We start from the raw sequence: 57,671 nt of genomic DNA, 5'->3' as shown, positions 1-57,671 counted from the left end.
GACATCCAGAAATCACTAAAGTTAATATAGGTGTAAAAGGAAATCCAGCTATATTAGTAAGTGGACATGATTTAAAAGACATGGAAGAGTTATTAAAACAAACTGAGGGAACTGGAGTAGATGTATATACTCACAGTGAAATGCTTCCAGCTCACTACTATCCAGCATTCAAAAAATATGATCATTTTGTAGGTAACTATGGAAATGCTTGGTGGAAACAAGATAAGGAATTTGAAAGTTTCAATGGACCAATATTAATGACAACAAACTGTTTAGTTCCTCCAAAAGATTCTTATAAAAATAGGGTTTACACAACAGGACCTGTAGGATTCGATGGACTTAAACACATAGAAGCCGATGAAAATGGTAAAAAAGATTTCTCTGAAATCATTGAACATGCTAAAAAATGTCCAGCCCCAACTGAAATAGAAACTGGAGAAATAGTTGGTGGATTTGCTCACAACACTGTCTTAAGTCTAGCTGATACAGTAGTTGAAGCTGTTAAATCAGGTGCAATTAAAAGATTCTTTGTAATGGCTGGTTGCGACGGTAGAATGAAATCAAGAGAATATTATACTGAATTTGCTCAAACACTTCCAAAAGACACTGTTATTTTAACAGCTGGATGTGCTAAATATAAATACAACAAACTTGACTTAGGAGATATTGGAGGTATACCAAGAGTTCTAGATGCTGGTCAATGTAATGATTCTTATTCATTAGCAGTTATTGCATTGAAATTAAAAGAAGTATTTGAACTAAATGATATAAATGATCTTCCAATATCATATAACATTGCATGGTATGAACAAAAGGCTGTAATAGTATTACTTGCTCTATTACATCTTGGAGTTAAAAACATCCATTTAGGACCAACTCTACCTGCTTTCTTATCACCAAATGTAGCTAATGTATTAGTTGAAAACTTTGGTATAGGTGGTATAACTAACGTAGAAGACGACTTAAAAATGTTCATGGGAGCTTAATAAAAAATATTCAAATATTTTTAAAAGATGGTATCAGAGTATTATCTCTCTGATACCATCTTTTTTTAATTAAATATAATAATTTTTCAATTTATTCTTCAATAATTATATATTATTAAATCATTAGATAACTTTATTAATTTTTGAGAATAAAATAACTTCAAATTATCTATACTTAATATAGGCATACTCTTAATCAGACTTAATTTAAGTATTAAATATAATAATTTATGTTTTAAAAATAGAAATAAGTGTATAAATAATGTAACAAGTTAAATAACATTAAAATGAATATGAAAGTACACAAGGAGGTTTTTTAATATGAGTATAGGGCAATTTTTACAAAGTGGAGATTGGAAAGGTGAAAAACACGTACCAGCTATCTTAGCACCTGAAAAGGCATCGGCTGGAGAAGAAATTGAAGTAAAAGTATCAATTGGAGAAGAAATTAAACATCCAAATACACATGAACATCATATAGCATGGGTTAAAGTATTCTTTAAGCCAGATGACTTCAAGTTTCCTATTGAAATTGGAAGTTATAGCTTTAATGCACATGGTGAAAGTGATGTTTTCACTGAACCAGTTATAGTATCAAAGTTTATAGCTAACAAATCAGGTAAAATTTATGCTTTAAGTTATTGTAACATCCATGGTTTATGGGAAAATTCTAAAGATCTATCTGTAGAATAGTTAATATATCGAACCTAGTAAAAATAAACTAGGTTCTTTTATTTTTTTACCTATAAAAATTTCATTTTACCTTGACAAATTAATCTTATTATAGTAAGTATATAAATAAGCATTAAGTGAAATATTATATTTAAATATGCTATGAAGGATTTAGTAGTAACTTTATGGTTACAATGTAGAGAGTAGACTGGTTGGTGAAAAGTCTATAGAACATAAAGCTACGAATTACGCTTCTGGAGCTTTTGTATGAAAATACTACGTTCGTCATACGTTATAATGACTTAAAGGCATCTCAAAGATGTAAATTAAGGTGGTACCACGGGTCTTCTCGTCCTTTACTATAAGGATGAAAAGGCCCTTTATTTTTTATAAAAACAATAGGAGGAATAGACAAATGAGTAATGTATTTGACATTCTTAAAGAAAGAGGCTATATAAAGCAAACTACCCATGAAGAAGAAATAAGAGAATTATTAGAAAAAGAAAAAGTAACATTTTATATAGGTTTTGATCCTACTGCAGACAGCTTACACATAGGTCATTTTATAGCTATGATGTTTATGGCTCATATGCAAAAAGCAGGTCATAGACCAATAGCTTTAGTTGGTGGAGGTACAGCAATGGTTGGAGATCCATCAGGTAGAACAGATATAAGACAAATGCTTACAAAAGAGAAAATAGAACATAATGCAAACTGTATAAAAAAACAATTAGAAAAATTAATTGATTTTAGTGATGGCAAGGCAATATTAGCAAATAATGCAGACTGGTTATTAGATCTAAACTATATTGACTTCTTAAGAGAAGTTGGATCTCACTTTTCAGTAAATAGAATGCTAACGGCAGAATGTTTTAAACAGAGATTAGAAAAAGGATTGTCTTTTTTAGAATTTAACTATATGTTAATGCAAGGTTATGACTTCTATGTATTAAATGAAAAATACGGCTGTACAATGCAATTAGGTGGGGACGATCAATGGTCAAACATGATTGCAGGAATGGAGTTAGTAAGAAGAAAATCTAGCAAACAAGCATACGCCATGACTTGTACGCTTCTTACAAATAGTGAAGGTAATAAAATGGGTAAAACTGCAAAAGGGGCATTATGGCTAGACCCTGAAAAAACTTCACCTTACGAATTCTATCAATACTGGAGAAATGTAGATGACTCAGATGTTGAGAAATGCTTAAGACTATTAACATTCATTCCAATGGATGAAATCAAAAAGTTAGGAGCACTTGAAGGCTCTGAAATAAACAAAGCTAAAGAAGTTCTAGCTTATGAAGTTACTAAGCTAATCCATGGTGAGGAAGAAGCTATTAAAGCTCAAAACGCTGCTAAATCATTATTTGGAGGTAATGCTGAAGATGGTTCTATACCTTCAACTGAATTTGATCAGTCTAAATTCCAAGAAGGAATTGGATTATTAGCTCTTTTAACTGAGTTAGGACTTACCAAATCAAATGGAGAAGCTAGAAGACTTGTACAGCAAGGTGGAGTATACATTGAAAACGAAATGATTAATGATCCTTCAATGATAATTACTATTGAAAACTTTAACGATAATAAACTAATGATTAGAAAAGGTAAAAAAGTATATCATCAAGTTAAAATAGTTTAATCTTATATTATAAGGGTATAAATATATATATTGAATATTTTTTTCAAATTAAATTAAAAATAATACAAACATAAATAATAGTATTAATAAAAGATTTTAAATATAAATTTTTATTATCTTTACATTAACTATAAGTTATATTTGTATTTTTCAAGATTGATAAATTATTCAATAAATAAAAAAAGAGAAGTACTAATTGATTTTTAGTGCTTCTTTTCTTGTTCTAATATAATATTTTAATTAATTCTAGTATTGACTTTTTATAGATAAATAGTTAGAATTCTAATAGTCAGAATTCTAACTATTTATCTAATGAGTCCGGTGGTGATTAATAATGAAAGAAGAAAAGCTCGAACAGACTTCTGATCTTTTCTTAGAGCTTTTGCCAATTTTGCAATATAAAATAAATCCATTATTTCATTCAGGTATACAACAAAACTTAAAATGCAATAAGAATCAAAGTAAAGCATTAATAATAATCGGAAGGTGGAAAGAAATAACTCCTACATTACTCGGAAAATATTTAGATTTAAGAAAAGGCAGTTTAACTACTCTTATAGATTCTTTAGTGAAGATGAATCTAGTCAAAAGAGAGTTTCATCCTAACGATAGGAGAAAAACTCTTATCAAATTAACTTCTAAAGGTGAAGAACTTGTAGAGTTAAAATTTAAAGATTTTAAGGAAAATATAAATACTCTTTTTGATTCCTTTTCGGACAACCAACTAGAAAATCTTAATCATAATTTATTAGAAATAATAAAAATAGTAAAGAAAGTATAAAAAGAAGGAGGTTAAATATGGATAGATCTAAACAATTAGGTGAAGAAAGTATTGGTAAGCTATTGATAAACTTCTCTATACCAGCAATAGTAGGTATGGTAGTAAACGCAGTCTATAACATAGTAGACAGAATATTTATTGGAAGATTTATAGGTGATATGGGTTTAGCTGGTGTTGTAATTGCTTATCCAATAATGCTTATAATAATGGCTTTTGCAATGCTTATAGGATTTGGTGCTACTTCTCTTATATCCATTAAATTAGGAGAAGGTAAACAAGATGAAGCTGAATCAATATTAGGTAATGCTTTTACATTAATGATTATATTTCCATTAGTATTAACTGCAGTAGGTTTATTTTTCTTAGATGATATTTTAGTACTATTTGGAGCTAGTAAAAATGTTTTACCTTATGCAGAACAATATTTAAGTATAATACTAATAGGTGCTGTATTTCAAACTATTGGATTTGGTATGAATAACTTTATAAGATCTGAAGGAAATCCTAAAGTAGCAATGGGTACTATGTTAGTAGGTGCTATTATTAATACCATACTAGACCCTATACTTATTTCTGTAGTCGGACTAGGTATAAAAGGAGCTGCATTAGCAACTATATTAGCACAATTAGCTTCTGCAATTTGGGTATTATACTATTTCTTCTCTGGAAATAGCTTACTTAAAGTTAGAAAACCTTATTTGAAACTAAAATCAAAACTTGTTAGCAACATATTAGCTTTGGGTTCAGCACAATTTGCTATACAATTAGCAAATAGTTTGATTATATTATTATTTAATAGAGCATTAATAAGACATGGCGGAGATTTAGCAATTTCAGCATATGGGATCATAAACAGTATTTCTACTATGATTTTAATGCCTATATTTGGTATTAACCAAGGATCTCAGCCTATAGTTGGATATAACTATGGTGCTAGAAAATATGATAGAGTTAAGAAAACCTTAAAACTATCAATTACTGGTGCTACAATAATAGTTTTAATTGGATTTGCAGTAAGCATGTTATTCCCTGAACAACTAGTAAGTTTATTTAGTAAAGGAAATAAAGAATTAACAAAATTAGCTTCTAATGGAATGCGATTATTCTTTCTAATGTACCCTGTAATAGGATTCCAAATAGTTGCTTCAAACTATTTCCAAGCAACTGGAAAACCAAAACAAGCCCTTTTCTTGAGTATGTCAAGACAAGTTATAGTACTTATACCAGCTATCTTAATACTACCAAATATCTTTGGTCTAAATGGTATATGGGCTGCAGGTCCAACTGCTGACTTCCTAGCTTCACTTTTAACAGGTACTTTTTTAATACTAGACCTTAAAAATCTTGATAGAATGAAAAATCAAAATCAATTCTTATAGATACAATTTAATAAATTAAAAATAAAGAAGTTATTTTTAAAAATAACTTCTTTATTTTTATTAACTCTTAAGCTCATATTAATTAATTTATAGCTTAAACATAGGGGCACTCATAAATAACTTATGTATCATAATTACATTTAAAATATGCTTATTTAAATAAATTAGATTGATATAACATCTATAAAATTCTTAATAAATGTAGCAGTTATTCCCCATATTACATAATCGTTATACTCATAAAAATAAATTGATTCTTTACGTTTTCTCCATTTATATCTTTTCCCATCTTGTATTAAGTAATATGGAAAATCATCTTGTAACTTCATTTTATATTCTACATTATACTTAAGTGGTGGATTTTCTATAAAAAAACTTAGTGGTACTGTAAATATATGATCTGTTTCTAATCTATTATAGTTTATTTTATTAAATTCAATATTTTCTAGTATTCCTACATATCCATAAATAGTCATATCATAAGGGAATACTATATAGTCAAGTTTTCCAATTACTTTTATTTTATCTATATCAATATTAAGTTCCTCATGAGTTTCTCTAATTGCTGCCTCTTTAAAAGTTTCATGTTTTTCTACTTTTCCTCCTGGTAAAGATATTTCATTAGGCTGAGTCTTTAAGCTTTTCGATCTTACTTCAAATAATACATGCCAATCTCCTTCTATATCTATCAATGGTAATAATACAGAATAACTTTTTTTATTCTCAATGCTCTCTCTTTTCCTATTTTCAAATTTCTTAACTATATCATTTATATTCACTTTATTCACCTTTATTTATTAACTTTAGACACTACAATATACATTTAAATATATTCTTAGATTATTTATCTTATTATATTCTTATAGCTTTAAAAGTTTTTTTAATACTATAAAAATAAAAGAGTCGAGCATCTTAATCACCCGACTCCTTTGAAGACACTTTTAATATTTTACTATAAAAGATCTTCTCCTTCATTCCAGTTAATTGGACATAATCCACCAGTTTGTAATGCTTTTAATACACGTAGTGTTTCATCTACATTTCTACCAACATTTAAGTCATGTACCACTGAATATCTTACTTGACCTTCTGGATCTATAATGAATAATCCTCTTAATGCGATTCCTTCTTCTTCTATAAGTACTCCGTACTGTCTTGCTACATTTTTAGTTATGTCTGAACCTAATGGAAAGCTTAATTTTCCTAAATCTCCATTAATCCATGCTTTATGTGAGTGTTCACTGTCTATACTTACTCCTAATACTTCTGCTCCTGCTTTTTGGAAATCTGAATATCTGTCACTAAAAGCTGTAATTTCTGTAGGACATACAAATGTAAAGTCTAATGGATAAAAGAATAATACAAGCCATTTTCCTCTGTAGTCACTTAGTGTTGCCTTACCAAAGTCTTCTCCGCTACCTAATGCTGTTGTTAAATTAAAATCTGGTGCTGGTCTTCCAACTAATCTTTCCATAATATAAAATCCTCCTTTAATATTCATTCATTATGCTTACTTTATATATGTTCCCCTAATAATGATTTTTAATCTCAATTATTACTTTTCTTTCATTAATTATATCTATAAATTTGTTTGTTCATATAGATATTTTCTATTATATGTACTTAAACCATAGTAAATGCACATGTTATTTAGTATGTATATATTTTTTATATATTATTCTAATATAAATATTTTATTTAATTCAATTATTAAAAATAAAAAAGAGACTAAATTATATAATTTAGTCTCTTTCTATATATTATACCTTATAAAAGGTCGTCTCCTTCATTCCAGTTAATTGGACATAATCCACCAGTTTGTAATGCTTTTAGTACACGTATTGACTCTTCTACATTTCTACCAACATTTAGATCATGTGTTACTGAATATCTTATTACTCCTTCCGGATCTATAATAAATAATCCTCTTATAGCAATTCCTTCCTCTTCAATAAGTACTCCATAATCTTCTGAAGCTTTTCTAGTTTTATCTGATGCTAATGGAAAATTCAGCTTTCCTAAACTTCCATTAATCCATGCTTTATGTGAGTGTTCACTATCTGTACTCACTCCTAGTATCTCTGCTCCTAGTTTTTGAAATTCTTCATACCTTTCACTAAAGGCTGTTATTTCTGTAGGTCAAATAAAAGTAAAGTCTAATGGATAGAAGAATAATACTAACCATTTTCCCTTATAATCATTTAATTTTGATTGACCAAAATCTTCTCCGTTACCTAATGCTGTTGGTAAAGAGAAATCTGGTGCTGGTCTTCCAACTAATCTGTTCATTTAAATTCCTCCTTAAATTTTGCTTGTAAATCAACCTTAGTTTATATATTCCCTACGATAAATTTACTTAAACATTTTTTATTGATTTTATCTATATTATTTCAGTTAATTATAGATTTTATCTATAGTCAATGGAGAAATTAAATGATTTTATATTTATAACCCTCGTTTTATCTCTTCAACTCTGCTATTTACTCTCTTTCCTAGAAATGTATCTATACTTTTTAATTTTTCAAAATAGCTCTTTTCATCTTTGAACTTTATAGTTTGTCCAAATGCTATAATCTCTAGAACCTCTTTAGTTCTATTAACTATGTTATTCTCATCCTTATTTTCTTGATTTAATAAATAGCTTATAGTTATACTTAAAGCTTCAATAACCTTATCTATATCAAATTCTTTTTTATTTTCTTTAGGTAATTTACTCCAATTTATTAATGCATGTTCATCCTCAACCACGTCCTGTAAAACATGTCTTGTAAATCCTACTATACAACTATTACCTTCACATTTACCACATCTATCTTCTCCTAAGCATAAATTGTCCATTGCCTTTTTCAACTGTTGTGCTTGAGTATAAAGAGTTGCTGCTACTTCTTTTAGATAAGTTTTTTCTTTACTTTTCCTAGTTTTAATTATAGGTTTGACTAATATATAAACTGTCAAAGAAAGTAAAAGGAGAAATATTCCTATATTCATAGATGTTAAATATTCCTTTGGAAGTGTTTGATAAAGTTTTAATGTTCCAAAGAATAGAAATACACCAGATGAAACTAATTTTATAGTAGTTTCTGGTATCTTATCTCCTATCTTAGTTCCTACAAATATTCCTATACCACTTGTCACTAGCATTCCTAATACCGTTCCTACTAATATTAGCAAAGGATAGTTAGAATCTGTTGACAATGTCATTGCTGTAAGTTGAGTCTTATCTCCAAGCTCTCCTATAAAAAATGCTAATGCTACTGTCAAAATTGGACCAAACTTTTGATCATCTTTCTCTTCTTCATCTTCATTTTCACTCTTCAAGCTCCATAGTCCAAATAATATAAACATTATACCTGCTACTATCTGAATTATGTTCATTGGTATTAAATTAGATAAGTATGATCCTAATGCTATTGCTATACCATGATTTAAAGCAGAGCCTATTGCTACCCCAATTAATACCTTATTTACTTTAAACTTTGTAGCAAAAGCCATAGATAATATTTGAGTCTTGTCCCCCATTTCTGCAGCAAAAATAAAGAAAAAAGCTCTCACTATTTCTCCCAACATGTCGTACATTTATGCCTCCTTTTAAAATTAAAATAGCCTTAATTTTAAACAGCCCTCTAATCAACTAAAACATTATACCACTTTATGAAATAAGATAATAGTAATTATGCAACATATTATTGTTATCTAAAAGAATATAATTAAAACCTATGAAATTAAGCTTTATTTAAGTGGAATTTTTATCTCCTATTATTCAATAAAATTTATAAACTTTATACTTCTCAAAATTTGATATAATCTATTATAGGACTAGTTGTTTTAATACTTAATTAATAAGGAGGATACCTATGTATAAGGTAGGATTTATAGGTCTTGGTAATATGGGATACGCTATTCTTAAAGGACTACTTAGAACTGATTCTAAAGATAACTTTACTTTTACTGAAATCAGTGATGAAAGAAAAAGTGCACTTAGCAAGGAACTAAACGTAAAATATTCAAATAATAATATAGAGCTTATAAAAAACTCAAAATATATAGTATTAGCTGTTAAGCCTCAAGTTTATAAAGAAGTTATGGAAGAGATAAAAGAGTACTTAACTCCTGAAAATATTATTATAACTATAGCTCCAGGCTTTGATATTAACACAGTAAAACTCCTACTTGGAAGTAATGTCAGAGTCGTTAGATCTATGCCAAATACTCCAGCTCTAGTTGGTGAAGGTATGAGCGCTGTTTGTTTCTCAGATGATAAATTTGAAAATAAAGAGATTGAGGATATTAAAAATATATTTTTATCTTTTGGGGAAATAGAGATTTTAGAAGAAAAACTAATGGACGCTATAGTACCTATATCAGGAAGTTCTCCAGCTTATATATATATGCTAATAGAAGCTATGGCAGATGGTGGTGTACTTATGGGACTTCCTAGAAAACTTGCTTATAAGCTAGCTTCTCAATCTGTTCTTGGATCTGCTAAGATGGTATTAGAAACTAATACTCATCCAGGTGAGCTAAAAGATGCTGTTTGTTCTCCTGGTGGAACTACTATAGAAGCCGTTGCTACTTTAGAAAAGTACAACTTTAGGAGTTCAATTATAGAAGCCATGACTTCTGCATATAATAAAGCTAAAAATATGAAATAGTATATAATATAATTTAAAAAAAGCTGAGATTTTATTATTCTCAGCTTTTTTTATCCAATTAAATCTTAAACATTGATATAGATTCTTTAAGTTCTCCTGATGTATCAGCGAGTTTTCCACACTCATTATTGATACTATCCATACAAGATAATTGTTCTTCTGTAGAAGCCAATACTTCTTGTGTTGCTGCAGCATTTTCTTGAGCTATAGTAGATAAATTCTCCATTACTTGTAATATTTCGTTTTTTCTATCTTCAATAACTTTCTTAGATGAATCTACGTTTTTCATTGCCTTAACAACTTCATCTATTGCAATAGCAATTTCATTGTATTTTTTTTCTGTCATATTAACACTTTCTAGTTCTTCCTTAATTAATCCTAAAACTTTTTTAATATTCGATACAGAGTTAATAGAGTCTTCTTGAAGTTCTGTTACAGCAGTATCTATTATTTTCGTTGAATTTGTTGATTGTTCAGCTAGTTTTCTAATCTCTTCTGCTACAACAGCAAATCCTTTACCATGCTCTCCAGCTCTTGCTGCTTCTATAGCTGCATTTAATGCAAGTAAATTTGTCTGTTCTGCTATAGATGCTATAACTTCACTTGCTTTACTTATATTTTCTGCACTATCATTAGTTTTTAATATTCCTTTATAAACTTCATTTATAGCCTCTTCACTCTCATCTGTCTTAGTGTTCAATTCTTTTATTATTTCTTGTCCCTCTTCTAATATATGTACTACATTCTCAGTTGTATTATCCATTAAGCCAATATTTTCAAAATTCTCTTCCATTGTGCTACCTAGTTCATATACTTTGTTTAGTCCGTCTTCTATTTCATTTGCTTGTTCAGTTGCACCTTTAGCTATTTCTTCAACTGTTACAGAAACTTCTTGTGACACTCTTGCAACACTTTTCGAAGAATCATCTAAATCTTGAGAGGAGCTTATTAGATGCTTAGATGCTATTAATATATGAGATATTAGATCACCCAAATTTTTCTTCATATCATTAAAGTTAGAAGCCAGTTTTCCTATCTCATTATTTTTATTTAAAATATCTTCTGAAATATCTACTGTGAAATCTCCTTTTGAAATTTGATTGGCATAGTTTGATAGATCTGATAATGGTCTAGATAACTTTCTTGCAAATATAGATATTAATATAGATGTTACAATTAATACTGCAATTAATGTTATTAATGAAGTTGTATTAATATCGCTAAGATTAGCTAATAGTTCACTCTTAGGAATCATCACTCCTACTGACCAACCTTTAATTTTAATAGGAGAATATCCAACTACTTTTTCATCACCCTGTAAAATACATTCACCTGTTCCTTCTTTTAATGATACCATGTCTTTAGTTATTTCTTGCATCCTACTATCTTCATTATCTTTTTTAGATTCTTTTAATAAATTATATTTTTTCTTAACTAGACTATTGTCTTTATTAGCTATAATAGTTCCCTCTTTATTTAAAACATAGACATATCCACTATTTAAAACCTTCATATCACTTACTATGTCGCTTATTTTTGTTACACTTTCTATGGCTGTAATTGTCCCTATAATCTGACCATTTACTTTTATAGGAGCAGACACCATTATGTATTGATTTACCCCATCGGAACTATCCATAGGATCTGATATGTACCCTTTACCAGTTCTCATTGGCTCAGTAAAGTGTGACTGCTTACTAGAATTAAATGTTTCCCCTGTTACAGTAGTTGCAATCCCATCTATACCTGCTATTTGCATATTTTTAAATCCATACTGATTTTTCTTTTCTTCTAGAACCTTAAGTTTATCTTCTAATGTAATATTAGGGTTTTTTATTTCATATTTATCTGCTATTTCTTCTACTATTTTGACTTGTTTTTCTAGCCTGTCTTCTACATTTAAAGCGGTTCTGTTAGCTATAATTTTTAAATCACCCTTAGCAACATCTGTTATAGCATTTTGAGATATAAAGTAATTGAGCGCCCCTACAGTCAAGCATGCTATTACTATGACTGGCAAAAAATAAGTTATAATCTGTCTTTTAATACTTTTCATCCCTAACACCCTCTTCATTGTTTTCTATAATTACTAATAAATTCCCTATAATAGATTTATTTTATATTTTTATGTATAAATTGTCAAATAATGATGAAAAGAAATAAAGAGGCTTATCGCCTCTTTTATTACATTTCAAATTTAGAAGATATCTCTTTTAATTTTTTAATGATTTCTACTAATTTACTACATGTTGACTCTATTTCTTCTGTTGAAGCTAATTGTTCTTGTGTTGATGCTAATACTTGTTCTGTACTTGCTGAATTTTGCTCTGCCAATGCAGATAAATCTTCTATTAGGACTAATAGATTATTTTTCTTTTCTTCCTTTTCTTTTCTTATTTCATTTAATTCCTCTAATACTTCTACTTCTAAATTTACCGCTTCAGATATTTCTTTATATTTTTCATTTGTAAAGTTTACACTATTCATTTCATCATTTACTATATCTAATAGTTTTTCAATTTTAGCAACAGAATTAGTAGAGTTTTGCTGTAGCTCTGCTACTGCCTCATCTATTATTTTAGTTGAAGCGTTTGACTCTTCAGCAAGTTTTCTAATTTCGTCTGCAACGACTGCAAATCCTTTACCTGCTTCCCCTGCTCTTGCTGCTTCTATAGCTGCATTTAATGCAAGTAAATTCGTTTGTTCTGCTATAGATGCTATAAATTCACTTGCTTTTCCTATGTTTTCTGCACTATTGTTAGTTTTTACTATCTTGTCATAAACCTCTTTTATTTTTTCCTCACTTTCTTCTGCTTTTTTGATTAGGTCTTCTAGTACTAAAACTCCTTCTTTTATTGCATTCGTTGTTTCATTGCTTTTTTGATTTAAAAGTAATACACTTTCTTTATTCTTATCAATCATATTGCCTATTTCATTTACTCTATTAAGTCCGTTTTCAGTATTGTTTGCTTGATCTACTGCGCCTTTAGCTACTTCCTCTATAGTTTTAGCTATTTCTTGAGATGACACTTTTATATTTTGTATACTATCTGTTAGTTCTAATGAAGAAGAAGATAGATTTTCAGTTATATTTAACACTTCTTCCATAGTTTCTTTCAACTTTTTCCTCATATCTTCAAAAGCTTTTGCTAAAGTCCCTATTTCATCTTTTCTATTAATTATATTTTCATTAATCTCTTCATTAAAATTTCCATGAGATATGCTATTAGCAAATTTTGATATAATCACTATTGGATCTGATATCCTTTTTATCATTATCCAAAATGCAATTCCTACTGCTATAGCTGATACTATTGAAATAATCAGTAAAATACTTCTAATACCATTAATTTCAGATAGAATTTCATCTTTTGGTGCTGCTGCCACTAAGGTCCAATTAGTTGATTTTGTTTTAGAAAACCCTAGTATTTCTTCTTCTTCACCGTTATTATAAACTATATTACCTTCTTTTTCCTTTAAAATATAATTTATTGCATCATTAAGCTCAGTATCTTTACTGTTTTTAGGATCATATACTAAGTTATATTTATTTGAATTTAAGTCTTTATTTTCATGTGATATTATTACACCTTCATTATTTACTACATAGGTGTATCCTGACTTTATAAGACTAGCCCCTGATATCATAGCATCTAGATTTTTTCCACTTCTAGCAGCTACTAATACACCATCTATATCATCTCCATTTTTTATAGGAACAGAATATAAGATTAGATTTTCTCCTCTATCTTTATCTGTTATAGGATCTGATATGAACCTTTTTCCTGATATAGCTTCTTTAAAATAAGTTTGATTTATAGAATTATAACTTTTTTGATCAGTAGATACTTCATTTCCATATTTATCTACTATACTTAAATAAATAAAATTTCCTATTTTTAGTTCTCTTTTTAATAACTCTATTTTAGATTCCAAAGATATATCTTTATTCATAAGATCTGTTCTATTTACTATTCTTTCCATATAGTCAAACTGATTATTAACTCTTTCATCTACTAGCTTAGATATTTGTTTTGACGTTAAAGTTAAGTTTGCTTTTTCCATATCTAGTATTGAGTTTGACGAAACTACATAAATTATACTTCCTATAACAAGACATATTACTATAGAAGAGGTTACAAACATAGTTGTCAATTTATTTCTTAGACCCATGTTGTTATGCCTCCTAACTTTTATTTAAAGTACCTACCCAAAGCTAGGTCCCTCTTTGTACATAGTATGTTGTCCTTTTTTACATAGTTACCTTTTTCTATGAGCTAATCTTCCACTTATAGAAGTAGGAACTTTAGGGTATTTGCTTTTTGTTTATCTCTAGAGCTTAGATAATATAAAAATTTACATAAAAACAATATTTATGAGTATTAAAAAAGCTTATTAAATAATGTTTAAAGCTAAATTTATTATAATAAATTTAGCTTTACTTATTTAATAAGCTCTATGATCTCTAATCTAAGTATATTGACTTAAATGTATTTCCTTCTAAATCTTTTATTTCAAATAAATTATTTTCTAATACTCCATATGAGTTTGGTCCATTGTCCTTTGGTAACGTTATTGATCCAGGATTTAGTATATATATATTTTCATATTTTTCAGCAACAGTTACATGAGTATGTCCATGTATAAGAACATCACCTTTTGTTAATTTAAGCATATTGTTCTTATTATATATATGTCCGTGAGTTATATATATCCTCCTGTTATTATAAAGTACTATGGAATAATCTGACATCATATCATACTCTATCATCATTTGATCTACTTCACTGTCACAATTTCCTCTAACTGCTATTATTTTTTCTTTATATTTATTTAGTATATCTGCAACTTCTTTAGGATTGTAGTCTTTTGGTAATGGATTTCTAGGTCCATGATAAAGTGTATCTCCTAAAATAATCAAATAATCTGCTTTTTCTCTTTCAAAAGATTTTATCCCTTCTTTAACATAATGCAATGAACCATGTATATCAGACATAAAAAATAACTTCATAATCATCACCCCTTTATTTATTTAAAAAGAAGTATTTTCTATTATTTGTACCCTACTTTTTATTTTATCTATTTCTTTTTCTTTATTTTTCCACCAATTCCTGCTCCATATTCTATGGATAGTCCATCCTCTATTTTCTAAAAATTTCTGCCTATATATATCTCTTTCCCTAGCCGACTTACTACTATGATAAGTTGCTCCATCACACTCTATACCTAGAATATATTGTGATTTTTCCTCATCATATATTGCTAAATCTATTTTATATCCTGATGATCCAACTTGAGTATGAACACTATATCCCTGACTTACTAATGCTTCATAAACTTCTTCTTCAAAAGGACTATCAAAATGATTTATATTATTGTTAATATCACATGTAGACAATAAAGAATATAATATTTTATTTGCTCCATCTTTATCATTGTTTGAAACAGCTCTTACATACTGAAGATATTTCTTTAAGAGAACTACTCCTCTACTTAAATTATCTACATTTCCTAGTTCTTCTGGCTCTATAGACGTAATCACATATATTTTTTTCTTAGCTCTACTTATAGCTACATTAAGTCTATTTTCTCCTGACTTCATGGTAAGACTTCCAAAGTTTCTTACTATTCTATCTTCTTCATTAGGGGCATACCCTATAGAAAAGATAATAATATCTCTTTCATCCCCTTGAACGTTTTCTATATTCTTAACAAATATGCTTTTATCCTCATCTCCATCTTTTCTATCGATTTCTTGCCTATATAAACATCCAAACTCCATATCTTTTGTAGCTTCTCTATCTAATAAATCTTCTATTAAGTCTTTCTGATTAGAGTTAAAAGTTATTATACCTATTGTTTCTTCATACTCTCTATTAAAAAGTATATTCTTTACTAGATTTACTACTTCTTTTGCTTCCTTAAAGTTTTTCCTATCTATCCATCTTCCCTGTATTTTTATACGTTCAATAGGAGGTGATTCTGAGTTATTAGATATATTAGGTACTATCTCCATCTTTCCATTATAAAAAGCATAATTTGAAAAATTAATTAATTCCTCATTTAAAGATCTATAATGATAATTTAATGTAACTCCATCATATTTAAATTTTGCAAGATCTAATAAACTTTTTGCTTCTATAGGTGCATTAGATATATACCCATCAAAATATTCTTCTTCGATTTCAATATCATCTATTCTTGCTTGATATATATCACTTGGTTGAAGCTGCTTATCATCACCTGCAATTATTACACTATTAGCTCTATATATAGCAGGTATCCCATTTTCAACAAACATTTGTGATGCTTCATCAAATATGACTGTATCAAATAAATTCTCTTTAAGTGGAAATGAACTAGATACCGCTTCTGGTGTAACTAACCAACATGGCAATATACTAAATAATCCTTTTTCATAAAATGAATGAACAAACCTTCTTAATGTCATTCTATTACGTTTTTTACCTACCTCATATTTTATTTCTCTAAAATTTGTTTCATTACCAAGTCTGTTATATGACTTACTATTTTCTATATCCTTATTAAGCTTATCTATAATTAAACTTGGTACCAATTCTCTTTTCTTTTTCATTAGATGATTTACTTTGTCTCTTATACTTTGCATATTATCTATTTGCCCTAAAATGTCTCTTTTTCTTAATTCAGCTAACTCTATATGCTTTAGATAGATTGTATTTCTTATTGCATCTGGAAGTTTTTCCATTTCTTTTTCATTCTCACCGTATTTATCTATACAATATCTTATAAGTATCTTTTCATTATCTGTTAAATTCTTTTTCATATAATCTAATGTTTGGATATTTTCAAAATCAGTTTTTATTATATTTTCTACATCTTCTAATATATACTGCCAATTGTTATTTTCAAAAATGTGTTTCTCTAAATCTGATAAAAAATTTCTATCAAAATATCTCTCTAATATATTTATTTCATTAAACAAATTTTCAATAAATTTCGTATTTTTAACGTAACCTTCTAATTTAGATATTATTCTGTCTACGCCTAGTTTATAATCTAAGCTTTCTATACCATAGAAACTCTTAATTTTAGATAGCATACTGTTAAATTTAATAGTTTGATCTATGTACTGTAAAGAATCCTTTATCTTATGTTCGTTAAGTATAGATTTTAAGCTTCTTCTACTTTTCCAATACTGCAATTTCCAAAACTTTCTCTTTTTAATATTTCTACTTAAACGAGCCAAAGTATTTAGACTACTAAACTCTTTTATATCTAGCAATTTATTATAGTTTTTTAATTCATCTATATCTTCACTTAATCTTTTTATATTTTTTATAAAGTCAAAGCCTTTATCTAATAACAAGTTTTCGATTTCTTTTATTTCATTATCTTCTTGGGCTTTTTCTACATATTTTTCTATACTTTCTCTAACCCTACTTAGAACTTTTACAACTCTATCTCTCTCTATCTCTTGAAAATTAGAAAAATCCTGTCTGTTTTTTAGTATACAGCTGTTAAAATCATACTTTAAGTATTTAGATATTCTTTTTATATTAGCTATCATATTTTCAAGCTCATAGTTCGTTATATTAATAAATCTACCGAAATTATCACTTATTAGTTCAATATAGTATTCATAATCATTGAAACTTTTAGAATAAAGTTGATGTAGTGTTAATCCAAAACTAGTTTTTTCATGAAGCAATTTTGCTAACTTTTCTAGCTTCAAAATTTCTTTATCTATCTCATTTGATATCGTTTCAAACTCTTTATCTAAGTCATTATTATGGTAGTATTCTTGTTGTTCTAGTATACTTTGTATTTTGTAAAATATACTTTGCCTATCTATATTAGAAGATACTACAACTCCAATTCTATCTTTTAATCCTAACTTTGAAAGTCTATTATATACAACATCAATAGCAGCTTTTTTCTGAGAAACCATTAATACTTTTTTCCCTTTAGCCAAATTATCTATTATTAAATTAACTATTACTTGAGATTTCCCTGTACCTGGAGGTCCATATATTACTACTTCTTTTCTCTTATTAGTAGATATTATGGCTTTTTCTTGACTATAGTCTAATTCCGTTACAAAGAATAAGTCATTTTCTTTAAAATCTACTTTACTTACTTCTTTATAGCCATCCTTTGCAACATCCGATACATAATCACCTGTTTCTATAAGATTTGAAACTAGCTTATTTTGATTAGCTACTCCCATTAGCTCTGTATAATCCTCATATATAGCACTCGTAGAAATAGGAAAATTACCTATTATTAAATTGTTTTTTAACTCAAGTTCTCCAAGTTCATACAATGGTACATTTCTATTTGTATATTCTTCAAATTTTGATACTTCTTTCGATAGGTTTTTAGTATTTATTTTTATACCATACTTACCTAAATAATTTTTAACCCATTGAATTATATTTTCATGATCTATATATTCAAATTCAACTTCAAAGTCCGGCAACTTTATATCATTATATTTCTGAAATCCCTTTACAAAAGTTTTATTTATCATTATACTCTCATCTATAGTATTTTCTATAAAGACTTCATCATTTTCTATAATCAATTTTACTGGGAATAGTAAAAGTGGAGCTTTCACAAAAGTTCCATCTTTAAAATTTCCCTCAACAAATGGGTAACCTATATACAAATCATAACTTCCTTTTTCTTTTTGTATATAAATAGTTTCTTTATTAAGTAAATTTAATTGATAACGCAATCGTATCAATTTTTCTACTTCTTCTACTGAATAGTTTTCACAGTCAAGTGATAGTAACTTGATTTTATTTCTACTTCTAGATGCCAAACCAAATATCAGTTTTTCATAAAAGTCATCTTCACTTAACTCTCCTAATAAGCTTAAATCAAAAGCTCTCTTCTTATAAAGTTTTTTCAAAACTAGTGTTCTATTACTTGAGCTTAAATTAATTAATCTATCTCTATATATAGACAACATATCTTGCAACGTACTCACCACCGATTTATCTTTTTGTTAAAATCTATTTTCCAAAAAATTAATAGCTTATTTGAATTAATAATAAATATATACAAAACCTATGTTCTGTAACTTTTATTATAAGATTATTATGAATGTTTTACAATACAATACTGCTCCTTAACACTTAATTAAAGCTTATTTCTGTATACTAAAAATAAAAGAGCCAATTTTTTTAATTAGCTCTTTTAACTCCATAATTATTCTATTTTAATTTAATACAAACAAATATGGTCTTATTGTTTTATTGTTCTATGCATTCACACTACTTCTTTCTGTTAAGCTTTTAGGAAGTAGATTATATAATAACGAGACTATTATGCAACTTGCTGTCTTATCTATTATATCTCCTGTAATTCTTGGTATGAAATTAGCTGTAAATATACTCTTTCCTGATTTGATTAGCCACATAAATATAATATTATCTAGCTTTCCCGTTAGTCCCTCAAAGAATATAATTGATATAATAGTTCCCATAATTGGAGTTATTATAGATAATATACATCCTGTAGTTATTGCAACTAGAAGATTAAACTTATATTTTTTTGCAATAAATCCAACTATTAGACCTATGGCTATATTAACTATTGCAAATGGTATATGATCTTTATAATCTGTAATTGATCCTAGTATAACATTGGTAAATCCTCCAACTATAGCTCCTGCTAATGGACCTAACAATACTGCTGAAAATATAGTTCCTATGGTATCTAAAAATATAAGTGGTAACTTCAACATTTGTGTAACAGTACCAAGTATTATATTTACAGCTATACTAATAGATATAAAAGCTAAAGTAACCCCTGAATATCCTCTCTTCATTAATCTCTCTCCCATGCATAAGTTTTATGTCATTATAAAATTATTGTAAATAATAGCTTCATAATTTTAAATTTTTATTAGTAATATATTTCTTAACTAAATTTATAATTAATTCTAATAAAACATTATAGACCACTTTATTCAAGATACATAAGTTTCTTTATCTTTATTACTACTTTATGCATTTGACTTACTTCTTTCGATTAAACTTTTAGGAAGTAATCTATACAATGATGAAACTAATATACAGCTTATTATCTTGTCTATCATATTCCCAGTAATTCTTGGTATGAAATTAGCTGTAAATATGCTTTGCCCTGATTTCACTAACCATGTAGATATAATATCATTTATACTTCCTGTTACTCCTCCGAAAAACACAATTACTATATTAGTTCCTATGATTGGAGCTATCACAGCTATTATAATTCCTGTAACTATTGCAACTGGAAGATTAAACTTATATCTTCTTGCAATAAATCCAACTACTAATCCTATAACTATATTAACTATTGCAAATGGTATGTCTTTAGGATTTGTAATCAATCCTTGTATAACATTAGTAAGTCCTCCAACTATAGCTCCTGCTAATGGGCCTAATATTACTGCTGAAAATATAGTTCCCACAGTATCTAGAAAGATAAGTGGTAACTTCAACATTTGAGTTGCAGTACCAAGTACTATATTTATTGCTATACTAATAGATGCAAAAGCTAATGTAAACCCTGAATATCTCATTTTCATTGATCTCACTCCTATATTATAAATTTCTCAACTTTATAAAATTATAATATTTATTATAGGAGCTTGTATAATCAAAAAAAACTATTTATCTTGTGTCATCTATATGTTTTATTTATACTTTTATAGTGATCTTTGCCAATATGTAACTGACAATTTCTAACTTAGAATCTTTATTTATACACAATTTTCAGCTAACGTGATAGTTTAACTTTAATATAAAGTTATAATTTACTTATTTAAAATACATCTAATCCCTTCTTCTGTAACACATTTACCACAACTTACACATTTAACCTTATTTATTTCTAGATTTTCAAACTTATTTACTAAATCTGGTTGGCATATAAATGGTCTACATATTGATATACACTCTATCTTTGTAGAATTTATTATTTCATTCATTCTATCAACAGTTCTATTTAATCCTACCAAAAACACAGGAGCATTTATTTCTTTTGCAATTTCTTCTCCATACTCTTTATATATAGCTTCTTGTTTTGATGTATTTGATGGTTTCATCCCACTTATTTCTATAGAATCTATTCCTCTTTCATCTAAGGCCTTACATACATATTTACATTCTTCAAATGTTGCGCCATCATCTTCAAAGTCTGAAGAGTTTATTTTTATAGATATATGATAATCTTTTCCTACCTCTTTTCTCATTTCATCATATACTTCTAATATCAGTCTTCCTCTATTCTCTACACTTCCACCATATTTATCACTTCTTGTATTGTACTTAGGACTTAAAGTTCTACTTAAAAAGTATCCATGAGCTCCGTGTATTTGTACTCCATCAAATCCTGCTTCTTTTGCTCTTCTTGACGCTTCTTTAAATGCTCTCTTTATATTATCTATATCTTCATTACCATATTTATCTGTAAATCCATATTCGTTTAATCCTTTTTCTTTGTTTATATATTCTTTACCTAAGACTATTTGTATGATTACTTTAGAGTCATATTTGTGTATCAATGATGTAAGTTTTTTATATTCCTCAACAAAAGTATCATCATAAATACCTAGCATATTTTTAGCTGGTTCATCATATTCAAAGACTTTAGCATAGCCTGTAATTATAAGTCCAACTCCTCCTTTTGCTAAGTCTTCATACAAGTTATATATATTATCTGTTAAATGTCCATTTTCATCAGCCATTCCTTCCCAAGTAGCTGAACGAACAAATCTATTCTTAGCCTCAAGTCCGTTCATATTGACTTTGTCAAATAAGGTTTTCATACTACATTCCCCCCTTTTTTATTTCTTTCCATCATTATCATGTAATATCTGATCTATAACAATAACTAAAGTAACTATAAAGTCATCATTTTCTCCATCTTTTACATCTAATGCATAACTATCTGATAAAGACAGAAGTTTTTTATTAACTGTAGCTATGGTTTCCCCATTTTTAGTTATATAAAAATTATAAGCAATAATATCTCCATGTATTTCAAAATTTCCATAAATACTTTCTATCATAAATTCTGATCTAAAAAAAGTAAGCTTCTTCTTTATCTTAGCAACTAATTCTTGTCCCTTATATATACTGTATTCTGGTAAAAATCTAAGTAATTTTTGTTCTATATAGAACAATTCATCTCCATTCATATTATACACAGAGAGCTTATCTCCTAAAGAAAATACCTTTCCTATTACTTGAAATCTTGGATTACCGAATTCGTCCTCTATATTAAAATTATCGCCTAAAGAAAATATCTTTTCTCTAATAACATATCTCATAGCTATACTCCTTCATACGTCATATTTGAATTTCTACTTATATATTATTACAATTAAGATAAAAAAAGAAGTACATGTTATCTATATTAGTAATTATTTAAAATAAAAAGAAGATAATTCCATCAATATTATCTTCTTTATTAAAGTAAATATTTCTTATTGTTTTAATACTTTCTTTTTCATACTAGTAATATATTACCTCTTATTGTTTATCTTCATGTATAAATGATATAACTTCTTTTAAAGAGTTAATAACTATTGTCATAGTTTTATTTTGATCATATTCAAATTTAAATGAAGATATACCTTTTTCATCTGTTCTTTCAATAAATTTCATTGAATCAATATTTTCTATTAATTTATTTTCTTTAATAAATTGAATAGCTATATTTTTACCTTCCTCATCTTTTACTGTATCCTTAGCATTTCCTTTTACATGCTTGTCAACTGATAATCTTAATATTTCATTGCTATCAGGATTTATTCTAGCCTCAAATCCTCTAATTTCATTTATCTTTGGTTCACCTTCTGATAATGCTGTAATTCCAATACCCTCATATATAGGTTTGTTAGTTTTACTCTCTACAAGATCATTTGGATCATAATATTTAATTTGTTTATCATTTGTACTAACTTTTACTTTAAAATATTTTTCCAAACCATCTTGAGCTACTTTTAAAATAGTATCTTTATCATATTCTACTTTTTTTCCAATCTCTCTTTTAATCTCTTCATTAAATTTTTCACTCATTTTATCTTTTATTCCATCACAACCTGCTCAAAGAAATACAATTAGTCCTGTCAAAGAAAGTATTAATGCTTTTTTAATTTTCATTGTTTATCACTCCTTGTTCTTTAACTTCCTAAGCTAATTATAATGTAAAGTATATATATCAACTATCTATGTCTCTTACATTTTCCTTACATTGATGTAATACTTTATATTGTATTTGTAAGGAGCTAGAAACACTTTTAATTTTTTAAAGTAATTACCTACAGTTTTCAGTCATTACAGAAACTATAACTATTTATAATAACATCTCAAAATGTTCTGGAAATGTCACATATTAAAAGGCTATCAATTTGATAGCCTTTTAATATTATTGTTCTCCTATATGTTTTGTAACATTCTTAAGATAGAATGATCGTATTATTAAGAAGTATATAACTTGTGCAACGAAGAATCCTCCAAGGACTGTTAAAGCATATCCTATAAGTGAAGTATACGTAATGTTCTCTAAAGATTTTAATGCTACTATAGTATGAATAGATGCTACTATATATGGTACAAAGAATAATGTTGCCATTTGTATAGTAGATGTTTTCTTTATTTCATCTGTAGAAAGTCCTATTTTTGCCATATTTTTGTACTTTTCTTTATCTTGATTTAAGTCAGTATAGAATCTAAAGTATAAGAAACTACCTGCTCCTATAAAGAATATCACTCCTATAAAAAATCCCATATATAAAAGCATATTTCCTTGTTGCTTTTCTGTATAGTAAAGACTTGGAGAATTCAACACATAGTGAGTCATCTTTTCTGGATTATCTAGGTCAATCATATCCTTTCTTATCTCTTCTTGTATATTTAATGTATCTTTCCATCTTGGAACATCATATCCATAGTATTTTAAATTAGGAAGTTTATTAGATATTTTATTAAAAACATCATCATTTACAACTACCATTTGTGATAGAATTCCTATAGGCAATATATTTGACTCTCCAACCTCTTTTACCTTATAGCTAGAATTTGTAGAGTTAAACTTAATATTTTTTATCTTTAGCAAAGCTTCTCTAGTTGGTAGACTAGGATATGTCGGAACTAAAACTACCTCATCATTTTTTATATAAATAGTTTTTCTATTTATGGCTTTAGCTAAATTATTGTAGTCTGAAGCATTCATTATATAGTATTTTTCATCTTCATTATTTTTTTGTTCTAAAAAAGTAGCTGTATACTTATGATATTCAAAATTACCTTCTTTAAATTTGCTTTCAATTTCTTTTATGTTCTTATCTCTGACAGTGTCATTTGGTTCAGCAATATAGTTATAAGGTAACGGGAATTTTTCTTCCGTTCCCTTCGCTTTCATTGAATTAAAGACAAATAGTCCTGCTACTGAAGTAAAAGCTACTGTTGAAACAATACTTACTATAAACAACATCCTTGAATTCTCTTTTAGCTTATAGGCAAGATCTGATATCCATAGTAAATTTGTTTTTTTCATATAAAACTTACGATTCTTCTTAAGAAGGGCTATAGCAAATACACTAAATTGTGAGAATAACAATAAAGTCCCTATTACAATTAATACCATGCTAATGTATATTTCATTTCCTTCTACGCCGAATATACCTGCTCCTTCTAAAGCTACAATATATCCTAATACTATAATTACAACTGACATTATAGATAGTACTGGTGAAGCTTTAGGTGTCTTTGTAGGTTTCTTAGATCCGTCAAGTAAATCTATTACCTTATGTTTTCCAATTATCATTGGCGTAAAAGTAGCTATTATAATAAATAATAGTGCAAAAGCTGCTAAAGTTAATAATATAGCCTGTATTGGAAAATAAAACTTATCTATATCTATATATAATACTTTTGCAGAAAGAAGTAAGAAAAACTTCGAAAACACAATTCCTAATACTATACCTGTAACTATTGATAATGTTCCTATTATTATATTTTCTAATAATATTAATTTGTTTATCTGATTTTTGGTTATCCCCAATATAGTTAAAGTTCCAAACTCTTTTAGTCTGATCTTTAAGAACATACCTAATGAGTACAATATGAATAAAAATGTAAACATAAATATTACAATTTCTGATGTAGCTAACGCCATAAAAGCGGTTGAGCCTATATCCATGCCAGAATTTCTTATAGTAGGATGAAACATACATATTGCAAAAGAGAAAAAAATGAATACCGAAAATGCACTACTTAAAAAATATGCTAGATATGTTTTAAAGTTTCTTGTTACATTATTGTAAGCAAACTTAGAGAAGTTCATTAGTATCCCCTCCTAGTAAAGAAAGTACCTCTAGGATTTTTTGATAAAATTGTTGTCTGCTTTCACCTTTATATATTTCATTATAAACTTCTCCGTCTTTTATAAATACTACCCTGCTACAGTAACTTGCGGCGAAGGCATCATGTGTAACTATTAAAGTAGTAACCTTATCTTCTTTATTTACAGTTTCAAATAATTCCATAACATCTTTTGATGCTTTTGAATCTAGATTTCCAGTAGGCTCATCTGCTAATAATAATGATGGTGAATGTATTATAGCCCTAGCAATCGCCGCACGTTGCATTTGCCCTCCTGAAACCTCAAAAGTTCTCTTATTTATGATACTATCTATACCTAACTTTTTTGAAATTTGTTCTAGCTTTTTGTCCATTTCATTTAAGCTACGTCCATCTAGTGTTAAAGGCAGTACTATATTTTCGCCTATTGTTAAAGTATCCATAAGGTTAAAGTATTGGAATACGAATCCTAATTCTCTACGACGAAAAAGAGCTAATTTACTTCCCTTTAGTCTATGAGGATTTTTTCCATTAAGTAAAACTTCTCCTGAAGTTGGATCATCTATTGTTGAAATAACGTTTAGTAAAGTAGTTTTACCACTTCCTGAAGGTCCCATTATAGCAACAAACTCTCCTTCTTCTATTGAGAGATTTATACCTTTAAGAACTCTATAAGAAACTTTTCCTTCATATGTTTTTGTAATTTGGTTTAACTTTAATACTTCCATATTTATCTTCCTTTCACTATTTGTTATAAATTAAGTATAGGATATCTATCTATTTCTTACTATTTAATTATCTTTCAGGTTTATTACATTTGTGTAAGGTTATTATTTTTTATATACTAATAAGTATTTAACTATTAAAAAAGTTAAATACTCTTCTACTCTTAATTCGAAGAAAATAAATTATAAAAAAACAAGTAATTAGAATAAGATTCTAACACTTGTTCCTTGTCCTACTTCAGATTCAAGTTCTAATTTATGATCTAATTTCTTGCAAATTTCAGATACTATATATAACCCCATACCTGTTGATTCACCAAATTTTCTCCCATTTTCTCCTGTATAAAATGGATCAAATACTCTCCTTATATCACTTTTAGGTATTCCTACACCTTCATCTTTTACTTCAAGTACCAGTTTATGTTCTCTTCTATATGTTGAAATGTATACTCTTTTCCCTTCGTCAATTGAATATTTTATAGCATTAGTTACTAGTTGATCTAATATGAACATTAACCATTTTTTATCTGATTGAATACTAATATCATCTTTTATATCAACGCTAGGATATATTCTTTTCTTTATAAAGAAATGTTTTAGATCATTTACAACATTAATAATCATTGGTTTCAAGTCTATAGTTTCTACTTTGAAATCATGTTGAAAGACATTAAATCTAGCCAAGTATAATGCCATATTCAATCCTTTATTAAGCTTTTCAACTTCATCTCTAATTGTATCCATATAAGGTTCATATTCATTTTGCTGAACAGTTAACTTAATCACTGAAAGTGGTGTCTTCATTTGATGTACCCATTGATTTATAAACGTTAAATATTCATTCTGCTTTCTATTATATTCTTGTATTTCTTTTTGATATAATCGATATTGAGACTTAAATAGCTTATGAGAGCTCTCAGAAAGTGGTGATATTCCAAGAGGTGATAAAGAGCTTTCAAAATCCTCAAAATATCCTTTTTGCAATCTATTATATAATCTTCTATTAATAAGATACTTACCTACTAAAAAAGCTCCTAAGATGAATAAACTCAGAATTATAAAATATATTAAATTATTCCTATTATCAAATCCTCCTAGAAAATAATAAAATACCATAAGAAATATTATATTAAATAAATATAAGAATACAAATGAAACATACTCCCTAAAGAAAAATTTCATTAATCATTCCTCCAGGTCACTTCTAATCTATATCCTACTCCTCTTACAGTCTTAATTGCTTCTTCAATATCAAGTTCTTGTAATCTCTTTCTAAGTCTAGCAACATTAACATTTAAAGTGTTTTCTTCAACAAAGCTCTGATCATCCCATAACTTTTCTAATAGTATATCTCTACTTACAGACTTAGGATAATTTGAGATAAGTATTTCTATTAGTATAGATTCCTTTTTTGTTGTAATTACAGTTTTATCATTATATCTAAGTTCTGGAACTTCAGGATACAAAGTTAATCCTTCAACTTCTATAGTTCTTTGCTGAGATTGTAATGAATAATTTCCATATGAACGTCTTAACTGACTTTTAATCTTAGCAATAACTACATCATAATAAAACGGTTTAGTAATATAATCATCGGCTCCACTTTCAATTGCCATTACTTGTTCAATTTCTCCTACTCTTGCTGAAATGAATATTATAGGACATAAAGACTTATTCCTTATTTTTCTACACCAATAGTATCCATCATATCTAGGTAAGTTAACATCAAGTAATACTAGATGTGGGTTTTCTTCTTCAAATATCTCAAGTACCTTCTCAAAGTCTTTAACTACTATAGTTTCATATCCATACTTTTCAATATAATCGCTAAGAAGATTTGCAATTGAAGTATCATCTTCTACAATCATTATCTTATAATTCATAAGTACCACACTCCATATATTTCTCTGTCTTTTTTATTAATGACCATATCTTTCCCTGTCTATTTAGACTGTTGATTTTCATTTTATACTTAAAAAATGTTTTAATAGTTATTTTTTTATTTGGTTATTTATATTTAAGTTATTTCATTTAAGAATTAATAAAAGCTATACTACTAGTATTATCATATATCAAAAAATAATATAAATTTATTTTAACTAAGTTTATCAAGAAATTATGTAAAATATAAAAGAAAGACAAGAAAGTCAATTTCGTAATAATAACCAATTATGCTTTAGTCTCTAAAAATAATAAGTTCTAAAGAAGTAACATATCAAAGCATAATTTAAAATAAGATACTTAGAGAAGAAATATTAAGCAAATTCGTTGGTGCCTCACTACAATTTCCATTGATAAAAGTGGTAAAATAGTGTAAGAATCTATAGCGAGATCTAAATCAAATGAGGAACATAAAAAATCAATAAAATAAGCTTTTTAAAAAAGATTAAAATAATTTAACAAAAGGGGTATGTAGTTTGAAGCAAAAAATTAAGTATGTTATCTTAACTTTAAGTATTTTAACTATGTTTTATGGGGTAGCTAGAGGAGAAGTAGAAACAGTTCTTCAAAAAGCAATCAACATATGTCTGGAGTGTATAGGAATTGGATAAAAGAACAATAACTCAACTTTTATTTTCAATAGGAACTAATGCAAATATAAAAGGCTTTTTAGAAGGAAAAATCTATACAGGAAAAACAAAAAGTCTTTGTGTTCCAGGCTTAAACTGTTACTCATGTCCTGGAGCACTTGGTTCGTGTCCTATAGGCTCATTACAAGCAGTCATAGGAAGTATCAAGTACAAATTCTCTTTCTATGTAATTGGTTTTATATCACTTATGGGAGTACTATTTGGTAGGCTAATATGTGGATGGTTATGTCCTTTTGGCTTTATACAAGACTTACTACATAAAATACCAACTAAAAAGGTAAAAATTATTAAAGGTGATAAGATATTAAGATACTTAAAATACGTGATATTAGCATTATTTGTAATACTACTTCCGTTAGTATTAGCAGATGAACTAGGTATTTCAGATCCGTATTTTTGTAAATTTATATGTCCTGTTGGAACACTTGAAGGTGGTATACCTTTAGTTTTAACTAATCCGGCATTAAGATCAACTATAGGATTTTTATATGCCTGGAAAATGATACTATTACTTATTACTATACTGGCAGCTATACTAATATACCGACCATTCTGTAAGTATATCTGTCCATTAGGTGCAATATATTCTGTGTTTAATCCTATAAGCTTTTATAAGCTTAAGGTAAATACTAACGCATGTAACAAATGTGGAAAATGTTCAAAAGTATGCGAAATGAATGTTAATGTATATGAAAAACCTAACTCACTTGAATGTATTAGATGTAATAAGTGTAAAAAAGCATGTCCACAGGGAGCCATTAGGTCTTCATTTAGCTTTAAAGATCAAAAAGGAGATAGTTGCTCTGATGAAGTTACTATAAAATAAAAAATATGGGACGATATCGTCCCATATTTTTTATTTTATCTGTTCTACTTTATATCCTTTACTTTGTAATGCAGGGATTACTCCTGTTTCTCCTACTAAATGTCCTGCACCTACTATAACAAAGTAAACTTTTTTACTATCGTCAGATAAGTAAGATACTATTTTTTCAGTCATATTCTTATTTCTTTCATGCCAAAATATTTTATCAAATTCACTACTTTCTGCTTCACTACTTAGTCCTATATATTTTTCTAACTCTGAAGTTTCCCCTCTTTTCCACAAGTCTAATAAGTAGTCTAGTGTTTCTTTTTGTAAATTTTCACCTGTCTGTTTGTTTTCACTTGACTGATATAGTGATGTCATTAACATTTCTTCTTGAACTTTTGGTGATAACTTGTTAAATAAATCTAATTGAAACTTAGCTCCTTCTATCTCTAATATTTCTTTTTTGCCTACTGCTTTATTATAAAAATAATTATCTATCCCAAGATCTGAATCATAATTCCCTTCTACATACCCTAAATTATCTATTATCATTGATATATACCATGGCTTCATATTCTCAAATGCTTGTAGATTCAATCCCATATCATTTATTTTCTTAACAAATAAGTCATAAGTTTCTTTAGATATATTATCTTTTAAAGTACTTCCATCATTATAAAATGCTATACTTCTAATATAGTCTTCGTCAATGTCTGTAACATCTGCTTCAAGTACCAAGTACCCTGATTTATTAAACATTTCTTCCATCTTGCTGTTCAAAGGATATATACTATTATTTGCTATGTGTATAGATCCTAGTACATATACTTCACTGTTTCCACCTGATACTTTCCAGAAGAATCCTTTACCTACTTCCCCAGATTCTTGGAGTATTATTTCATATATTCTTTTAGCTAAAATAATACCTTGCTCTAAACTAGAAGTATCATTAAGAGATAGTAAATTATTGGATTTTCCTTTTATTATACCTTTATGTACCATGTATTTTACAGGTTCTAATGCATATTTAGGTATAGTATCTGCATCTTTAAAATTTAATGTAGTTGAAACATTCAGATTTAAATTAGGTTTTGAGAGTTTAGCCACATTATATAATACGATTGAAATATGCTCCCTAGTAGCTTTTTTATCTGGCTCAAACTTACCATTTCCTACACCTTGTACTATCTTTAGTGAATAAGCCTTCAGAACTTTTTCATTTTTAGTATCTATGAAAGGATTTGAAGACGGTAAATAAGCTATCTTTCCTGTTAGTTTTTCATAAAGTGTTACCCCTATATTTGCTAAATCCTTTCTAGTAAGATCTCTTTGAAAATCTCTAAATAAATCCTTTTCTATTATTCCATATATACTTGCTTGGTTTATTTCTTCCTCAGCCCAACTACTTGGCAAATCTACATCTTTAACCACCTTGGTTTTAGCTTGTCCATTTTCTATTGTATAGCTAAAGCTTGGAAAAATAATACTTGAAATTATGACACTAAAAATTAATAAGGACAAACTCAGTTTTCTTAATTTTCTCATATTACAACCTCCTAATATTTAAATTTATATCTAAAATGTTGACTCCTAAAGTTTATATTAATTGTGTATAATACTTATAATCTGTTATCTTCAATATTCTCTACAGAACTATTGAAATATTGAAAATACATTTACTATATTTGATGATTCTACATTTTGACTTATTTTCCTTTTTATGAATATATAAAAACCTCTTAAAATATAAATTTATATTTTAAGAGGTTTTTGTGTTACTCATATTATTCGTACCGTTTATACTACTAAAAGATATCACGCTAGTTATTATAATTATTCTGAGGCACTAACTATCTTTCCATCCTTTATATTTATAATCATACTTCCATATTGAGCAGACTCATGTGAATGTGTTACTTGAACTATAGTTTTATTTTTCTCTTTATTAATTCTTTGGAATAAGTTCATTACTTCCGTTCCAGTTTTACTATCTAGGTTTCCTATTGGTTCATCTGCTAATATAACTTCTGGATTATTAATAAGAGCTCTTGCTATTGCAACTCTTTGTTGTTGTCCTCCAGATAATTCTCTTGGAGTATGTTTTCTACGATGTGTAAGCTCTACTATGTCTAAAAGCTCATCTAAAGTCTCTTTTTGTCTAGTCAATTTTTTTCCATCTAATAGAACAGGAAGTAGAATATTTTCTTCTACACTTAAGTTAGGAACTAAGTTATAAAATTGAAATACAAATCCAAGATTTCTTCTTCTTACTACACTCTTTTCTTTATCACTCATAAGTGAAAATTCCTTACCATTTATTTTTATATTGCCTGATGAAGGATTATCTAGTCCTCCCATAATATATAAAAGAGTGCTTTTTCCACCACCTGAAGGTCCCATTATTGAAGCAAAGCTTCCTTCTTCTATATTTAAATTTATATCTTTTAAAACATGTACTTCCTCTTTCCCAGCTTTAAATATCTTATTTAAGTTAGTTATTTCTATTACATTCTTCATATTTATCACCTTTATTCGTATTTGATTTCTTCAATTATACTAACTTTTGAAGACTTAAACATAGTAATAAAAGAAGTTATCACCATAACTACTATCCCCAATATAAAATATCTCAACATTATCTCTCTGGAATATAATACTTCCATAGATATATCCATGGCTTTTAATAAATATGGGATCATTTTAAGTAATCCTACTCCTAGTAGTACCCCTATGCCACTACCAAATATACCTGAGACTATTCCTTCAATAATGAACATTTTTTTGCTCTGACTGTTACTCATTCCTATAGATCTAAATATAGCTATGTCATGTTTCCTTTGAATAAAACTTATAAACAAGTTATTTACAAGTCCAAACATACCTACAAAAAGAGCCATTATAACAAATCCTTCTAAGATTAACATGAAGTTTCCATTACTTTCTTTCATCTCAGTTTCCTCTTCATGTTTTGTAGTTACAATAGTTCCTAATCCTTTTAGCTTCTTTTCTATCTTATCTTTAATATAATTTGATTCCTTATTTATTTTTAATAGCAAAGAATTGTTGTATTTTTCAATATCTTTAAGAAAGTTATCTTTGCTTATTATTGCATATCTTCCATTAGAGCTTATATTGGTTTCCATTAATCCTATGACCCTATATTCTTTTTTCTCGTCATTTATAACAAGCTTAATGGTATCCCCTATCTTTGTATTGATTCTTTTAGCTAAAATTTCGTGTATTATGATGTTTCTACCCTTATTTAATTTATCTAATAGTTTCCCATTATCTTCTTCTATATTTACTTTAGGATAAAATTCTTTATATTTATCTGTATTTACTCCATTTAATAAGCTAATCTTTTCATTTGTACCTTCAATTTCTATATACATTGAAGAATATTCTCTATAAAGATTTTTTATATCAGTTATATTATTTATACTTTTCTCTACAGAATCGTAATCTCTTATTCCATTTATCTTTACTTCATAGTCATACTCATCATATCCACTAGTTATATAATTCTGAACACTAAGTGTAATTGAAGTTATTGCAGTAATTGTAGCTATACCTATAACAAATAGTGCAATATTACTTGTTACTACTTTACTAGTTATATTCTTGAAAGATAAATAAGACTCATTTCCTAAAATATACGTACTTATCTTTTTAAATAAAATTGAAAATATTTCTATTATGTATGGAACTAATAGTACCACTCCTATCATAAAAGAAATTATGACGGTCATAGCTAAAAGTATACTTGGGGTTCCCTTAAAAAATATTTGCGTTCCTATTGATGCTGATATTAATATAATACTAATTAACAACTTTTTAAAACTTCTTAGCTCTTCTTCTTGTTGAATGTTCAAGACTATATCTTTTATAGAATGCTTATTTACCATAACTATAGGAACTATAGCACTTAATATAGATATAGCTATTGCTAATAAGAAAGAATATATAAGATGTGAACTAGAAAACTCTACTATAGTTTCGATTCCATCATTCTTAAATTGATTCATAAAATCTGCAATTATTCTTAAAACACCTATTCCTAAAATATTTCCAAATATTCCTCCGAGAATTCCATATATAAAGCTTTCCACTAATAATATAAATGTAGTAGTTTTTTGTGTTGCTCCTACACTTCTAAATGTCCCTATTATAGGCATTCTTTCTATAGCTATAACTTTGAAAGAAGAATATATTATAAATATGCTCATTACAAGAATAACTGATAACATTATAAATAGAGGTGTTGAAATATTTGATTGCATATACTCTAATATTTCTTTATTTATTGTTTCTTCTACATTGTAATTCTTATTACTATTAGATAAGTCTTTCATAACACTATCTAAATTATATTCATTTTTAGCTTTTGCATAAATAGTTGTTACTTTTTCATCAGTGTTTAAATGCTTCTCCATTGTCTTAAGTGGAGTTAAAATAGTTAAATACCCTACTTCATTAGCAAATATCCCTTGTGGCTTTGCTATTCCGTATATTTTAAAAGGATATGACTTGCCATTTATTTTTATATTTAGAATGTCTTTAACTTTAAGTTTATATTTCTCTGCAGTTTTATCACTTATTATAATCTTATCTTCATCAAACTTTTCTTTACTATCTTTTTTTTCTAATTTTATTGGATTCATTTTCTGAAGATCATTTAAGCTTATTCCTTTTATATTTACATTCATATCCTTGTTTTTACTTTCACTATATACTCCAAAATACTCTATGGCATCTATTTTATATTCAAGCTTATTATTTCTTATCTCTTTTGAGTCTATAAACATATTATCAGAGTTTTCTTTTGAAGTTATTTTTATATCTGCATTTCCTATTGTACTTCTGATCTTATTTAAGTACATTTTTTGAAAAGATCCAGATATAGAAGATGATGCAAAAAACAATGCTGATGACAATGTTATAGAAAACACAATAAGAAAAGTTCTAAACTTTTTCTCTAATATATTTCTTAATATAAATTTTACTAACATTTGCACATTTTTTCACCTCAAGATGTTCAATATAGTGTTTAACAATCTCTTTTCTTTATATGAATTTTAATATATATTAGACTTAATTAAAACAAATTTAATTAAATTTGTCTTATTTTTATTCAGTTACTAATAGTTGTAATATTCATGCTCTATGAAATATTGGTTTCCTAGTAATATACAATCTATAGTTAATGTTTAACTTTAATAATAAAAGTATCAACAAAATCTCTTATATATAAAAAGCAAAAGGACACATAACTTATAAGTTTTATATCCTTTTGCCTTTATATTAAATTATTAACTTATCTATATAATTAATTATATATTTTTTTCTGCGGTATGAACGATTTCTTCCAAAACAACATTATAATTATAACTAATATACCTGTGTATATTATTAATCCAAATTTTATTTTAAGTAATATATAGTGTAATAAAGCTAATACTCCACCAATTATCATATTAATAATAGTAGTTGATCCAGCTTGTTTCTGGACTTGATCTACATCTTCACTAAAAGGTAGTTCTATGTCTGCCCTTTTATATGCAAAAAGTGTAAATAGTATCATTACTAAAAACATTACTATAATATCTAATATTATTTTTCCTTTATATATTACTAGAAATATTCCAGCTATAACAACATATATTGGTACAAGATATTTTAAAATAAGCCCTTTTATCGCACCTTTATGTACATATTCTATAGATTCTATAGGAAGAGCTTTATATATCCATGATCCTTTGTAATTTTCACTTAAACTAATAATCATAGTTGATGTAGATATCATAGCAATAGTGAAATAAATATAAAAATATAAATTACTATTGGATATTTCCTTTATAACTTCAGAAATAGATTTAACATCAGTAAAGTAATTTGATGTTGTAATAAATGGTAATATCACTGCAATAGCAAGAGAAGGATATATCTTTAGTTTAAGTTTTCTTTCTCTAGAAATAATATTTTGAGCAAATCTAAAAAATGTCCTTTCAGTTTTGTTTTGACAGATTAACTTTGATATAAACATTTGTAATTTTTGTTTTTTCTCAATGAAGTTATTTTTTGTACCTTTATTATTATTAAGCTTTGATAAGTTTTTTTCAAAATATGGTGATACTATTTTTATATAAAGTATTATACATATTACCGGAACTAAAATAGCTACTATAGTTAAGTATATATATAATGCCTTATAATTATTATTTATAAATATTTCGAAAGGAGCTGCAAACCACATAGATGGTATAAAGAATTTCCACCATTTCAAAGTAGCAGTTGAATCAATATTTAAAAATTGAGCTGCTCTTACTGCAAATTGATATCCTACTATCAATACAATTGAAAAAAATATTTGAAAGTAATTTATTATATCTTTTAGCTTTTCACCATCAAAATATTTTAGTAGAACACTATACAAAAATGAAGTTAAAAATATAATAAATAAAGAAACAAGTATAAGTTCTAAAGAAAGTATTATAAAAAATAACACACCATGTTTTATAGTCCCAATTATTAATGCTATTCCAGAAATGGCAACAACCATAGTAAATAAATAAGCTATTATATGAATTATCTTAGCTGTATTTATAGTTTTCAAATCTATTGGTTTCGACATAAGTATATTTTTACTTTTTACATCTAGTAAAACTGATGAAAAATCAGATATCAAACTCATTGTCACCATGAACATTATCATTCCTATAATCATATTCATATTAACAAACAAAGGAGCTGGAATAATAGTTAAAAGACCTACTATAATCCCAATCACTCCATATGATACCATTGGTTTTGCAAATAAACTTTTTTTATCTTTATCGTACATTCCATTCATGTTTACAGGAACTCTTCTTTCATCCATAGCAAATTTTACTTTAAGTATACTTCTCATTATTTTATAGTTTACTCCCATTTTCTCAAACAGATATTCAAATTTATCAAGTATTCTTAATGATATACTCTCTTTCATATCCTAAGCCTCCTGTAATGTAGCAATAAATTCATCTGCTATTTCTCCATGTTTATCAAATCCTGTTAATTGATTAAATATCTGTTCTAAAGATCCTTCCTTACTTGTTTCTTTTAGTTCTTCAAAAGTTCCATCTGCTACAATTTCACCATTGTTTATAAGAAGTATTCTATCGCTTATTTTTTCTACTATCTCCATTATATGTGAAGAATAAAATATAGTTTTTCCTTGTGATGCAAGTTTAGCTAAAATTTCTTTAAATACCATAACACTATTAGCATCAAGTCCACTTAAGGGCTCATCTAAGAATAATATATCTGGATTATGAATGAGACTAGATATTATAAGTAATTTCTGTCTCATTCCCTTTGAGTAAGATGATATTCTCGAATCATATTGATCTTCTATTCCAAATAAGCTCATAAGTTTTTTAGATTTATTATTTATTTTATTTTGATCCATACCGTATAACTCACCTATAAAGTTTAAATATTCTCGAGCTGTAAGACTTTCATATAATTCAGAAACTTCTGGAACGTATCCTATTCTCTTTTTATACTCAATATCTTTTTGTGTTATCTCATTACCAAATATCTTAATTAGACCACTATAATTACTTATTATTCCAAGTAATATTTTAACTGTAGTACTTTTTCCAGCCCCATTAGGGCCTATGTACCCTATTATTTGCCCAGGATATACTTCTAAATTTATTCCCTTTAAAATATCTTTTCCATCACCATAGTTCATTCTCAGATCTTTTATAGTTATAATAGGTTCTTTATTCATATATATCACTCCTAATTAGTTGAGATATTTAATGCTCTAATAAAAAACATCTAACTATTAGCTAGATGTAATTTGTCTTTAAATTATAGTAAAAACTCTAGGTCTTTTAATGATTCTTTATAGTTCATCATTTGCATTTTTTTCCACTATTAAAGCTATTATATAATAAATCATATTTAAAATCCATAATATTTGGAGCTATTAATCTTATGCAGATATAGTTCTAACTTTAATTTTAAATTGCAAATATAAAAATTAAAGTTTTTCTGATCAAAATTTTAGTCCTATATATCCTACGAGTATTGTCCTTCCCATCTTATTATTATCAAATTTATCACTAAAAGTTTTAAATGCATCTTTTGAGTTATGCACTATATATCATCAGATAAATTTCATAAATGCTAATAGAAGTTTTTATAGAAACTTGAAATCCCTATATTCTACATAATTCCTTAAAATTTTACATTTTGTATACATCTAAGATAAGTTTCTTACACATTTAGATATTATAATGTGGGTTGGATGTTGATTTTAGATATGTTTAGATCTTTTTATAAAGTAAAGCGTCGAGTCGTTTTTCACAAACGATTTTTTTAATTATACATTCTATAACTATTTAGGGAGGATGCATATGTGTGGTTTTATAACATTTTTTAGTAATAGTTCTTTAGATGATAATAGTAAAGATAAATTAGAGGTCATGCTTAACTCACTGAAACATAGAGGGCCTGATGAAAAAGGGGTATATCATGATGATAAAGTTTTTTTGGGATTCTGTAGACTTAGTATAATAGATTTAGAAAATGGCAAACAACCATTTTCTTATGATTATAATAATTATCATATTGTTTTTAACGGCGAAATCTATAATCATGTTGAATTAAGAGAAAGCTTAATTAAAGAAGGTTACACTTTCTCAACGAAATCTGAAGTAGAAGTAATTTTAACATTATATAAACATTATGATGAAGAGTTTGTAAAACATCTTAGAGGAATGTTTTCTATAGTTATTTGGGACAAACTAAATCAAAGATTAATTGCAGTAAGAGATCAATTTGGAATCAAACCACTTTTCTACACAGAAAACGAAAATGGTATATATTGTACATCAGAATCAAAAAGTTTATTACAAAGTAATATTGTCAATAATAAAGTTGATTTACATTCATTACATGATTACTTATCTTTTCAATTTGTACCTGAGCCTAAAACAATGTTAGAAAACATTCATATTTTAGAGCCTGGTTGTATGTTAAAAAAAGAAAGTAATAGTGATCTTAAAATAAGTAGATATGCTTCTTTAAGATTTTCTCCTGAAGTAAAAAAAATAGATGAAAGAAAGTCTTCTATAAGAAAGGTATTAGAAGATTCTGTTGAAGCTCATATGATAAGCGATGTTCCTGTTGCTACTTTTCTGTCTGGAGGAATTGATTCTACAATAATTACAGCTCTAGCCAAAAAAATAAATCCTAAAATAAAGACATTCACTGTAGGATTTGAAGTAAATGGATATAGTGAAATTGATCTAGCCCAAGAAACTGCAAGTGAACTTAATGTAGAAAATATAAATATTACAGTATCTTCTGAAGACTTTATAAAAGAACTACCAAATGTCATATTCCATATGGATAATCCCATAGCAGATCCTTCCACTATTCCCCTATACTTTGTATGTCAAGAAGCTAGTAAACATGTAAAAGTTGTATTATCTGGAGAAGGATCAGACGAGCTGTTTGGTGGGTACGGTATATATCATGAACCATTATCTTTAAACTTTTTCTCTTATATTCCTAATGCAATAAAAAAATCATTAAAGTTAGGTTCAAGTTTGATTCCTGAAGGAGTTAAAGGAAAAAGCTTCATAGAAAGAGGTTGTACTCCTCTAGAAGAAAGATATTTAGGAAATGCAAAAATATTTAGTCAAAAAGAAAAGGCTTATTTTCTTAAAAACTATATTAAAAACTTCTCCCCACAACTTATAACACAACCTTTATTTTCTAAAGTTTCAGGTCTTGATCCTGTTACTCAAATGCAGTATATAGATATTAATACTTGGTTAAAAGGGGATATTCTAGCGAAAGCTGATAGAATGTCAATGGCTCATTCTTTAGAGATAAGAGTTCCTTTTTTAGATAAAGAAGTATTTAAAGTAGCTTCTAAATTAACTTTAAGTGATAAAATTAATAGAAATACAACTAAGTATCTTTTAAGAGAAACTTTCAGAGATGAACTTCCTCAAAGTGTTGTTACAAGAAAAAAGCTAGGTTATCCAGTACCAATAAGACATTGGTTAAAAGATGAACTCTATGAATGGGCTATAGACCTAGTCAAAGAAGATGTTGTTTATAAATACATTGATAAAGAATATATCATAAAATTAATTAACCAACATAGAAAAGGTAAAATTGACTATAGTAGAAAAATATGGACTATACTTACCTTTATAATATGGTATAAGATCTTTATTAAAGATTAAAAAAAGGTGATAATATCACCTTTTTAATACTTACTTTTAATGTCATTGAGTTCTATAACAATATATTTATTATAACTATCTATACTACTTTTCATTTTTACTTTATCTAAAATTTTTTATTATCTTTACTTCAATTTAAATAAAATACTTTATAAGCTTTATATAACATATTTTGATTTACAGCCTTATCTTTATTTAGTTTTTGTATATATGTTTCACTTTCTAAAGTTATTAATTCTGTACTATGAAGTTAATGCCAATTTTATAGTAACTATAGTTTCTTTTTTTTCTTCACTTTCAATTTGTATTATTCCGTTATGATTATCAATGATAGCTTTAGATATCGAAAGTCCTAAGCCACAACTTCCTATTTCTGTTGATCCATTCTTACTTGATCCATAAAAAGGGTCGAAAATATTATTTAAATTCTCTTTTTTTATACCTTCTCCTTTATTTTTAACTTTTATCTCTATAAAGTTATTATCAACATAAGTTTCAACCTTTATAAGTGAGCCATAATATCCATATTTTATAGCATTATCAATAATATTTATGAATACCTGTTTAAGCTTTGATTCGTCACCATTAATATAGATATTATCGTGGATATCACAATATATTGTGTTGTTATATCTTTTAGCCTTAAATTGCATATCACTACATGTATTTTTTAATAATTTCCCTATATTGATTCTTGTAAATTCATTTGAAACTGTAGTAGAGTTTTTTGATAGTTCTAAAAGTTCAAGTACCATATTATGAAGCCTTCTACTTTCATCTGTTATATGATTCATTCCAGATCTAAAAAAGTCTATATCTGTAAATTCATTTTCCTTAATCATTTCAGAGTAACCTATTATAGTTGTAAGAGGTGTCTTTAATTCATGTGTAACATTATCAAGAAAATGTTCCCTATATTTATTAATTTGAACAAGACTATCTCTCTCTTTTTCTATAATTTTTAATTGTTCTTCAATTTTTCTAACCATCTTATAAAAATTTCTTATCAAGTCTCCTAACTCATCTCTTCTATTACTATAAATATCTATTTTTAAATTTCCTTTTGCTACCTCATTAGAAGCCTTAGCTAGTTTAAGAATAGGATTAGATATATTTCTTGACAACAAATAAGAAAGTATAAATGCCATAATAAAAACAAATATGGTAATATAGAAAACAATCTTACTTACAAATTGATTCTGTTGATATAATGATGAATAGTCTTTAATAAATCTTAAAATTCCTACTTTCCTACCTGAAACTACAACCGGATAAGAAAAATATGCTTCTGTATTTTTATTATCATACTTTATAGTATAAGAGGTCTTACCATGAACAGCATTTTCTAAATCTTTTCCTTTGACTTTCATAAATTTCTCTTTATTTGAAGAATACATGTATTTACCCTTTGTATCATATCCACTTATATCACTTTCAGTAACAGAATTTAATTCTTCTATCATATCTTTTACAATTTTTTTAAAACACTTTTCATCATTATTCAAATGATTTATCATGAACAACTGTCTTACATATACATTAGAAGTCTTTTTTAGACTAATCAATTGATTTGTAATTATTTTTTCATTATTTTTTTCTAGCATATTATTAACTAAATAGTTAAGTAAAACAAAAGATATAAAAAATATAATAAACAAACTAAAAGGAAGTCTAAATTTTATTGTTTTTATAGACTTAATCATATTTTAACTCCACTTATTTATCTTGTATCCAACACCAAATACAGTTTTTATAATATCATTTGATCCTAGCTTTTTTCTAAGTCTTTGAATGTGCATATCAACTGTTCTAGTATCTCCGACATAATCGTATCCCCATACAACGTCTAAAAGCTGTGAGCGTGCAAGTACTCTCCCATCACTATTGTATAAAGCTACTAATAATTCATACTCTTTCGGTGTAAGTCCTACTATCTTACCATCTTTTTTTACCATATGTTCATCTTTATATATTTCGATTCCTTTGAACTCTATCACATCTTGCTTAAACTTATTCTTATCTACCTCAAATTGATTTATTCTTCTTAGTATTGTTTTTATTCTCGCTACAACCTCTCTTAAGTCAAATGGTTTTGTTATATAATCATCAGCTCCATATTCAAGTCCTTGTACTCTATCATTTATATCAAATTTTGCTGTTAACATTATGATAGGAATATTATATACTTCTACGACATTTTTACATATATCAAATCCACTAATATCTGGTAACATTAAATCCAACAACATTAAATCTGGAGTAAACTTATCAACAAGTGTTAAACCATCAGCACCATTATTAGCAGTTTTTACAATAAATCCTTCTTTTTTTAATCCATATGATATTAAATCTGCTATAGGTTTTTCATCTTCTATAACCAAGATTTTTTTTTGTTTCATACTCATTCCCTCTATTCAATCTCATATTTCATATGTTAGATATTGCAATACCACTTCTTATATATCACATTTAATATAAATGTTTCAACCAAATTTATGAAATCTATAAAAATGTAACTTAATTTTTTATTAATTGTAACTAAAAATAAAGGAACTATCCTAATTATGGATAATTCCCCTATTTTTAGTTACAATTCTATAATGTTATATCTTTTAGAAAGTTATTCTGTAGCGTAGTTATCAAAGTACCCTTGTATAAGTACTACTGGAGTTCCCTTGTCACCACTACCACTAATTAGATCACATAAACTTCCTAAAAGGTCTGTTATTTGTCTTGGAGTAGTTCCTAATGATTGAGCTTCTCCACTAATATTTTCTTCTTTTTCTTTTATCTTTTTCTTTATTTCATCGACCATCTCATTATTTTTCATATCTTTAAGTTCATTATCAGCTATATATTTTAACTTTATTTCGTTTGGAGTTCCTTTAAGTCCTTCTGTATATCCTGGTGATACTATTGGATCTGCAAGCTCCCATATCTTACCTACCGGATCTTTAAAAGCACCATCTCCATATACCATTACTTCTACATTCTTTCCTGTCTTTTCTTTTATTATTTTTTGAATATTATTTACTATTTCGCTACAATCTCTAGGAAATAATTTTACTGTATTATCAGTAGCTTTATTTGAACCAAGTAATCCATATTCAGGATTAAATCCACTGCCGTTTATAGATTCATTTAATATTTCATCTAATCCATAAACTCTTTCCGCTCCAGCTTTTTTTAATATCCTCTTAGTTCTATGTCTCTCATGGATATTAGCTACTAGTATTTCTTTAGTATATCTTAGTGCTTCTCTAGGATCATTTGTAAGATATATTTCTATATTTTCATTATTTACAATATCCCTATACATTTTAACATAGTCAATTCCTGTAAATGGATGTTCTACATTTTTTCCGAAAAGCTCTCTATATTTTTCTTCAGTAAGAAAGTCTGTGTATGGATTAACTCCAAGTTCATCCATTTTATCTATATCCATTAGATGATTTCCAACTTCATCAGATGGATAATTTAAAAATAGATGAATTTTTTTACCACTTAAAGCTATTCCTTGAAGAATTGATGAGAATCTATTTCTACTTAGTATAGGAAACATAACTGCAATATCACCTTCAAACTTTTTGCTAATGTCAGAAGCTATGTCCTCTATTGATACATAGTTTCCTTGTGATCTTGCAACCAATGATTCTGTTATACCTATAACGTCTCTATCTCTAAGAGTATAACCCTCATCTTTCATAGACTCCATTATAGAATTAACAACAATGTTTGCTAGATCATCTCCTTCTTTTATAATAGGTGTTCTTATTCCTCTAGCAGTAGTTCCTACTGTTCTCGCCATATTCGTTCTCTCCTTTGTATGCTAATATGCTACTTCTCTGTTTTTTATCACGTATAATTATAACACAAAGATGGATTTTTTCTCAAATTATAAATATATACGTTAGTTATATATATGTTACTAATAATCTACTATTAGTATTAACCACTTTGGTAAAATTACTATAAGATTTGATATGAAAATTATTTATATTAAATCGTTCTGTTAGTTAATTTTTTATATCAAAATTACTAGTTTTGAAGTACTAATACTTTTTGAAAAATTATTACTATGGTATTTTTAATATTATTAATACTTAATTAAGACAACATATTGTATTGTTAAATAGTTATAAAATAAACATATTTAATGTAACTAATTATTGTTAAATTTAGATTAAGTATATTATATTGAAAGTTTATCTCTAGAAAAAACATAGTCTATGATACCTTCATTCTGATAATTTATTATATCATTTTCTAAAGTTTACATAGACTATTTTACACTCTCTTTGATATATTTCTATTATATTTCTAACTATAAAACTGGACTAACATTATACAAACTATAATTAATAGTTCCACTTACCCTTCTTAACTTTAACACCTTTATGATTTATAAATTGACTTTTGGGATTTACTTCATTATGTCTCTGATTATTTTCTAACTTTTTTTCATGTTTCTTTTGCTTATACTGTTTCTTTAAAGTTTTTTGTTCTTCCTTATTGCTTTTACTTTTTTCATACTTCTTTTCTAACTGCTTAACATTATTATTCGAAAAAGAGCTGTTAACATTAGGATTTTTTCTATCTTTAGATTTTATATTTCCCTTATTTTTATTACTTTGATTTACCATACTATTTTGATTCTTTTTATAAATTGTCTTATCTTTATCATTGGCTCCTTTATAATCAATTTCCTTATCTTTATTATCGACTTCTTTATAATCAATTTCCTTATCTTTATTATCGACTTCTTTATAATCAATTTCTTTATCTTTATTATTGATCTTATTACTGCCTTTATTAATTTCATTACTTTCTTTTTTTATAGGATTATTTTTATTCTGTGTACTATTTTTTTCATTTTTGCTGTCTATAATTTTAATACCTTTGTCAATAGGCTTATGTTTTACATTAACAGACTTAAGTATTTCATTCCCTTTGTCATTTAAAGGTGTTGTCTTAATTATTCTATTGAACATATTAACTTCTATCTTTATATCCGAACTATTACCAATAATAATTGATGATGTGGGAGTGTTATATGCATAAACACCTGTTCCAAATAGTAAACAGAAAAGAATAGAAGCTACTGATACAAACTTACGTATAGATGTTACTTCTTTACCAATGTAAATTTCACCAACTTTTGGAGGGTTATTTTTTGCTCTAAGTTTCACAAATTGACCATCATCTGTTAATACAACTATGTAATTTTTATTACTTTCCATAACTATTCCTTTTTTAGTTTTCATTTTTTTCACCAACTTTTATTTTAAGATAAGATTTAATATATGGATATTCTTCACTTGATAAAATAACTATAAGAACAATTAAATATCTTCTCCACTTTTCAAAATACTTTCTATTATTTCCTGTGATTAACATCAGCTCTTTTATAGGAAGCATTTTCTTAGTTTTTATATATTCAATTATATGTACTTCTTGTATACAGATAAATGCAATATTCAAAAGTGCATTTCTGGTATTCTTATGGCTAGGTGATGATTTTATAAGATCTGAAAAATTTAAATTATACTGTAGAAGTTCTTTGGAAAGTTGACTTATTTCAGATGCCCTCTTACTATTTTCTATCTGCTTATCATATTCTGATATAGAAATTTTATCTTGAATATTATTAATCTTTTCATCATTATCAGATTTATTAAACGAGAAATTAAGAGAAACGTAACTTTTAGACTTTCTAAAAAAGTCGATTAATGAGTTTCTTATTAAAACTTTTGCAAAACTTAAAAAATTACCTTTATTTTTATTATATTTATCGCAAGCAGAATTAAATGCTATCATAGCTATACTCAATTCATCGTCATTTTCCCATGAAAGCTTTTTTTTACAAACTGAACTTGCTGCACTATATATAAATTGTTTATTTTCTTCTATAAATTCGTCTCTATTATTGTCATCTATCATATTAAGTCTAATCTAACCACCTTTCTATATATATCTACACTTATTATGATATACGTAATCTAACATATTTTTTAGGGGGTATCAAATAAAGTTTTTTTAAAAATAAATTATTTCATACCCCTTAAAAATAAAAAGCTCAACACGTAGTTAATATATAAGAGTAAAAACTAAACTTAAGGAGGAATCAAATGTGAAAATAACATCAGCAATTATCGCTACTTTACTCGTAGCAACAAGTTTAAATGTAAATGCAGAAGAAGTTACAACATTAAAAGATAAGGCTGGAGTTACACCAGATAGTATTCTTTACACTATGGATACTAAACTAGATAACCTAAAAGTTCAAATGGCCTCAGCAGGGGAAGAAAAAGTTAATATTATATCTGAAGTAGCAGAAGAAAGACTTGGAGAAAGTCAAGTTATGGCGGAAAAAGGTAAGCAAGAGCTTGTTGAAGAAACAGTAAATCAATATAATGAAAAATTGGATAATGCTATAAAAGAATTAACAAATATTAATTCAAATTTAGATGAGAAAGAAATTAAAGAAAACTTAGAAAAACTAAATATATATATATTATCACATCAGGAAAAATCCATAGAAGTATTAAATAAAATTAAAAATTATCTTGAAGGAAATGCAAAAGAAACAATAAGTAAAGTAATAGAAATGCAAAAAGCAAAAAAAGAAGCAGTAGCTAATATGGTTGAAAAAAGACACAAATTTAATGCTGCTAAAAAAGCTTTAAGAATGGCACAAAATGCTATGAAAAAAGCTGAAGAATCAGGAAATGAAGAGTTAATTAAGGTTATAGAGCAGGCTTTAAAATCAAGGCAAGAAGAATATGACAAAGCTAAAGAAGAGTTTAGAGCTTCATTTGAAGAAAAACAAAGTGTAGTTAAAAAATTCAAAAAATTAGGGCAAAAAGATGAAGAAAATAAAGAAGAAATAGTAGAAGAAGAACCAGCAGTCGATAATTCTACAAATAGTTCTGAAGAAGAAAATACAACACCGATAGATACTAATAATATAAGCAATAGTAGTAAAAAAGTAGTAGAAAGTAATAATATAAAAGTTAAAAGTTCAAATCAAATAAATAAAAAAGAAACTAATAAAGAAGATAAAGTAAAGAAAGTAAACGAAACCAAAATAAAAGAAGATAAAGTAAAAAAAGCAAACGAAACAAATCCAAAAGAAGATAAAACAAAAGAAAACAAAGTAAAGGAAACAAAAGTACAAGAAACAAAAGAAAATAAAGTAAAAAAAGAGAAAGTAGAAGGACAAAATAAATACAATAACAATAAAGAAGAAAAACATAAAAAATAAATTGTGTTAAAGTAAAATAATTGTTCCTTTAAAATAAAAAGATAACACAAACACTAAATATAAATCCAAATAATATAGATAAAATAATACTATGAAAAAATACCTTAGTAAAATATCAACACTCTAGAGAAAATAATAACAGAAACTATAATAATTTTACTAAAGAAAATCAAATTAATTTAAATTTAGAAGACTTTTTCTAACAAAGCTATTAACAGCTTTTATTAAATATTAACAAGCCTGAGGAGTTTAAATAAAAATTTTCTTTGGCTAGATCAATAATAGAAATCAAGCTCAAATCAGTAACACAAACTTTGTAATTCCCACTATATCATATATTTTAAAATGCCAAAGTTAAAAGATATTATGTATAAAATCTTTTAACTTTGGCAATATATTTTTCAAGCTTTTATTATAATATAATTCCTATAGCTCTCACTGGAGAACCATCTGATTCTTTATATTTAAATGGAGTAGCAGAAAATATGAATTCACTTGGTAACTTTTCTAAGTTAGTAAGGTTTTCTATAATAACCATATTATTATTAAATAATATTTTATGTATAAAATAATCTATAGTATCTACTGGATCAACTGATATCGCATCTATACCGATTCCCTTTAAGCTAAACTTACCTAACCATTTTGCAGATTCCTCTGTCATCACTGGAAAATCTATAAAGTATTTTTCATCTCCCCAGTATTTACTCCATCCTGTCTTTATAATTAAAAATTGGCAATTGGATATATTCTTTTCATATTTTTCTAACTCTTTAACTTCTAAGCACTTTAAGTTAAGATTAGATATATCCAATACAAATGCATTTCCTACAAATTTGTCTATAGTAAACTTTTCTAGTGAATATCCTTTACTCAGCATATGAAATGGAGAATCTATATGTGTTCCTAAATGAGAATATATACTTAGCCTTGTTTCATTGTATCCGTCTTCTTGGATTGTAGATACCTTTTCTATAACTGGTTTACTATCATCTGAATAGGTAGGCATACTGATATCAAGTTCTTGTGAAAGATCAATTATATTCATATACTTATCTCCTTTTTCTTGTTAATCCATAACCACCAAACATTTGCTTTGCGTCTATTATGGTTATAAACGCTTTTGTAGAATGTTCTTCTATTAATGATATTATATTTTGTTTATTTCTTCTTCTTACATGTATTAGTAAAATACTTTTTTCATTATCTTTTCCTTTACCAGTCATTTCTGTTACAGCTATATTTTGTTCTCTTAGAAATTTAGCTAGTTTATCTCCAGCTTCTTTATTAACTATCGCTTGAATAGTATAGTGTCCTAGTGCTATCTTTTCTTCAACTATTAATCCTACATAGTTTCCGAAAGCAAATCCTAAAGCATAAGCAAACATTTTTTGTGGACTCTCATTTATACCTACTAATACTACACTAACTATTTTCAGCCAGATTAACACTTCTACAAATCCGATAACAGAGGAAATAAGTTTTTCCCCTCTTGCCAAGAATACAGTTCTTATAGTTGTTAATGATACTTCAAAAATCTTAGCGAAAAAAATAATTAGAAAATCCATAAATTTCACCTTCTAACATTTAGTTTAGTAAACCCTCTATAAAATAAAGTATATCCTATTATATGGTATTCTACCCTTTCATTATAAGGTGAAAAGTTAAATTTATTATATAATTCTACTTATTGTTTCATTTATCATATCATCTGGATTAAATTCCTCTATAGGATAAAAAGGAACATCTATATCGTAATATCTAAGAGATTCCATTAATACTTCCATAAAAACACCACTACCATCAGAATACACTAATTCTTTAACTTTTCTATTTACTATGTCTAAGTTTCTGAATTCTCCTCCCCATGTTTCTCCTGTACATACTTTATTAATCCCACAGCTTGGACTTCCATTTATCCCTATTACACCAATAATCTCATAATCATTCTCTACATAATCAGTTATCTGGCTTATTAAAGGATTTAGCAATTCTTTAGATTGTTCTCTAAAAAATCTAGTATCAAATTGATTTTTTACATGACCCCAACGTTTCGATCCATACATATACATTTCTGGACACGGTAATTGTATTATACCTATATCATTTTTCATAAAATATTTTACTAACTTTAAATTATATGAAGTATCTTTTTTAACTCCTTCAACTTTTGAACAAGGATTTAGTATACAATGAGAAACTAAAACCATTTTAGATCTTTTTTTCATCTATCCATCCTCCTATTTTATAAAACAGGGATGATGTTTTTAGCATCATCCCTTGTAAATATTATTCTTTGGCGAAACTCTTCTTAGCTTCATCTAGTTCTTTTCTTGTATTTTGCTGTGCATCCTTTAACGCCTGTTCAATAGTCTTTTTACCTGATAATATCTCTTCTAATGCCTCTTGCATATTTTTATGAATTGCATATCCATTTAAAACTTTTGGATCTTGATATGCATAAGAAAACTGATCAAGAGCTACCTTTTTCGATGAGTCCGTTTTCAAGAATTCTTGGAATTTATCAGACCTTGTTGATGAATTAGTCATAGGTAAATATCCTGACTTAATTCCCCATTCCGTTGTAGTTTCTTCTGCAAACCAGAACTTCATAAACTCCCAAGCAGCTTTCTTTTGTTCATCTGTTGATGTATTAAACATAGTTATATCTGTACCTGCAAATAGTGATGCTTGCTTTTCTCCTTTTGGCAGTTCTGCTACTGCCCAATTTACTCCTGTTTCTTTACAAGCTTCTTCCATTTCAGGCAGATTTGAAGATGTCGCAAATCCTATGAAAGACTCTCCTCTTGACATAGGACCTGTTATGTATCCATCTTCAAATGCTACCTTTCCAATTCCCTCTTTTACCATTCCAACTATAAACTCATAAGCCTTTTTAGTCTCTGGAGTGTCTATTAATATAGTATCTGTTTTTTCATCATATATGTGTCCACCTGCTTGTTCTACCCAGTAACTAAAATCTACCCCAACACTTTTATTGAAAGCTATTCCTTTTTTTCCATCTTTAGATAACTTTTTACCAGCTTCCTTCAGCTCTTCCCAAGTAGTAGGAACTTCTACTCCAGCTTCTTTAAGTGCATCTACGTTATAATACATTAAGTAAGCACTTTTATTAAATGGAAGAGAAAAGTGTTTTCCATTCCACATACCATTATCTCTAAGAGGTTTCGGAATGTCCTCCCATATTTTTTTATCCATTCCAATTTTCTTGTCAAATATGTATGGATCTAATTCTTGTACTAAATCATTTAGGACATATGCTGAAAGTCTATTACAATATATCATTGATAATGTTGGTAAATTTCCTGCTTGTGCAGCTCCATTGAGTTTTTCAAATAATTCTTTATAGTGTCCTTGGAATACTGCTTTTACCTTTATATTAGGATTTTGTTTATTAAACTTATCAACTAATGATTGTAACACTTCTCCATTTTCATCTGCTAAAGCATGCCAAAACTCAATTTCTACAGGTTTTGTAGATTTGTTTTGCGCTTGTCCTACATCTTTAGTATTAGTTTCTTGCTGTTTATTACAGCCTACCATTCCTACCACCATAGCTATTACTAAAAATAGTGATAAAATTCTTTTCATGTCATATTTCCCCCTTTTGTTTCTTATTATTATCCCTTAATTCCAGCCCTTGTTACACCACTCATAATATACTTTTGTAAAAATATATAAATACCAATAATAGGTATAATAACTATACTGGAATATGCCATAAGCAAGTTATAATGTGCTCCTGCTTCTGTCATAAAGTTAGTTAATCCTACAGGAAGTGTTCTTTTATCAGGTGTACTAGTCATAAGTAATGGCCATAAAAATTCATTCCAACTGTATATTATCTTAAGTAACCCCACTGTTATAAGTGCTGGTTTTGAAAAAGGAACCATAATCTTTATCATATATTTAAAATCACTACAACCATCTACTTTAGCTGCATGGTATAATTCTTCTGGTACTGTAAGAAAAAATTGTCTTACAAAGAATATTGAAGATACACTTGCAAGCCAAGGTATGTATAGTGCTGGTCTCGTGTTTATAAGATTAAGCTTTGATAATGTTACAAAGTTTGGTGCTATTAACATTTCACCAGGTACCATCATCGTTCCTAAAAGAATAGCAAAGATTATATCTCTCCCCTTAAATTGAATCCTTGAAAAAGCAAAAGCTGCTAAAATTGACGTAATAAGTGTACCTATAGTAACAATAAAAGTAACTACTAAGCTATTTATAAAGTAAGTTTTCATAGGAACTCTATTAAATACTTCATTATAATTTCCCCAGTTAAAGGTATCTGGTATAAATTTTGGTGGTAATATGTATATCTCACCTGACCCTTTAAAAGATGTACTTAGCATCCAAATAAAAGGCAAAAGTGTAATAACACATCCAGCTATTAAAATAGTATATGAAAGTACATTAAGTATCTTTATCTTCTTCATTTTTAACTCCTTATTTATAGTGAACCATTTTTCTACCTATGTATAATTGAACAATGGTAATTACTAATATAATAGCAAATAACACTACAGAAGCTGCTGAAGCTATACCATAAGAAAATTGATTTGCTAATTTGTCGTATATGTAGTAGACCATTGTTAAACAAGAATTTACAGGCCCTGGCATCTTGTGAAATAATGCATATACTTCACTAAATACCTTAAATGCTCCTATAAGAGACGTAATCATTACAAAAAAAATTGTTGGTGACAGCAATGGAAGTGTTATATGTATGAATCTATTCCATGCATTAGCAGAATCTATCTTAGCTGCATTGTAATATTGATTATCGATATTTTGTAATCCTGTTAATATAATCAATATATTGTATCCCAATGTTTTCCATATGCTTAGAATAATTAAACTTACCATTGCCCATTTAGGATCAATTAACCACTTAATAGGATCAATTCCAAATAAGCCAAGAAAGTGATTCAATATACCGTATTCAGAATGAAATATCCATCTCCAAACTGCTGATACGGCTACTGTACTAGTCACAAATGGTAAAAAAAGTACACTATTAAAGAACTTTTTAAAGAGTATATTTGAATTAAGTATCATGGCTAAAAAAGTAGCTATAATAATTGATAGTGGTACTACTCCTAATACAAATATAAAAGTATTTTTCATAGCTAATATAAAGTTATCATCTTTAAAAATACTAATATAATTATCAAGTCCATATTCAAATACAATATGCTTAAAATAGTTATACTTGGTATAAAAGCTCATTGCTAATGCTTTAATAATAGGATATATCTGAAATATTCCTAATATTATAAATGTAGGAGCAAGGTATAGCATTCCTTTCAAAAAATTTTTTATCTCTTTACTTTTTTTCATGTAATCACCTATTGAAGCTTAATATTGTTAAATGTCTCGCTGTTAAAAATATGTAGCTTGTCCTTTCTTATCTTTAAATAAACTCTATCCCCTTGAGATATCTTATATTCAGGTGAAGTGAAACATCTAAATTTATATTCATTTAAATTAAATACTAATAAATTATCTTTTCCTATCATCTGTATTTGATCTAAAATAGCACTAAAGTGACTTTCTTCTTTAGAGCAAACTACTAAATCCTCAGGTCTTATTGCCCCTATTAATCTTGCACTTAAAGTATTTTTAAACTGATCTTCTTCAATATTAATTTCAATATTCGTATTGTGAATATAGCATTTCTCGTCTATTTTATGTATTTCAAAAGTATTTATAGGGGCACTCCCTATAAATTTTGCTGTAAATAAGTTGTTAGGATTATCATAAATATTTCTTGGCTCATCATACTGTTGTAATTTACCTTTATTCATCAATAATATTTTATCTGATATACTAGCTGCTTCATCTTGATCGTGTGTGACAAAGATAGTAGTTATATTTAGCTTTTTCTGTAGTTTTCTAATTTCTTCTCTTGTTTGTAATCTTAGTTTTGCATCAAGATTAGACAAGGGCTCATCCATAAGTAGAACACTTGGCTTTTTCACTAATGCTCGTGCTATAGCCACTCTTTGTTGTTGTCCTCCTGATAGCTGATTTGGTTTTCTATTTAGTAATTCTTTTATTTTAAGTAATTCAACTACTTCATCTACATTATCTCTAGCCTGTTTTTTTGATATTTTCATCATAGTTAAAGGGAACATAATATTTTTAAGAATTGTCATATGTGGATATAGTGCATAGTTCTGAAAAACCATACCTATATTTCGCTTCTCTGTATCTATATCATTTACTAAAATATCGTCAAAGTATATCTCACCACTATCTTGGCTATAAAGTCCAGCTAAAGTAAACAAGGTAGTGCTTTTTCCACATCCACTTGGGCCTAGAAAAGTCACTAATTCCCCATCGTTTATATCTACACTCAATTCATTTACTGCTACTACATCTTTAAATTTCTTCGTAAGATTTTTTATTGTTATCTTCATGAAATCACCTTGTAGTCATTATTATTAACACCAACTTTTATTCTAGCATGAAAACGATTGCACTTATAATAGAATTTTTCTATGATAAATTTTTTCATATTAACAAATACTATCATTCTATACAATTTTTTAAAATTCACTATTATATATTTAATATATTTTTTAATATACTTTCAAAAATAAAAAAGCAAAATTTCATTATAAGTTTATAATGAAATTTTGCTTTTATCTAATTTAGCATATTTAATATAAAAATATCTAGTATATAGAATTATTTTTTAATAACTTAAAATTCTATCTATATCTTCTATATTTATAAGTTTATTTCTACTTTATATTTATCTTTAAGTTCATTAGTTTTGCTTAAGTATTTATCTTGTTGCTTTAAGTTAGTAACTTGTTGAGTAATTTGTTGCTTAACTTCTTCTAAAGGACTGATACCAGCTTCTTTTCTATCATTTAGCTTAATTATATGATATCCAAATTGAGTTTTTACAGGCTCACTTATTTCATCTTTCTCAAGTTTGAAAGCAGCTTCTTCAAATTCAGGTACCATACTACCTCTAGCAAAGTATCCTAAATCTCCACCTCTATCTTTTGATGGACATTCAGATTTTTCTTTAGCTACTTCTTCAAAAGAAAGTCCTTCATTTAATTTACTTATTATATTTTTTGCTTCTTCTTCATCTTTAACTAGTATATGGCTAGCTCTGATAGTTTCTGGTTGTTTAAATTTTTCTTTATTTTCATCATAATATTTAACTACATCTTCATCTGTAGCAGACACATCACCTATAAGTTTATTAACAGAGTATTGTATTAAAAGATTTTTCTTAGTTTTTTCTAATTCTGATACGAAATATTCATCTTTATCCAAACTATTATCAATAGCATTTAAGTACATTAATTCTTGATTGATTAATTCGTGCACAAGCCTGTTCTTACCATCAGGTTGTGATTGTATTTGCATTGCTACTTGTTCTCCTAAGTTTGTTAAAAGAGTTTGTACGTCTTGTTCTGTTATTTCTTTACCATTCACTACTGCTAATACTTTATTTTCACTCATAATCTAAATTCTCCCTTTTTAAAACATACAATACCAAATGTTATTGCAGTTTTATTTTTATTTTATTTTGAAAATATCACATTACCTTGATATTGTCAAACACTCAGTACAGTATATGACGATGATATAAATTTGATGATAATATTTATATTATATTTTTTAATAATAAATATGAAATATAATATAACTTTATATATTAAACTATATACTATTAAACAATGTATAAATTAACCCATTATGTTAATTAACTTAAAATAAAACATATTCTATAGTGCTAAACTATATATAATTTCCTATGCTTATATCTCCGTCTTTTATACGATATTTATAGTTTCTTTCTCTAATTCTTTTAAAACCATAAGCTTCATAAAAACCATAATTACATTCTGTATCTGTAAATAGATAAGTTTTTTTTAGATTCTTATCCCTACATATATCTATAAAATTATTCATGAGAGATTTTCCAATTCCCTTTCCTCTACACCTAGAATCTACAACAAATAATGTTATTTCTCCATCAAACATCTTCTTTAAGTTTTTTGGCATATATGTAAGGTCTCTTCCCCTTTTAATTAAATCAGAAAATGATGATAATTTTTCATTTTTATTAAATAAAAAGCTAATTAATTTTCTTAATATTATAAAATTGCACTTCAACTTTTTCAAAAGATTAAATTCTTTATCTATTCTACCAAATAGTAGTCCTACAGTTTTCCCATCATTTTCAATAACTTGTGTATAAGTTGATGAATATAAACTTATAAGGAAAAAAATTTCTGTAGCAAGTGCTGTATCTTCAGAATTACCTATAAATCTATTAAAATCCCAAGTACAGTCTATTAAACTATATAAATCTTTAGAGTCTGACATCTTAAACTCTCTAAATATTAAATCATCCATAAGAATCCTCCTAATCCTTTTTAATTCTTAATTTTTTAGGAATATAATTCTATAATAGAAGTATTGTATTAAAAAAATTAGTACTTTGAGTTAATTTTCAATAAAAGATTTTTTAACAATAATATTTCCGTATCAGAAAGAGGTGCAAATAACCGCTTCATTTCATCTATAAATATTTTATCTACTTGATCCAACAGCTTCTTTGCATCTTCTGTAAGGCTAATTAAAAACTGTCTTTTATCTTCTAACCCTAATTCTCTTTTCACAAGACCTTTTTTCTCTAAACGATTAACTGCTACAGTAGCTGTATTAGAAGCTATACCAAGGATTTCTGAAATTTGCTTCATGTATTTTCCTTCTGGATATCCTATTGCATATAATGTCCTTGTTTCAGCATAAGTTAGATTATTATAATCATCATTAGAAATCTGAATACTTACTCTTTTCTCATATTTTTCATAAATATCTTCCAAAGTTCTCATAGTATCAACAAACTCCATATTTTCCACTAAAAACACCTCTTATTTCTATTATAGAAATATATTATCATGAAATAAATAATTTGTACATATTAAAAATTACACTCTATAAAATAACTCCTGTTCAAAACAGGAGTTATTAATTAAATATATCTCTATTTAACAATATAATATAAATAAAACTTTAAAACTATTAAATTATAACAGTCTATATTACTACACATCATACTTTATAAGTAATAATAGGATTTAAACTAGCTACAAGTTTAATCATTTTTGCATCAATCATATCTTCTATTACTCTTTCAATATTTTTATATGCTTCTGGAGCTTCCTCATATATTATATTCTTATCATTACATATTAAATTATGAATTAATTTATTTTGTCTTATAGACTTTTTAGAATATATATTTTCAAGTTTTTCTTTACACCCAAAACGGGACCATTTTCTACCTGCTCCGTGAGAAATAGAAAATGCATATTCTATAAGATTATCCTTTGGTTTTACAATATAAGATTTTGAACCTCTTGATCCTGCTACCACAACACATCCCAAGTCTGACGGTGTAGCTCCTTTTCTATGAATATAATATATTTCTCCATCTATTTCTTTTTTCTCTATACCATTGTGGACACTATCTAGTATTTTTTTATGTTCCTTTCCATTAATGCAACTTAAAATTCTATATGCTATTAATTCTCTATTTAAAGTTGCAAAGTCTACAGCTTTATTATGCTCATTTAAATATTCTTGAAATTCGTCACAATCTATTTTTAATCCATTCTGACATGAATATTTTTCAATGTACTTTTTCAAAATATATTCTCCATAACTTCTTGAACCACTGTGTACTAATAAATATATCTGATTCTTGTCTATAGAAATATTCTTTAATGTTTCATGATCAAATACTTGGTCAATTTCTTGAAACTCTGCAAAATGGTTGCCTGAACCTATAGTTCCTAGTTTCTCTTTAAAGGGTAAATCTATATTTTTTAAAAACTTTGTAATATCTACATTTTCAATTCCATTTAACTTTTCTAGTCTTTTAATTATTTTGTCAATTTTAAATTTATTTTTCCTTATATCTGTTGAAAAAATAGTCATACCACATCCTATATCATTTCCTATAATATGTGGATAAATAATATCTTTTGTTACAAAGCTAGCCCCAACAGGTATTTTTCCCACATGTAAATCAGGTAATCCTACAGCTTTGACTATACCCTCTAATTCTGAAACTCTTTTAAGTTGTTCAATTGCATTACTTTCTATCCAAGATTTTTCTCCTTTTACAACTGTAATCTTTCTATTCATATTCTCTCCTCTTAACTTTTAGTATTATTTTTTTGAGAGAATATAATAAGATAATGATTATACTTTAGTCTTATTTGTATTCCCTCATCTTATTCAATGTTTTAGTCATTGTAATCACGCCCTTCCACATATTTAAATAATACATGCCTATTTTATCATATGAAGTTATATCCTACCAATTAAAATGTTTACATTATTAAACTATAAGATTTATTTTACATATATTATATTTTAAAATAAATATCCGCCAGCTAAGTGAAGTGCACCCCAAATGTTAGACAAAAAATCTAATATTTGGGGTGAAATGGTATAATAAACTGGACACTAAGTTAAGAGAAAAAGGTGACAGTTTATGA

At 27.2% G+C, this 57,671-nt stretch carries 48 protein-coding genes and 1 other annotated feature (1 of these 49 running past the window's edge); of the genes, 10 read left to right on the top strand and 38 right to left on the bottom strand.

Annotation, left to right across the window (positions count from 1 at the left end):
- From hcp to CLPU_RS11930, 5 genes are all read left to right on the top strand, one after another.
- Nucleotides 1-986, top strand: partial view of a hydroxylamine reductase gene (gene hcp, locus CLPU_RS11950; RefSeq protein ID WP_200898583.1) — the 3' portion only. Its footprint begins 655 nt before the window's first position; the window shows 986 of its 1,641 coding nt (coding positions 656-1,641); the start codon falls outside the window, past its left edge; its stop codon occupies nt 984-986.
- A gap of 321 nt (nt 987-1,307) precedes the next feature.
- Nucleotides 1,308-1,679 carry a class II SORL domain-containing protein gene (locus tag CLPU_RS11945; RefSeq protein ID WP_050355901.1) on the top strand — a complete coding sequence of 124 codons (372 nt, stop codon included), beginning with the start codon at nt 1,308-1,310 and terminating at the stop codon, nt 1,677-1,679.
- 132 nt (nt 1,680-1,811) lie between these two features.
- Nucleotides 1,812-2,018, top strand: a binding site (T-box leader).
- 55 nt (nt 2,019-2,073) lie between these two features.
- Nucleotides 2,074-3,300 (top strand): tyrosine--tRNA ligase, encoded by a 1,227-nt coding sequence (gene tyrS, locus CLPU_RS11940; RefSeq protein WP_050355900.1) that lies wholly within the window; start codon nt 2,074-2,076, stop codon nt 3,298-3,300.
- Nucleotides 3,301-3,634: 334 nt separating this feature from the next.
- Complete coding sequence (locus tag CLPU_RS11935; RefSeq protein WP_050355899.1) at nt 3,635-4,081, top strand: MarR family winged helix-turn-helix transcriptional regulator; 447 nt, start codon at nt 3,635-3,637, stop codon at nt 4,079-4,081.
- Nucleotides 4,082-4,098: 17 nt separating this feature from the next.
- A complete protein-coding gene (locus tag CLPU_RS11930; protein ID WP_050355898.1) occupies nt 4,099-5,460 on the top strand; it encodes an MATE family efflux transporter in 1,362 nt (453 codons plus the stop codon).
- A 164-nt stretch (nt 5,461-5,624) separates the two neighbouring features.
- Here the strand turns inward: CLPU_RS11930 and CLPU_RS11925 are convergent, their stop codons facing one another.
- From CLPU_RS11925 to CLPU_RS11910, 4 genes are all read right to left on the bottom strand, one after another.
- Nucleotides 5,625-6,239 carry an NUDIX hydrolase gene (locus CLPU_RS11925; RefSeq protein ID WP_200898579.1) on the bottom strand — a complete coding sequence of 205 codons (615 nt, stop codon included), beginning with the start codon at nt 6,237-6,239 and terminating at the stop codon, nt 5,625-5,627.
- A gap of 173 nt (nt 6,240-6,412) precedes the next feature.
- Entirely contained in the window at nt 6,413-6,934 is a 522-nt protein-coding gene (locus CLPU_RS11920) for a peroxiredoxin (RefSeq protein WP_050355897.1), read from the bottom strand.
- Between the two features lie 293 nt (nt 6,935-7,227).
- Complete coding sequence (locus CLPU_RS11915; RefSeq protein ID WP_082154209.1) at nt 7,228-7,749, bottom strand: peroxiredoxin; 522 nt, start codon at nt 7,747-7,749, stop codon at nt 7,228-7,230.
- Between the two features lie 156 nt (nt 7,750-7,905).
- The gene (locus CLPU_RS11910) at nt 7,906-9,036 is read right to left on the bottom strand and encodes a TMEM165/GDT1 family protein (protein WP_050355896.1); all 1,131 of its coding nucleotides are present in this window, start codon (nt 9,034-9,036) and stop codon (nt 7,906-7,908) included.
- A 278-nt stretch (nt 9,037-9,314) separates the two neighbouring features.
- Here CLPU_RS11910 and proC point away from each other — a divergent pair, with 278 nt between their 5' ends.
- Nucleotides 9,315-10,112, top strand: a complete 798-nt coding sequence (gene proC, locus CLPU_RS11905; RefSeq protein ID WP_050355895.1) for a pyrroline-5-carboxylate reductase — start codon at nt 9,315-9,317, stop codon at nt 10,110-10,112.
- Between the two features lie 58 nt (nt 10,113-10,170).
- Here the strand turns inward: proC and CLPU_RS11900 are convergent, their stop codons facing one another.
- The 13 genes from CLPU_RS11900 to CLPU_RS11840 all read right to left on the bottom strand — a co-directional run bounded on the left by CLPU_RS11900 (nt 10,171) and on the right by CLPU_RS11840 (nt 28,064).
- Complete coding sequence (locus CLPU_RS11900; RefSeq protein WP_050355894.1) at nt 10,171-12,168, bottom strand: methyl-accepting chemotaxis protein; 1,998 nt, start codon at nt 12,166-12,168, stop codon at nt 10,171-10,173.
- A 128-nt stretch (nt 12,169-12,296) separates the two neighbouring features.
- Nucleotides 12,297-14,285, bottom strand: coding sequence for a methyl-accepting chemotaxis protein (locus CLPU_RS11895; RefSeq protein ID WP_050355893.1), 1,989 nt, complete (start codon nt 14,283-14,285; stop codon nt 12,297-12,299).
- A 292-nt stretch (nt 14,286-14,577) separates the two neighbouring features.
- Nucleotides 14,578-15,123 (bottom strand): phosphodiesterase, encoded by a 546-nt coding sequence (gene yfcE / locus CLPU_RS11890; protein WP_050355892.1) that lies wholly within the window; start codon nt 15,121-15,123, stop codon nt 14,578-14,580.
- A gap of 21 nt (nt 15,124-15,144) precedes the next feature.
- Entirely contained in the window at nt 15,145-19,068 is a 3,924-nt protein-coding gene (locus tag CLPU_RS11885) for an AAA domain-containing protein (RefSeq protein WP_235436175.1), read from the bottom strand.
- 291 nt (nt 19,069-19,359) lie between these two features.
- Nucleotides 19,360-19,929 (bottom strand): CD3073 family putative ECF transporter S component, encoded by a 570-nt coding sequence (locus tag CLPU_RS11880; RefSeq protein WP_050355890.1) that lies wholly within the window; start codon nt 19,927-19,929, stop codon nt 19,360-19,362.
- A gap of 177 nt (nt 19,930-20,106) precedes the next feature.
- Complete coding sequence (locus tag CLPU_RS11875; RefSeq protein ID WP_235436170.1) at nt 20,107-20,673, bottom strand: CD3073 family putative ECF transporter S component; 567 nt, start codon at nt 20,671-20,673, stop codon at nt 20,107-20,109.
- Nucleotides 20,674-20,901: 228 nt separating this feature from the next.
- Nucleotides 20,902-21,915, bottom strand: coding sequence for an NADH:flavin oxidoreductase (locus CLPU_RS11870; RefSeq protein WP_050355889.1), 1,014 nt, complete (start codon nt 21,913-21,915; stop codon nt 20,902-20,904).
- Between the two features lie 18 nt (nt 21,916-21,933).
- Nucleotides 21,934-22,419, bottom strand: a complete 486-nt coding sequence (locus CLPU_RS11865; RefSeq protein WP_050355888.1) for an LURP-one-related/scramblase family protein — start codon at nt 22,417-22,419, stop codon at nt 21,934-21,936.
- A gap of 202 nt (nt 22,420-22,621) precedes the next feature.
- Nucleotides 22,622-23,170: a hypothetical protein gene (locus CLPU_RS11860; RefSeq protein WP_050355887.1), complete on the bottom strand. Its 549-nt coding sequence runs from the start codon at nt 23,168-23,170 to the stop codon at nt 22,622-22,624.
- Between the two features lie 349 nt (nt 23,171-23,519).
- Entirely contained in the window at nt 23,520-25,439 is a 1,920-nt protein-coding gene (locus CLPU_RS11855; RefSeq protein ID WP_050355886.1) for an FtsX-like permease family protein, read from the bottom strand.
- Complete coding sequence (locus CLPU_RS11850) at nt 25,426-26,184, bottom strand: ABC transporter ATP-binding protein (protein ID WP_050355885.1); 759 nt, start codon at nt 26,182-26,184, stop codon at nt 25,426-25,428. Before CLPU_RS11850 ends, CLPU_RS11855 begins: the two co-directional genes overlap by 14 nt.
- Nucleotides 26,185-26,382: 198 nt before the next feature.
- Nucleotides 26,383-27,363 carry a sensor histidine kinase gene (locus tag CLPU_RS11845; RefSeq protein WP_050355884.1) on the bottom strand — a complete coding sequence of 327 codons (981 nt, stop codon included), beginning with the start codon at nt 27,361-27,363 and terminating at the stop codon, nt 26,383-26,385.
- Complete coding sequence (locus tag CLPU_RS11840; RefSeq protein WP_050355883.1) at nt 27,363-28,064, bottom strand: response regulator transcription factor; 702 nt, start codon at nt 28,062-28,064, stop codon at nt 27,363-27,365. Before CLPU_RS11840 ends, CLPU_RS11845 begins: the two co-directional genes overlap by 1 nt.
- Before the next feature lie 534 nt (nt 28,065-28,598).
- Between CLPU_RS11840 and CLPU_RS18045 the strand changes: the two genes are divergently transcribed.
- Nucleotides 28,599-28,733 carry a CD1871A family CXXC motif-containing protein gene (locus tag CLPU_RS18045; RefSeq protein ID WP_097677569.1) on the top strand — a complete coding sequence of 45 codons (135 nt, stop codon included), beginning with the start codon at nt 28,599-28,601 and terminating at the stop codon, nt 28,731-28,733.
- Nucleotides 28,726-29,598: a 4Fe-4S binding protein gene (locus CLPU_RS11835; protein WP_050355882.1), complete on the top strand. Its 873-nt coding sequence runs from the start codon at nt 28,726-28,728 to the stop codon at nt 29,596-29,598. Before CLPU_RS18045 ends, CLPU_RS11835 begins: the two co-directional genes overlap by 8 nt.
- 30 nt (nt 29,599-29,628) lie before the next feature.
- Here the strand turns inward: CLPU_RS11835 and CLPU_RS11830 are convergent, their stop codons facing one another.
- The 5 genes from CLPU_RS11830 to CLPU_RS11810 form a co-directional block, all read right to left on the bottom strand.
- The gene (locus CLPU_RS11830; RefSeq protein ID WP_050355881.1) at nt 29,629-31,128 is read right to left on the bottom strand and encodes a TraB/GumN family protein; all 1,500 of its coding nucleotides are present in this window, start codon (nt 31,126-31,128) and stop codon (nt 29,629-29,631) included.
- A gap of 288 nt (nt 31,129-31,416) precedes the next feature.
- Complete coding sequence (locus CLPU_RS11825; protein ID WP_050355880.1) at nt 31,417-32,100, bottom strand: ABC transporter ATP-binding protein; 684 nt, start codon at nt 32,098-32,100, stop codon at nt 31,417-31,419.
- A gap of 11 nt (nt 32,101-32,111) precedes the next feature.
- On the bottom strand, nt 32,112-34,592 hold the full coding sequence (locus CLPU_RS11820; RefSeq protein ID WP_235436174.1) for an ABC transporter permease: 2,481 nt from the start codon (nt 34,590-34,592) through the stop codon (nt 32,112-32,114).
- A 317-nt stretch (nt 34,593-34,909) separates the two neighbouring features.
- Nucleotides 34,910-36,568, bottom strand: a complete 1,659-nt coding sequence (locus CLPU_RS11815) for a hypothetical protein (RefSeq protein ID WP_050355878.1) — start codon at nt 36,566-36,568, stop codon at nt 34,910-34,912.
- Nucleotides 36,569-36,571: 3 nt separating this feature from the next.
- Nucleotides 36,572-37,357, bottom strand: coding sequence for an ABC transporter ATP-binding protein (locus CLPU_RS11810; RefSeq protein ID WP_050355877.1), 786 nt, complete (start codon nt 37,355-37,357; stop codon nt 36,572-36,574).
- 631 nt (nt 37,358-37,988) lie between these two features.
- Here CLPU_RS11810 and asnB point away from each other — a divergent pair.
- Nucleotides 37,989-39,833 (top strand): asparagine synthase (glutamine-hydrolyzing), encoded by a 1,845-nt coding sequence (gene asnB / locus CLPU_RS11805; protein WP_050355876.1) that lies wholly within the window; start codon nt 37,989-37,991, stop codon nt 39,831-39,833.
- A gap of 242 nt (nt 39,834-40,075) precedes the next feature.
- Here the strand turns inward: asnB and CLPU_RS11800 are convergent, their stop codons facing one another.
- The 5 genes from CLPU_RS11800 to CLPU_RS11780 all read right to left on the bottom strand — a co-directional run bounded on the left by CLPU_RS11800 (nt 40,076) and on the right by CLPU_RS11780 (nt 45,773).
- Nucleotides 40,076-41,536: a sensor histidine kinase gene (locus CLPU_RS11800; RefSeq protein ID WP_050355875.1), complete on the bottom strand. Its 1,461-nt coding sequence runs from the start codon at nt 41,534-41,536 to the stop codon at nt 40,076-40,078.
- Between the two features lie 3 nt (nt 41,537-41,539).
- Nucleotides 41,540-42,232 carry a response regulator gene (locus tag CLPU_RS11795; protein WP_050355874.1) on the bottom strand — a complete coding sequence of 231 codons (693 nt, stop codon included), beginning with the start codon at nt 42,230-42,232 and terminating at the stop codon, nt 41,540-41,542.
- Nucleotides 42,233-42,453: 221 nt separating this feature from the next.
- The gene (locus tag CLPU_RS11790) at nt 42,454-43,641 is read right to left on the bottom strand and encodes a coenzyme F420-0:L-glutamate ligase (protein ID WP_050355873.1); all 1,188 of its coding nucleotides are present in this window, start codon (nt 43,639-43,641) and stop codon (nt 42,454-42,456) included.
- 550 nt (nt 43,642-44,191) lie between these two features.
- The gene (locus CLPU_RS11785) at nt 44,192-45,097 is read right to left on the bottom strand and encodes an anti-sigma factor domain-containing protein (RefSeq protein ID WP_050355872.1); all 906 of its coding nucleotides are present in this window, start codon (nt 45,095-45,097) and stop codon (nt 44,192-44,194) included.
- Nucleotides 45,087-45,773, bottom strand: coding sequence for a sigma-70 family RNA polymerase sigma factor (locus tag CLPU_RS11780; protein WP_050355871.1), 687 nt, complete (start codon nt 45,771-45,773; stop codon nt 45,087-45,089). Before CLPU_RS11780 ends, CLPU_RS11785 begins: the two co-directional genes overlap by 11 nt.
- Before the next feature lie 190 nt (nt 45,774-45,963).
- Between CLPU_RS11780 and CLPU_RS17050 the strand changes: the two genes are divergently transcribed.
- Nucleotides 45,964-47,097, top strand: coding sequence for a DUF5667 domain-containing protein (locus tag CLPU_RS17050; protein ID WP_050355870.1), 1,134 nt, complete (start codon nt 45,964-45,966; stop codon nt 47,095-47,097).
- Between the two features lie 412 nt (nt 47,098-47,509).
- On the opposite strand, the gene CLPU_RS11770 is transcribed toward CLPU_RS17050, so the two are convergent.
- The 11 genes from CLPU_RS11770 to CLPU_RS11720 form a co-directional block, all read right to left on the bottom strand.
- A complete protein-coding gene (locus CLPU_RS11770) occupies nt 47,510-48,145 on the bottom strand; it encodes a cyclase family protein (RefSeq protein WP_050355869.1) in 636 nt (211 codons plus the stop codon).
- Nucleotides 48,146-48,149: 4 nt separating this feature from the next.
- The gene (locus CLPU_RS11765) at nt 48,150-48,665 is read right to left on the bottom strand and encodes a DUF2179 domain-containing protein (protein WP_050355868.1); all 516 of its coding nucleotides are present in this window, start codon (nt 48,663-48,665) and stop codon (nt 48,150-48,152) included.
- A gap of 105 nt (nt 48,666-48,770) precedes the next feature.
- The gene (locus tag CLPU_RS11760) at nt 48,771-49,325 is read right to left on the bottom strand and encodes a CD3072 family TudS-related putative desulfidase (RefSeq protein ID WP_050355867.1); all 555 of its coding nucleotides are present in this window, start codon (nt 49,323-49,325) and stop codon (nt 48,771-48,773) included.
- 61 nt (nt 49,326-49,386) lie between these two features.
- Complete coding sequence (locus CLPU_RS11755; protein ID WP_050355866.1) at nt 49,387-50,709, bottom strand: ABC transporter substrate-binding protein; 1,323 nt, start codon at nt 50,707-50,709, stop codon at nt 49,387-49,389.
- A gap of 29 nt (nt 50,710-50,738) precedes the next feature.
- Nucleotides 50,739-51,563, bottom strand: a complete 825-nt coding sequence (locus CLPU_RS11750; protein ID WP_050355865.1) for a carbohydrate ABC transporter permease — start codon at nt 51,561-51,563, stop codon at nt 50,739-50,741.
- 10 nt (nt 51,564-51,573) lie between these two features.
- Entirely contained in the window at nt 51,574-52,467 is an 894-nt protein-coding gene (locus CLPU_RS11745) for a carbohydrate ABC transporter permease (RefSeq protein WP_050355864.1), read from the bottom strand.
- Between the two features lie 8 nt (nt 52,468-52,475).
- Nucleotides 52,476-53,549, bottom strand: a complete 1,074-nt coding sequence (locus CLPU_RS11740) for an ABC transporter ATP-binding protein (RefSeq protein WP_050355863.1) — start codon at nt 53,547-53,549, stop codon at nt 52,476-52,478.
- 313 nt (nt 53,550-53,862) lie between these two features.
- On the bottom strand, nt 53,863-54,615 hold the full coding sequence (locus tag CLPU_RS11735; RefSeq protein WP_050355862.1) for a peptidyl-prolyl cis-trans isomerase: 753 nt from the start codon (nt 54,613-54,615) through the stop codon (nt 53,863-53,865).
- Between the two features lie 279 nt (nt 54,616-54,894).
- Nucleotides 54,895-55,515, bottom strand: a complete 621-nt coding sequence (locus CLPU_RS11730) for a GNAT family N-acetyltransferase (protein ID WP_050355861.1) — start codon at nt 55,513-55,515, stop codon at nt 54,895-54,897.
- A gap of 77 nt (nt 55,516-55,592) precedes the next feature.
- Nucleotides 55,593-56,015, bottom strand: coding sequence for a MarR family winged helix-turn-helix transcriptional regulator (locus CLPU_RS11725; protein WP_235436173.1), 423 nt, complete (start codon nt 56,013-56,015; stop codon nt 55,593-55,595).
- 202 nt (nt 56,016-56,217) lie between these two features.
- On the bottom strand, nt 56,218-57,315 hold the full coding sequence (locus CLPU_RS11720) for an RNA ligase RtcB family protein (protein ID WP_050355859.1): 1,098 nt from the start codon (nt 57,313-57,315) through the stop codon (nt 56,218-56,220).
- Nucleotides 57,316-57,671 lie beyond the last annotated feature (356 nt).

Source organism: Gottschalkia purinilytica (genome assembly GCF_001190785.1).
Taxonomy (GTDB): Bacteria; Bacillota; Clostridia; order Tissierellales; family Gottschalkiaceae; genus Gottschalkia_A; species Gottschalkia_A purinilytica.
This window is presented reverse-complemented; position numbering and strand designations above follow the sequence as displayed.

Coding starts and splice junctions, on each gene's coding strand:
- CLPU_RS11735 (WP_050355862.1), bottom strand. CDS start 54,615: ATGAGTGAAAATAAAGTATTAGCAGTAGTGAATGGTAAAGAAATAACA.
- CLPU_RS11885 (WP_235436175.1), bottom strand. CDS start 19,068: ATGTTGTCTATATATAGAGATAGATTAATTAATTTAAGCTCAAGTAAT.
- CLPU_RS11810 (WP_050355877.1), bottom strand. CDS start 37,357: ATGAATAAAGAACCTATTATAACTATAAAAGATCTGAGAATGAACTAT.
- CLPU_RS11795 (WP_050355874.1), bottom strand. CDS start 42,232: ATGAAACAAAAAAAAATCTTGGTTATAGAAGATGAAAAACCTATAGCA.
- CLPU_RS11820 (WP_235436174.1), bottom strand. CDS start 34,592: ATGTTAGTAAAATTTATATTAAGAAATATATTAGAGAAAAAGTTTAGA.
- CLPU_RS11760 (WP_050355867.1), bottom strand. CDS start 49,325: ATGAAAAAAAGATCTAAAATGGTTTTAGTTTCTCATTGTATACTAAAT.
- CLPU_RS11860 (WP_050355887.1), bottom strand. CDS start 23,170: ATGAGTGAAAAATTTAATGAAGAGATTAAAAGAGAGATTGGAAAAAAA.
- CLPU_RS11720 (WP_050355859.1), bottom strand. CDS start 57,315: ATGAATAGAAAGATTACAGTTGTAAAAGGAGAAAAATCTTGGATAGAA.
- CLPU_RS11755 (WP_050355866.1), bottom strand. CDS start 50,709: ATGAAAAGAATTTTATCACTATTTTTAGTAATAGCTATGGTGGTAGGA.
- CLPU_RS11730 (WP_050355861.1), bottom strand. CDS start 55,515: ATGGATGATTTAATATTTAGAGAGTTTAAGATGTCAGACTCTAAAGAT.
- CLPU_RS11840 (WP_050355883.1), bottom strand. CDS start 28,064: ATGAATTATAAGATAATGATTGTAGAAGATGATACTTCAATTGCAAAT.
- CLPU_RS11910 (WP_050355896.1), bottom strand. CDS start 9,036: ATGTACGACATGTTGGGAGAAATAGTGAGAGCTTTTTTCTTTATTTTT.
- CLPU_RS11900 (WP_050355894.1), bottom strand. CDS start 12,168: ATGAAAAGTATTAAAAGACAGATTATAACTTATTTTTTGCCAGTCATA.
- CLPU_RS11875 (WP_235436170.1), bottom strand. CDS start 20,673: ATGAAAATGAGATATTCAGGGTTTACATTAGCTTTTGCATCTATTAGT.
- CLPU_RS11870 (WP_050355889.1), bottom strand. CDS start 21,915: ATGAAAACCTTATTTGACAAAGTCAATATGAACGGACTTGAGGCTAAG.
- asnB (WP_050355876.1), top strand. CDS start 37,989: ATGTGTGGTTTTATAACATTTTTTAGTAATAGTTCTTTAGATGATAAT.
- CLPU_RS11790 (WP_050355873.1), bottom strand. CDS start 43,641: ATGGCGAGAACAGTAGGAACTACTGCTAGAGGAATAAGAACACCTATT.
- tyrS (WP_050355900.1), top strand. CDS start 2,074: ATGAGTAATGTATTTGACATTCTTAAAGAAAGAGGCTATATAAAGCAA.
- CLPU_RS11780 (WP_050355871.1), bottom strand. CDS start 45,773: ATGATAGATGACAATAATAGAGACGAATTTATAGAAGAAAATAAACAA.
- CLPU_RS11745 (WP_050355864.1), bottom strand. CDS start 52,467: ATGAAAAAAAGTAAAGAGATAAAAAATTTTTTGAAAGGAATGCTATAC.
- CLPU_RS11850 (WP_050355885.1), bottom strand. CDS start 26,184: ATGGAAGTATTAAAGTTAAACCAAATTACAAAAACATATGAAGGAAAA.
- CLPU_RS11845 (WP_050355884.1), bottom strand. CDS start 27,363: ATGAAATTTTTCTTTAGGGAGTATGTTTCATTTGTATTCTTATATTTA.
- CLPU_RS11785 (WP_050355872.1), bottom strand. CDS start 45,097: ATGAAAACTAAAAAAGGAATAGTTATGGAAAGTAATAAAAATTACATA.
- CLPU_RS11725 (WP_235436173.1), bottom strand. CDS start 56,015: ATGGAGTTTGTTGATACTATGAGAACTTTGGAAGATATTTATGAAAAA.
- CLPU_RS11865 (WP_050355888.1), bottom strand. CDS start 22,419: ATGAGATATGTTATTAGAGAAAAGATATTTTCTTTAGGCGATAATTTT.
- CLPU_RS11770 (WP_050355869.1), bottom strand. CDS start 48,145: ATGAATATAATTGATCTTTCACAAGAACTTGATATCAGTATGCCTACC.
- CLPU_RS11740 (WP_050355863.1), bottom strand. CDS start 53,549: ATGAAGATAACAATAAAAAATCTTACGAAGAAATTTAAAGATGTAGTA.
- CLPU_RS11945 (WP_050355901.1), top strand. CDS start 1,308: ATGAGTATAGGGCAATTTTTACAAAGTGGAGATTGGAAAGGTGAAAAA.
- CLPU_RS11830 (WP_050355881.1), bottom strand. CDS start 31,128: ATGAGAAAATTAAGAAAACTGAGTTTGTCCTTATTAATTTTTAGTGTC.
- proC (WP_050355895.1), top strand. CDS start 9,315: ATGTATAAGGTAGGATTTATAGGTCTTGGTAATATGGGATACGCTATT.
- CLPU_RS11920 (WP_050355897.1), bottom strand. CDS start 6,934: ATGGAAAGATTAGTTGGAAGACCAGCACCAGATTTTAATTTAACAACA.
- CLPU_RS11895 (WP_050355893.1), bottom strand. CDS start 14,285: ATGGGTCTAAGAAATAAATTGACAACTATGTTTGTAACCTCTTCTATA.
- CLPU_RS11880 (WP_050355890.1), bottom strand. CDS start 19,929: ATGAAGAGAGGATATTCAGGGGTTACTTTAGCTTTTATATCTATTAGT.
- yfcE (WP_050355892.1), bottom strand. CDS start 15,123: ATGAAGTTATTTTTTATGTCTGATATACATGGTTCATTGCATTATGTT.
- CLPU_RS11815 (WP_050355878.1), bottom strand. CDS start 36,568: ATGAAAGAGAGTATATCATTAAGAATACTTGATAAATTTGAATATCTG.
- CLPU_RS11935 (WP_050355899.1), top strand. CDS start 3,635: ATGAAAGAAGAAAAGCTCGAACAGACTTCTGATCTTTTCTTAGAGCTT.
- CLPU_RS11930 (WP_050355898.1), top strand. CDS start 4,099: ATGGATAGATCTAAACAATTAGGTGAAGAAAGTATTGGTAAGCTATTG.
- CLPU_RS11750 (WP_050355865.1), bottom strand. CDS start 51,563: ATGAAGAAGATAAAGATACTTAATGTACTTTCATATACTATTTTAATA.
- CLPU_RS11855 (WP_050355886.1), bottom strand. CDS start 25,439: ATGAACTTCTCTAAGTTTGCTTACAATAATGTAACAAGAAACTTTAAA.
- CLPU_RS11765 (WP_050355868.1), bottom strand. CDS start 48,665: ATGGATTTTCTAATTATTTTTTTCGCTAAGATTTTTGAAGTATCATTA.
- CLPU_RS11800 (WP_050355875.1), bottom strand. CDS start 41,536: ATGATTAAGTCTATAAAAACAATAAAATTTAGACTTCCTTTTAGTTTG.
- CLPU_RS11825 (WP_050355880.1), bottom strand. CDS start 32,100: ATGAAGAATGTAATAGAAATAACTAACTTAAATAAGATATTTAAAGCT.